This window comes from Paramylibacter ulvae, assembly GCF_014652655.1.
Taxonomy (GTDB): domain Bacteria; phylum Pseudomonadota; class Alphaproteobacteria; order Rhodobacterales; family Rhodobacteraceae; genus Amylibacter; species Amylibacter ulvae.
In genome coordinates this window covers 920,255-973,023 of sequence record NZ_BMZF01000001.1, presented here as the reverse complement: position 1 = coordinate 973,023, position 52,769 = coordinate 920,255, and the positions used below count along the sequence as shown (strand labels likewise).

General features: G+C 48.7%; 52 protein-coding genes and 1 tRNA gene. 24 read left to right on the top strand and 29 right to left on the bottom strand.

The genetic code is table 11. The features are described from left to right. The first annotated feature begins 237 nt into the window (after nt 1–237). The 4 genes from IE094_RS04825 (at nt 238) to IE094_RS04810 (ending at nt 2,569) form a co-directional block, all read left to right on the top strand. On the top strand, nt 238–516 hold the full coding sequence (locus tag IE094_RS04825) for a hypothetical protein (protein ID WP_229802042.1): 279 nt from the start codon (nt 238–240) through the stop codon (nt 514–516). A gap of 82 nt (nt 517–598) precedes the next feature. Further along, nucleotides 599–820: a helix-turn-helix transcriptional regulator gene (locus IE094_RS04820; protein WP_189639391.1), complete on the top strand. Its 222-nt coding sequence runs from the start codon at nt 599–601 to the stop codon at nt 818–820. Between the two features lie 140 nt (nt 821–960). Further along, nucleotides 961–1,179, top strand: coding sequence for a hypothetical protein (locus IE094_RS04815; RefSeq protein ID WP_099591907.1), 219 nt, complete (start codon nt 961–963; stop codon nt 1,177–1,179). Beyond that, nucleotides 1,169–2,569, top strand: coding sequence for a hypothetical protein (locus IE094_RS04810; protein WP_189639390.1), 1,401 nt, complete (start codon nt 1,169–1,171; stop codon nt 2,567–2,569). Before IE094_RS04815 ends, IE094_RS04810 begins: the two co-directional genes overlap by 11 nt. A gap of 93 nt (nt 2,570–2,662) precedes the next feature. Here the strand turns inward: IE094_RS04810 and IE094_RS04805 are convergent, their stop codons facing one another. Genes IE094_RS04805 through IE094_RS04795 form a run of 3 tightly spaced genes read right to left on the bottom strand, consistent with a single transcriptional unit; the run spans nt 2,663 to nt 6,148 of the window. After that, entirely contained in the window at nt 2,663–4,516 is a 1,854-nt protein-coding gene (locus IE094_RS04805; protein ID WP_189639389.1) for an AAA family ATPase, read from the bottom strand. Next, the gene (locus IE094_RS04800) at nt 4,513–5,010 is read right to left on the bottom strand and encodes an ABC-three component system middle component 2 (RefSeq protein ID WP_189639388.1); all 498 of its coding nucleotides are present in this window, start codon (nt 5,008–5,010) and stop codon (nt 4,513–4,515) included. Before IE094_RS04800 ends, IE094_RS04805 begins: the two co-directional genes overlap by 4 nt. Further along, nucleotides 5,000–6,148 (bottom strand): ABC-three component system protein, encoded by a 1,149-nt coding sequence (locus IE094_RS04795; RefSeq protein ID WP_229802041.1) that lies wholly within the window; start codon nt 6,146–6,148, stop codon nt 5,000–5,002. The genes IE094_RS04800 and IE094_RS04795 overlap by 11 nt, the downstream gene beginning before the upstream one ends. 508 nt (nt 6,149–6,656) lie before the next feature. On the opposite strand from IE094_RS04795, the gene IE094_RS04790 reads away from it, so the two are divergent. From IE094_RS04790 to IE094_RS04780, 3 genes are all read left to right on the top strand, one after another. Further along, the gene (locus IE094_RS04790; protein ID WP_189639387.1) at nt 6,657–7,853 is read left to right on the top strand and encodes a tyrosine-type recombinase/integrase; all 1,197 of its coding nucleotides are present in this window, start codon (nt 6,657–6,659) and stop codon (nt 7,851–7,853) included. Between the two features lie 184 nt (nt 7,854–8,037). Continuing rightward, the gene (locus tag IE094_RS04785; RefSeq protein WP_189639386.1) at nt 8,038–8,271 is read left to right on the top strand and encodes a helix-turn-helix transcriptional regulator; all 234 of its coding nucleotides are present in this window, start codon (nt 8,038–8,040) and stop codon (nt 8,269–8,271) included. Nucleotides 8,272–8,413: 142 nt separating this feature from the next. Further along, nucleotides 8,414–10,786 carry a primase-helicase family protein gene (locus IE094_RS04780; protein ID WP_189639385.1) on the top strand — a complete coding sequence of 791 codons (2,373 nt, stop codon included), beginning with the start codon at nt 8,414–8,416 and terminating at the stop codon, nt 10,784–10,786. Nucleotides 10,787–11,504: 718 nt separating this feature from the next. On the opposite strand, the gene IE094_RS04775 is transcribed toward IE094_RS04780, so the two are convergent. From IE094_RS04775 to IE094_RS04745, 7 genes are all read right to left on the bottom strand, one after another. Then, the gene (locus IE094_RS04775) at nt 11,505–12,737 is read right to left on the bottom strand and encodes a hypothetical protein (RefSeq protein WP_189639384.1); all 1,233 of its coding nucleotides are present in this window, start codon (nt 12,735–12,737) and stop codon (nt 11,505–11,507) included. After that, nucleotides 12,724–13,893: an AAA family ATPase gene (locus IE094_RS04770; protein ID WP_189639383.1), complete on the bottom strand. Its 1,170-nt coding sequence runs from the start codon at nt 13,891–13,893 to the stop codon at nt 12,724–12,726. The genes IE094_RS04775 and IE094_RS04770 overlap by 14 nt, the downstream gene beginning before the upstream one ends. Next, nucleotides 13,880–14,941 carry a hypothetical protein gene (locus IE094_RS04765; protein WP_189639382.1) on the bottom strand — a complete coding sequence of 354 codons (1,062 nt, stop codon included), beginning with the start codon at nt 14,939–14,941 and terminating at the stop codon, nt 13,880–13,882. The genes IE094_RS04770 and IE094_RS04765 overlap by 14 nt, the downstream gene beginning before the upstream one ends. A gap of 234 nt (nt 14,942–15,175) precedes the next feature. Next, the gene (locus tag IE094_RS04760) at nt 15,176–16,510 is read right to left on the bottom strand and encodes a DNA methyltransferase (protein WP_189639381.1); all 1,335 of its coding nucleotides are present in this window, start codon (nt 16,508–16,510) and stop codon (nt 15,176–15,178) included. Between the two features lie 4 nt (nt 16,511–16,514). Beyond that, nucleotides 16,515–17,897: a TRM11 family methyltransferase gene (locus IE094_RS04755; RefSeq protein ID WP_189639380.1), complete on the bottom strand. Its 1,383-nt coding sequence runs from the start codon at nt 17,895–17,897 to the stop codon at nt 16,515–16,517. Nucleotides 17,898–18,835: 938 nt separating this feature from the next. Then, a tRNA-Thr gene (locus tag IE094_RS04750) sits at nt 18,836–18,911 on the bottom strand. A 68-nt stretch (nt 18,912–18,979) separates the two neighbouring features. After that, nucleotides 18,980–20,458: an ABC transporter permease gene (locus IE094_RS04745; protein ID WP_229802039.1), complete on the bottom strand. Its 1,479-nt coding sequence runs from the start codon at nt 20,456–20,458 to the stop codon at nt 18,980–18,982. On the opposite strand from IE094_RS04745, the gene IE094_RS15515 reads away from it, so the two are divergent. Next, nucleotides 20,442–20,669 carry a hypothetical protein gene (locus tag IE094_RS15515; protein ID WP_229802038.1) on the top strand — a complete coding sequence of 76 codons (228 nt, stop codon included), beginning with the start codon at nt 20,442–20,444 and terminating at the stop codon, nt 20,667–20,669. The two genes, IE094_RS04745 and IE094_RS15515, sit on opposite strands and share 17 nt — an antisense overlap. Nucleotides 20,670–20,702: 33 nt before the next feature. Next, entirely contained in the window at nt 20,703–21,626 is a 924-nt protein-coding gene (locus IE094_RS04740) for a hypothetical protein (protein ID WP_229802035.1), read from the top strand. Nucleotides 21,627–21,709: 83 nt separating this feature from the next. Here IE094_RS04740 and IE094_RS04735 read toward each other — a convergent pair whose 3' ends face one another. Beyond that, a complete protein-coding gene (locus IE094_RS04735; protein ID WP_189639377.1) occupies nt 21,710–21,964 on the bottom strand; it encodes a DUF2312 domain-containing protein in 255 nt (84 codons plus the stop codon). 115 nt (nt 21,965–22,079) lie between these two features. Here IE094_RS04735 and IE094_RS04730 point away from each other — a divergent pair, with 115 nt between their 5' ends. Further along, nucleotides 22,080–22,292: a hypothetical protein gene (locus IE094_RS04730; protein WP_189639376.1), complete on the top strand. Its 213-nt coding sequence runs from the start codon at nt 22,080–22,082 to the stop codon at nt 22,290–22,292. On the opposite strand, the gene IE094_RS04725 is transcribed toward IE094_RS04730, so the two are convergent. Then, entirely contained in the window at nt 22,284–23,273 is a 990-nt protein-coding gene (locus IE094_RS04725; protein WP_189639375.1) for an alpha/beta hydrolase, read from the bottom strand. The two genes, IE094_RS04730 and IE094_RS04725, sit on opposite strands and share 9 nt — an antisense overlap. 2 nt (nt 23,274–23,275) lie before the next feature. Beyond that, on the bottom strand, nt 23,276–24,037 hold the full coding sequence (locus IE094_RS04720; protein ID WP_189639459.1) for an alpha/beta hydrolase: 762 nt from the start codon (nt 24,035–24,037) through the stop codon (nt 23,276–23,278). Between the two features lie 161 nt (nt 24,038–24,198). On the opposite strand from IE094_RS04720, the gene thrS reads away from it, so the two are divergent. Both thrS and IE094_RS04710 read left to right on the top strand, forming a co-directional pair. Then, complete coding sequence (thrS, locus tag IE094_RS04715) at nt 24,199–26,145, top strand: threonine--tRNA ligase (protein WP_189639374.1); 1,947 nt, start codon at nt 24,199–24,201, stop codon at nt 26,143–26,145. A 191-nt stretch (nt 26,146–26,336) separates the two neighbouring features. After that, nucleotides 26,337–27,359 (top strand): Hint domain-containing protein, encoded by a 1,023-nt coding sequence (locus IE094_RS04710; RefSeq protein WP_189639373.1) that lies wholly within the window; start codon nt 26,337–26,339, stop codon nt 27,357–27,359. Here the strand turns inward: IE094_RS04710 and IE094_RS04705 are convergent, their stop codons facing one another. Further along, nucleotides 27,360–28,766 carry an aminotransferase-like domain-containing protein gene (locus IE094_RS04705; protein ID WP_189639372.1) on the bottom strand — a complete coding sequence of 469 codons (1,407 nt, stop codon included), beginning with the start codon at nt 28,764–28,766 and terminating at the stop codon, nt 27,360–27,362. A 93-nt stretch (nt 28,767–28,859) separates the two neighbouring features. On the opposite strand from IE094_RS04705, the gene IE094_RS04700 reads away from it, so the two are divergent. Beyond that, nucleotides 28,860–29,093 (top strand): DUF1127 domain-containing protein, encoded by a 234-nt coding sequence (locus IE094_RS04700; RefSeq protein WP_189639371.1) that lies wholly within the window; start codon nt 28,860–28,862, stop codon nt 29,091–29,093. Between the two features lie 63 nt (nt 29,094–29,156). Here the strand turns inward: IE094_RS04700 and IE094_RS04695 are convergent, their stop codons facing one another. The 4 genes from IE094_RS04695 to IE094_RS04680 form a co-directional block, all read right to left on the bottom strand. Continuing rightward, on the bottom strand, nt 29,157–31,577 hold the full coding sequence (locus IE094_RS04695; RefSeq protein WP_189639370.1) for a GcvT family protein: 2,421 nt from the start codon (nt 31,575–31,577) through the stop codon (nt 29,157–29,159). Further along, the gene (locus IE094_RS04690; protein WP_189639369.1) at nt 31,577–31,807 is read right to left on the bottom strand and encodes a hypothetical protein; all 231 of its coding nucleotides are present in this window, start codon (nt 31,805–31,807) and stop codon (nt 31,577–31,579) included. The genes IE094_RS04695 and IE094_RS04690 overlap by 1 nt, the downstream gene beginning before the upstream one ends. 2 nt (nt 31,808–31,809) lie before the next feature. Then, nucleotides 31,810–32,967 (bottom strand): aromatic ring-hydroxylating oxygenase subunit alpha, encoded by a 1,158-nt coding sequence (locus tag IE094_RS04685; RefSeq protein ID WP_189639368.1) that lies wholly within the window; start codon nt 32,965–32,967, stop codon nt 31,810–31,812. Between the two features lie 95 nt (nt 32,968–33,062). Next, nucleotides 33,063–33,947 carry a LysR family transcriptional regulator gene (locus tag IE094_RS04680; protein WP_189639367.1) on the bottom strand — a complete coding sequence of 295 codons (885 nt, stop codon included), beginning with the start codon at nt 33,945–33,947 and terminating at the stop codon, nt 33,063–33,065. A gap of 123 nt (nt 33,948–34,070) precedes the next feature. Between IE094_RS04680 and IE094_RS04675 the strand changes: the two genes are divergently transcribed. The 4 genes from IE094_RS04675 to arsC are packed head-to-tail and all read left to right on the top strand — an operon-like array spanning nt 34,071 to nt 36,257. Continuing rightward, complete coding sequence (locus IE094_RS04675) at nt 34,071–34,484, top strand: VOC family protein (RefSeq protein WP_189639366.1); 414 nt, start codon at nt 34,071–34,073, stop codon at nt 34,482–34,484. Between the two features lie 38 nt (nt 34,485–34,522). Next, a complete protein-coding gene (locus IE094_RS04670; RefSeq protein ID WP_189639365.1) occupies nt 34,523–34,861 on the top strand; it encodes a DUF952 domain-containing protein in 339 nt (112 codons plus the stop codon). Further along, nucleotides 34,858–35,916, top strand: coding sequence for a quinone-dependent dihydroorotate dehydrogenase (locus IE094_RS04665; protein WP_189639364.1), 1,059 nt, complete (start codon nt 34,858–34,860; stop codon nt 35,914–35,916). The genes IE094_RS04670 and IE094_RS04665 overlap by 4 nt, the downstream gene beginning before the upstream one ends. Next, on the top strand, nt 35,913–36,257 hold the full coding sequence (arsC, locus tag IE094_RS04660) for an arsenate reductase (glutaredoxin) (RefSeq protein ID WP_189639363.1): 345 nt from the start codon (nt 35,913–35,915) through the stop codon (nt 36,255–36,257). Before IE094_RS04665 ends, arsC begins: the two co-directional genes overlap by 4 nt. Here the strand turns inward: arsC and IE094_RS04655 are convergent, their stop codons facing one another. After that, entirely contained in the window at nt 36,258–37,583 is a 1,326-nt protein-coding gene (locus IE094_RS04655) for an MATE family efflux transporter (protein WP_189639362.1), read from the bottom strand. A gap of 111 nt (nt 37,584–37,694) precedes the next feature. Here IE094_RS04655 and IE094_RS04650 point away from each other — a divergent pair, with 111 nt between their 5' ends. From IE094_RS04650 to IE094_RS04640, 3 genes are all read left to right on the top strand, one after another. Continuing rightward, nucleotides 37,695–38,072, top strand: a complete 378-nt coding sequence (locus tag IE094_RS04650; protein WP_189639361.1) for a MerR family transcriptional regulator — start codon at nt 37,695–37,697, stop codon at nt 38,070–38,072. A gap of 130 nt (nt 38,073–38,202) precedes the next feature. Then, a complete protein-coding gene (locus tag IE094_RS04645) occupies nt 38,203–38,601 on the top strand; it encodes a MerR family transcriptional regulator (RefSeq protein WP_189639360.1) in 399 nt (132 codons plus the stop codon). A gap of 117 nt (nt 38,602–38,718) precedes the next feature. Further along, complete coding sequence (locus IE094_RS04640; protein ID WP_189639359.1) at nt 38,719–39,360, top strand: glutathione S-transferase family protein; 642 nt, start codon at nt 38,719–38,721, stop codon at nt 39,358–39,360. Here the strand turns inward: IE094_RS04640 and IE094_RS04635 are convergent, their stop codons facing one another. Continuing rightward, nucleotides 39,361–40,296 carry a DMT family transporter gene (locus IE094_RS04635; protein ID WP_189639358.1) on the bottom strand — a complete coding sequence of 312 codons (936 nt, stop codon included), beginning with the start codon at nt 40,294–40,296 and terminating at the stop codon, nt 39,361–39,363. It lies immediately after the preceding gene. Between the two features lie 122 nt (nt 40,297–40,418). Here IE094_RS04635 and IE094_RS04630 point away from each other — a divergent pair, with 122 nt between their 5' ends. Next, nucleotides 40,419–41,417: a hypothetical protein gene (locus IE094_RS04630; RefSeq protein WP_189639357.1), complete on the top strand. Its 999-nt coding sequence runs from the start codon at nt 40,419–40,421 to the stop codon at nt 41,415–41,417. Here the strand turns inward: IE094_RS04630 and IE094_RS04625 are convergent. From IE094_RS04625 to IE094_RS04605, 5 genes are all read right to left on the bottom strand, one after another. Continuing rightward, nucleotides 41,414–42,088, bottom strand: coding sequence for an ABC transporter ATP-binding protein (locus tag IE094_RS04625; RefSeq protein ID WP_189639356.1), 675 nt, complete (start codon nt 42,086–42,088; stop codon nt 41,414–41,416). The two genes, IE094_RS04630 and IE094_RS04625, sit on opposite strands and share 4 nt — an antisense overlap. Next, on the bottom strand, nt 42,081–43,373 hold the full coding sequence (locus IE094_RS04620) for a lipoprotein-releasing ABC transporter permease subunit (protein ID WP_189639355.1): 1,293 nt from the start codon (nt 43,371–43,373) through the stop codon (nt 42,081–42,083). Before IE094_RS04620 ends, IE094_RS04625 begins: the two co-directional genes overlap by 8 nt. Beyond that, nucleotides 43,370–43,867 (bottom strand): DUF2937 family protein, encoded by a 498-nt coding sequence (locus tag IE094_RS04615; protein ID WP_189639354.1) that lies wholly within the window; start codon nt 43,865–43,867, stop codon nt 43,370–43,372. Before IE094_RS04615 ends, IE094_RS04620 begins: the two co-directional genes overlap by 4 nt. A gap of 1 nt (nt 43,868) precedes the next feature. Then, a complete protein-coding gene (gene proS / locus IE094_RS04610; RefSeq protein WP_189639353.1) occupies nt 43,869–45,206 on the bottom strand; it encodes a proline--tRNA ligase in 1,338 nt (445 codons plus the stop codon). Between the two features lie 75 nt (nt 45,207–45,281). Beyond that, nucleotides 45,282–45,665: a VOC family protein gene (locus IE094_RS04605; protein WP_189639352.1), complete on the bottom strand. Its 384-nt coding sequence runs from the start codon at nt 45,663–45,665 to the stop codon at nt 45,282–45,284. Nucleotides 45,666–45,754: 89 nt separating this feature from the next. On the opposite strand from IE094_RS04605, the gene soxR reads away from it, so the two are divergent. After that, nucleotides 45,755–46,213 carry a redox-sensitive transcriptional activator SoxR gene (gene soxR / locus IE094_RS04600; RefSeq protein WP_189639351.1) on the top strand — a complete coding sequence of 153 codons (459 nt, stop codon included), beginning with the start codon at nt 45,755–45,757 and terminating at the stop codon, nt 46,211–46,213. Here soxR and IE094_RS04595 read toward each other — a convergent pair. The 4 genes from IE094_RS04595 to IE094_RS04580 are packed head-to-tail and all read right to left on the bottom strand — an operon-like array spanning nt 46,204 to nt 51,692. After that, the gene (locus IE094_RS04595) at nt 46,204–47,688 is read right to left on the bottom strand and encodes a Ppx/GppA phosphatase family protein (protein ID WP_189639350.1); all 1,485 of its coding nucleotides are present in this window, start codon (nt 47,686–47,688) and stop codon (nt 46,204–46,206) included. The genes soxR and IE094_RS04595 overlap by 10 nt on opposite strands. Further along, entirely contained in the window at nt 47,681–49,894 is a 2,214-nt protein-coding gene (locus IE094_RS04590; RefSeq protein ID WP_189639349.1) for an RNA degradosome polyphosphate kinase, read from the bottom strand. The genes IE094_RS04595 and IE094_RS04590 overlap by 8 nt, the downstream gene beginning before the upstream one ends. Before the next feature lie 18 nt (nt 49,895–49,912). Beyond that, nucleotides 49,913–50,584 carry a P-loop NTPase family protein gene (locus tag IE094_RS04585; protein WP_189639348.1) on the bottom strand — a complete coding sequence of 224 codons (672 nt, stop codon included), beginning with the start codon at nt 50,582–50,584 and terminating at the stop codon, nt 49,913–49,915. Beyond that, nucleotides 50,577–51,692 (bottom strand): AI-2E family transporter, encoded by a 1,116-nt coding sequence (locus tag IE094_RS04580; RefSeq protein ID WP_189639347.1) that lies wholly within the window; start codon nt 51,690–51,692, stop codon nt 50,577–50,579. The genes IE094_RS04585 and IE094_RS04580 overlap by 8 nt, the downstream gene beginning before the upstream one ends. A gap of 103 nt (nt 51,693–51,795) precedes the next feature. On the opposite strand from IE094_RS04580, the gene IE094_RS04575 reads away from it, so the two are divergent. Further along, on the top strand, nt 51,796–52,143 hold the full coding sequence (locus tag IE094_RS04575) for a Lin0512 family protein (RefSeq protein ID WP_189639346.1): 348 nt from the start codon (nt 51,796–51,798) through the stop codon (nt 52,141–52,143). Then, entirely contained in the window at nt 52,140–52,511 is a 372-nt protein-coding gene (locus IE094_RS04570; RefSeq protein ID WP_189639345.1) for a Lin0512 family protein, read from the top strand. The genes IE094_RS04575 and IE094_RS04570 overlap by 4 nt, the downstream gene beginning before the upstream one ends. Nucleotides 52,512–52,769: the final 258 nt, after the last annotated feature.

The following is a 52,769-nucleotide window of genomic DNA, read 5'->3' as shown; positions in this document are numbered from 1 at the left end:
TTATCTGCAGCCGCTTTCGACTGCCCTGATTTCTTTGTCATGCTTAACTCCTAATTGTTAAGATGAACCAGAAATCCTCCATTATTCAAATGCTCAGGTATGTCCCAAAGGTGCTGACGTTAGACACGTTTGGTTGTGGCGACACCTAAAAACCAATCTCTAAACGTACCTGAACCAAAAAACGACTTATCGGTGTATAAAGACTTGGCGGAAATTTTGCACATATGCAAACAACGGATGGATAAGCAAAAAACTGTCTCTCCACCGAGTCCATATCAATTGGATACGCCACTAAACAATCTTATACGCGAGTGCTTCGGTCTTTGGTCGGAACAATCCTCTGCTTATGGGATTCACTTTAATAGCGTATCAGGACAATATGGTGGTGAATTTTACGAGTTTGTTAAGGCCTTGTTTGAGCACTATTTTCCAAAATCAGCTTACCAAAGCGACCAAGCACTTGGGAAAAGAATAAAGCGGGTTATGAATGCCCGACGTGGGAAAGACATTGGCTGACACATTTGTGCCCTCCAGTGTACCTTTGCTTATGAACGGATAACGCTGCATTTTCCTCTACATGATAAATGAGGAAAAACACATGCAACATCATACACTAAATTCGGACGTTTCCGCATTGGTAAACGAGCGCGAAGCCGCGTCCATTCTTTGCTACTCTGTTCGCGCTTTGCAAAATTGGCGTCACCGTGGTGGCGGGCCTGACTTTGTAAAAGTGTCGGCCCGCTCTATTCGCTATCGCCGCGTCGATCTGGACGCTTGGGTTGCGGCGCGAACTGTGTCGAACACTTCACAGACAATCTAATCCAATTCAGTTTTGCCTTTGCGGGCTTGGCAGCACCGCAAGGGATTTTGGGGCCGATTGGTTCTAAACAGGGCGCGAGATCACTTGCGAACTCGCGCCCTTTCTATGTCTGCCGATAACTTAATGGAAAGGAATTCCACATGACGAAAACACCAATATACAAGTTCCGACTGGGGCTAATCACCGCGACAATCTGGGAAAACGACAATTTCTATTCTGTCGACATGACCCGCTCTTACAAAAACAGCGAAGGCCAGTGGCAAAACACCACAAGCTATTCCCATGCAGACCTTTTGAACTTGGCTAAATGCGCCGAACGCGCTGAAAACTGGATCGCGAGAAAATCAAATGTATCTTAATCAATCAACTTATTTGGCCCCGACTCGGCCCCAAAACATAAGCTGCCCTGCCAGCGGCACTTATGCGTTCAAATCTCACCCAACTGATACCGATAATTCGGTAAGGGGGGTGATTGTAGCACCCCCCTCTGGAAATACACCCGACATTCCAAATATGACAATTTTACACCAAGGCTTTGATACCCTCGCCCTTGCGATTGAAGCAAACATTGGGCCAGAACTTCACGCCTATCTTGAAATTGAAAAGACCCGCGCTGACAAAGAGCGGCGCGATGTTTTGATCAATTACAATGGCATTGAAATGCTGCTCAAACCACATGGCGGCAATGGATATAGCTACATTGCCAGCGGCGGCCCAGATGGTGCGACATGGTTTTTCAAGAAACCCAACGCCAAAGACAAATGGGGCATTCGTTTATCCTTTGGTTCTTTCTTTATGGCGCTGCATGGCGTTCATGCGGCAAAGGCACATTGTGAGCATGTCATGGAATGTCTTGGCATTCGATATGCCCCGCACCAAGTCAGCATTTCGCGCGTCGATTTTTGTATAGATATTCTGGCAAAAAATTTCGTTCTAATTCCCGAAAATTTCGTGATGCACAGTTCAACTGGTCGGCGCGATCATATCACCGTCGACGATATGTCAGTGAACGGAAAGTCAGGACGGACCACATCCGTGACCGTTGGACAGAGTCGAAATCGACAAGTAATTATTTACGACAAAACGTCTGAGATTGCCGCGAAAGGCAAGTCACATTGGTGGCAAATCTGGCATCAAAATTTATATGAAAATCCATCTAATTGTACGAAATATGATGATATTAAAAGAAATTTTAAGTTTATGAAATCATCAGAAATGTTACGAAATTACATGAAAATTCACAAAAATTCACGTATTTGGCGCACAGAGTTTCGCGCAGGCAAAGACCTACTTAAAGATCGCTGGGGCATTCGCACTTGGGAACAACTGTTCGAAAAATTTGGCGATCTATGTCGCGAAATAGGAAATGTCATTCGCTACACAGAACCGCAAGACAACGACCCAAACCGCGCCCGCTGGCCCAATCATCTGCTCTGGGAAATCGCCTGCGCAGAAATTAACCGCGATCTGATTGATATGCGAAGTGGTGCTGATCCAAATCCATTGAAAGAGGTTCACCGTGAACAGCACATTAGTTTGATATTTCGTAACATCCTCGGATCAAGTATTGCTCTAGCGGCATTAAAAGATGCAAATTTTGAGGGGCTGCCAAAAAGCTTTGATGATTTGGCAAAGGAAATGAAAGAAACGGTGGGTGCGAATGCTGAGAAAACTAAGAAGCAATTAAGGGAAGCTGGAGAACGGTATTCGTTTATATCTAAGTCAAGCCAGCCTACGAATGAAAATTAGTTACGCTCACGGCCCTTAGCTGCCGTTTACTTTTCCCTGTAGTTACTGCGGTCGCAGCCCAGATAGCGGCTATTCATCTCGCCGACGCGCAGGCTATTTGGGAAACAATCCGAAACGGCCACTTTCATTAGATCCAGTAAATTCGATGGTTTGATCAGATCGCGCAATTTCTGCGGTAGGCGGAACATTCTCGATAATAATAAATTGTCGGTCGTCACGTGCAGCGTTTAAGTCTTTATAGAATGCTTCCTTCAGGCCGCTATCAGTAAGATCTTCATCAACCGTGTCAGGTTCTTTGTACGAAAGAAGCGGCGAGTCCAGAGTAACGAAGCCAGGGTGACGGCCTTCATGTTTCTTACAGTATCTCAGAAGGCTGACAGAGAACGCCGCCTGTGTGATCGCTCGCAAGCCTTTGCCATAGGCAATACGGTCTTTGCCACCGATGACCATGTCTTTTGACTTCATATCAAAATAGACGCTCCCCGCGCTAGGGAACTGCCATTTATTCAACGTTTCCTCAAAGGTCTTTGCAAAATCATCCACGACCGACTTCGGAAGCTCGGTTCCAATATTTGAGCTGGATGACACCGCAGAATCTTCTGCAACTAGCTTTGCTTTGCGCGCCTCGAAGTCCTCCAAGGAGTCATATAGACTAATCGCCTCTTTCACACTGACCCTTTTGTCCGACAGTTCCGTGTAGCTTGCTCGCTGGCGTTTCAAATCTGGAGCTACGATTTCATTGATCTCGTTTGAAACTTCCTGAAGCGAAGCCCTTACTCCCGGCAAACGCTTCTGAAGATTGCTCTGTTCCCTGTCTAGCGTTGAAATTGTGGAAACAAGGTCTGTTTTGCGGTGTTGGATTTTCTTGATTTCGGCAGAGGCCGCTGCGACCACTCTCTCGATATCCCCATCGCAGCTTTCATCGGCGTGTTGTTTATCGGGGGACGCGCCGCAGATCGGACAGTTGGTCTTGCCCAAAACAACAAATAGGGAGCCTGCTTCTTCCATCCCCTTGAGTCTTTGAAGGTCGGAGTCATAATGCTCGTCCAGGAGTTCAAAGCGCTGTAGAAGCGCGGAGATTTCAGTTAGTCGATTGTCTACTTCTTCAATTCTCTTGTAGTAGTTTCGACGCCTTGCAGAAAGGTCCTTGAATGTACCTTCAACCAGTGAAAGCTGCCTTGCTTTCACTTCTAAGGCGCTCCCCAGTTTCTCATCTTGCTCTTCAAGATCCGCGGGCTTGCCGGCGATGTCTTTGACTTGCCGCTGATAGTTTTTGATCAGATCGTCCAATAGATCGATTTGGGCTTCACGGCTGGTCTCTTCTGGTGTTGTTTTACGAAGAGAAACTAGCGCAGAGTCATCCGTACCTGTCAGGAGATACTTGAATGCGGAAAAGTTGGCTGTGTCCGCGGTATAATTCCCATCCGCCAGCGGCGAGCGTTTTTGAATGATTTCTTCTTCGTTGACGATTGCAAGTCGTGCCAGATTCCGAAAACTCAGGCTGATGGTCTCGTTATTTTTGTTTTTCCGAATGCGGGAGTGCGCCATGTCCAATTTTTCGAGTAGCCATGCGGACAAGTTGTCTGCATTCTTTTCGCTATGTGTGTCAGCAAGGGTTACCCCCTCGTCGTCCACTGGCAGCTCTTGATCATAGATTCCTTCGAAGAGCTTGAACGCGCCACCCTCATGGCTGCGCAAAAGCGTGTATTCCATACCAGTTGATACATTCTCGATGGCGAGCACTACGCGATCATAGCCAACACGTTCCGGAATATCCGTCAGTGGACCTTTCCCGCCTAGCATAAAATCAATTGCCTCGACGACGAATGATTTACCAGTATTGGATGCACCATGAATGACGTTGAGACCTGGTCCAAAAGACACAACAGCGGGGTCTTTATTGGCCCCATGGAAACTCAAAGCACGGATCTGAAAACCGTTGATCATGACGCGCTGTCCTCGCCCACTTTCTGGACGTCTTGAAACTCTACCATCCAGCGATCAAAGAACTCACGCATCATCTCGTCGAATGCCGCTTCATCATAGTCGGACAAACGGTCTGTCAGCCATTCGGCCCGCTCTTTTAGCGCGCAAATATAAGGCGTTGTCAAAGATTCAAGAAACATCGCAGCTGCTTCGCCGGCTCGATAGCTAATACCCTCCGCGCCAACATCTCGTTCGACAAGATCACGGGTCATCATCATGTGCAGCGCGTTTTGAACAATCTTCCTGCGGACCTCGGTTGCAGGCGTTTGGATTGGGGCTGAAGGATGGAGGTCTTCGGGTCCGTCAAGCACCGAAGTGCGTACCAACAAGTAGTCGTAAGCGGTCAGTGTTTGAATGTCGAAACTGTTGGGATATGCACTTCCCAACACGGCTACAGCTCTTATTCCGGCCTCAAGCGGTCCATTAAATGTCATTGGCTTGAGATCAGTCATCATCACTCCAATCTAAGCGGTCGTCATTTGCCAGCTGATGACAGATGCCCTTCAAATCGCGTGGAAAAGTGCTCGGCGACAGTGGATGCGCATCAAGTTTCAAATTCTGCGCTTTGTCGGTAACCGCAACGACACGGGCGAGTCCGTCGCTGTGATCACCATCACATGTATCAGCGACCGCGTCACACACTTCATCCTGCAGGCTTTCATATGTGCCAGGTTCGGTTTTGTCACGCACGAAGACGCGCAATGACTCAGAGTGGTAGAACGCTTCACGCGAGCGATTAAAATGCTTCCGCAACTTCGGAAGTCCGGTGAAGTCTTTGGGTGTCTGAATGCTTGCGCCGCTATGATCTGAGTAGGCGGCAAACAACTTCTTCGTATAGACAGCCTCATGCGGGTCAATCGTCTCAGGAAGATCATTCACTTTGGGGCGGGCGGGAAGCCCACCGCCAAAACGCTGAATAAAGTAGGGCGTCTTGCGATGCTGCTCTAGAATTTTAAGGGGAGCTGCTGCTTCAAATATCGTGAAATCGAATGCTTCAACATACGCTTTGAAGTCACCTTCCAGTTCAACTGATCGGGTGGACGTGATCTTTGTAGAGACGGTTTTTTCCCAAGCCTTGTATAGTCCTGCTTTCAGCTTACTCTTGTTCGCGAGAAGAAGCCCAAGCTTTGTCGATACACCACGCGGTGCGACGAAGAAATACCGGCTGGGTGGATCAAACTCTTCATTGAATGAAAACCAAAGACATTTGCCAATTTCTAGATAAGCGTCAGCCGGCCCAAGAGACTTACTATAATGCTTGCATTGATAATTGTGCCAGACACCCAAAAGTTGTTTGCTATCGGTGAAGGCCGCCACGTCAACACCTTTGTCTCCGGCACCGGTGAAACGTTGCACACTTTTATATGTCGTGCCTAAAGACGTCACCCATTCGTTGATGAACTCTTCCCATTTACCAGAGTCATAGGTCATTAGACGGGTTAGAGGTTCAATAGGTGGACCCGACAGCATGAGCGCAGCTGTTGGCATTGTATCGGCGGTGCTTGGAATGGCTATGTCGGCTAGCTCAACTTTACTTCTAACGTTCATCAATAACCTCGGATACCAATAAATATCTGCTTTTAATAGAGCCAATCTCTGCTAAGCTGCAGGAAAATTCAACTGTTAGTTTCTGCAGAGAACGTCCATTTCCCGCCCGTTTCAGTCTTTCTCCAATATCATAACAAGGTCACGGCATCCCCGTTACAATTTTTGCAGTTCACCAATGTTAGCGTCAGTGGCAACTTAAACGGAATCAACTTCGGGAATATTTGGCAATCACATTGGATTTAGATAAAAAACGATTCTGTTCCCTTTCAACAACAGTAAGATTTTAACATCTCACTGCTTCCGATATGCTTCCGAATCCAAAATCGCAAATTTCGCCATGCAACGAAAATCTTGCAAGTCATTGATATTTAAATGAAAAATGGTGCCCCCACACGGACTCGAACCGCGGACCTACTGATTACAAATACGGGCAACTTGGGTCGCTGACGGTAGATATTGCTATTTTACCTAATAAATACAGACACTTCGGTTGAGCAGACCCGGTGGTGGTTGATACGAAAATTGCAAAATAATTGCAAAATCGGAGACCGCAATGGCGACCCAACGTATCAAGTTCACAGAAGGCAGTATCGACAAACTGCCATTTTCAAAGTCCGGCACGAACCGCTATGCGGATCAACGCAAAGGCATCTTCCCAAACCTCTATTTGGACGTAGGCGTGAAGACCAAGACGTGGCGCTTGGTCAAATTTGCACACGGAAAAACCAAATCCAAAACGCTCGGCAAATGGCCCGCCATGAACCTGCATGTAGCCGCGCAGGCGGCTGACACGATGTCTGAGCGCGTCGCTGATGCGACACACGCCCTGCCCGCCCCCGTCGTTGCCCAAACCAAGGAGATCAACCTTAGACAGGCGTTTCTCCGGCATACTACCGAACGTATCGACCCACGCACAAAAGAGAAGACGCTCAACACCGTTTATGACTACCTTTCGACGCTGCGGAACCACGCTGGAAAAAACGGGGAATGGCTGGATGTGCCAATTGACCAGATCACACGGGCGATGATCAACGCCCAGATGAAAGCTATGCAAGACCGCCCCTCTCAGGCAACCAAACTGCTCCGCATCATTTCAGCCATTTACCGCAATGAGATGTTGATCCGTGACGACGTGATCGACGACCCCACTTTTCGGGTGCGGGCTTATCCGTCACAAACAAAAGAACTGTTGTTCGACCCATCTGGCCGCTGGCCCGCATTCGACGCCATCATGAAGGTCGAAGATGTAACTGCCCGCTCTGCGTGGCTGGTTATGCTATTCACTGGCATTAGATCGTCAAATGTTCGCAGCATTGAATGGGCCGATCTCGATCTAGAACAAAACCTGTTGACCATACCTCGATTGAAAAACGGGACAAAGCGCACATTCCCACTTTCGCGGCCTGCGTCCGCCGCGTTTAAACGCCTGCCCCGCATTCATGACAATCTGGTGTTTGCCTCTAAATCCAAGGCAGGCGTTCCAATTGCACATCAGCACGCACTCGGCACGCCCAAGGTCTTGCGCCAACACGATACCCGTCATTTGTTTACATCCGCTGGGTCAATCGCGGGGATAGACAGGTCAAAGGTCAAGTATTTGCGTGGTGACATCGTTTTGGGTGATGGAGCCGATGTAGGTTACATGCACGGCATCGCAGCACACGAAGATGTAGAGAAGATCGGGCATGTCGTGGCACAAAAATGTTCAACATCTTATTCCAATCTTGAAAAACTAATCATGACCCACTAACTTCAAGTCTCAACCAGCCCCTTGCGTCATTGATCCTATTGACGTCGGAGGCCGCGCTCTGAACGGACAGGATGGATAGTCGAGGAACCCGAAGCAACCTCTCAGAGGTGTGTGAAGGCCCCATCCCTAACACGGTAGGAGAAGTAAGGCGCGGTCGTTTGGCATAACCTTCAAAGGTATCCAAATGACTCACGACCTACTTGCCGAATTGCGCTCGGCGATTGAAGCGCAGCAATATCCACAAATCATGACGCCCGCACAGGCCGCAGATTTTCTCGGTGTGTCCGATTACTATCTGCTCGATTTGCGAAAGCGAAAATCTGGGCCAGCGTATTCGCAGCCAGCATCAAAAATCGTGCGCTACATGCGCGATGATTTGATCGCTTGGATGAATGAACATCGTGTAATCACAGGATAACCGGAGCGAGGGCCGAGTCCCCGCTCCAAGTTAGGCGTTGCACGAAGTGTTTGGAATAACTGCTTTATAGCAGTTTTCATGCTCCGCCAAAACCGTGGATTGAGGTGATGGACCCGCGCTCTCTTGAGAAAGAGAGATCATTATGGCTTACGAAAAACTGTTCGCTGGCAATCAGGAACGCTACTTAACTTTCAACCTGTCATCGCTCAACGCTAGGGATGAAGACGGCAAATTGGTGCCCGATTACAAAACCATCAAACGCGAAGTGTCTGAAAAAATCTGGACCCAGCATCTGAATGGTGAAATTTCACTTGGTTTGTCGCCGCTGCGCGATGGCAAGGTGAAGTGGGGGGCCGTCGATATTGACGTCTACCCTTTCCTTGAAACCGATGATGAATTGGAAGCGCTTATGAGGAAGTGGGCTGATCCATGCCTTGTGTCACGCTCAAAATCAGGTGGCATTCACATCATTGCATTTACGCGTGATTGGGTGGATGCCGACGTTATGCGCAAGTACTTGGCAGCCAAACGCGATGCCGTTTTGGAAGCCAAAATCCTGGCCCATGCCGACGAGATTTTTCCAAAACAGAAAGACGGCAATGGATCGCAGATGAACTTACCACAGTGTGGTTCAGAGCGCCCAGTTCTGGCGTGGAAAGCTGGCTCTACAATCCAATTCTGCGGACGGACTAAGCACGGCAACGTGTTCGAACCAGATTGGCTGGAAATAGCGGCACAGTGCTATGTCCCTGAATCCCAAATGGCATCCGTGATCATTTCGACGCTGACGAAAACTCCGAAACGCTCAACAAAAGCGCGCGAGAAAAAGAGGTATGCTGGTGGTTTCAAGCGTCCTACATCTGGCAAGGCGATGGAAGGACGCAACAGCTTTCTCTTCCATTGCGGCGCGTCTGCGCGGGCGCGCGGAGCGGATGACGATGAGATCAGCGAAATCATTCATGGCATCAACGACGAGTTCAACAACCCAGACAGCGAATTTGGTTCCAAAGGCCCAATTACTGACAGCAAGCGTTTGTCTACGGTGATTGAACAGGTGCAAAAGCTGCCACAAGGCGAAGTCGCTGATCTTGCTTATGATGTTGTTGAACGGATGAATGCTGAATGGGCTTTGATGTTCGTCGATGGATCATTCGAAGTATTGAACACCAAGACTGACAAGCCTTATTCAATGGCAGCATTCCAGCTCAAACTTCGACCCTACAAACTGCGTGGTCGAGAAATTACAGCTTTTTGGCTCGATGATCCAGACCGGCGTGAATACGATGGATATGTGATCGAAGCGCCGGATTACGATGGCGAAGGCTACAACATCTTTCAAGGCTGGAAAGTCGAACCCACAAATGGCGATGCCACGCTGTGGGAGGCCTATGTCAAAGACATCCTATGCTCCGGCGACTCTGACCTTGCGCATTGGGTAATGTCGTTCCTAGCAGACGCTGTGCAGCGCCCATGGTCAAAACACCCCGGCACAGCCATTGCGTTGCGCGGTGGCCAAGGTGGTGGCAAATCCTTCCTTGGCAAAGCCATGCGCGCTATCTTACCAAAAGCTCACATTGCTGAATTTGCCCAGTCAGATCGCTTGCTTGGTCAATTCAACCGATCAATGTTTGGTGCATCTTTCGTACTGGCGGAAGAATCCTTTTTCGCAGGATCACGAAAGATGGCGGCAGCAGCCAAGGTGTTGGTGGAGTCAGATGAATGGACTTACGAACAAAAGTATCTTGCATCTTTCTCAGCAAAAAACGTGCACCGCGTGATTGCCACAACCAACGAAGATCAAGCCGTGCATGTCGATTTTGATGATCGCCGTTGGACAGTGATTGAAGTGCCGACAATGTTTGACGACACTAATCGCTTAGAAGGCCGAAAATGGTGGGATCCGTATTACGCCCTGCTGCGCGATGATCCGGGCGCTGTGTTGCGATACTTGTTGGAGTATGAAGTCGATCAAGATTTGATCGCTTCGCCATGGGTGACAGCAGCCAAAGCATCCGACAAGATTGCTTCTGATCCTGTAATCGCACTGATGGATGATATTGCCCGCATAGGCTCATGCCCTGACGATCTGCGCGGCGATGGGCGTATCTCATCGGCTACGCTGGCGCGTGAAGCTTGGGCGCGGGGTGCATCTCGCTATGACAACCCGCGGCGCTTTTCCAACCAACTGCGCGACAAGTTTGGCGGCACGACAGCGGCAAACTGCATCAACATCGAAAAGGTTGAATATCGTCAGACCCCAGATGGCATCCTGACGCCTTACGTTATCAAGCGCACTGATCGCGCTGGCGTCCAGCTTCCGGCTTTGTCGGAGTTTCGGCGCATCGTGTCCAAAGTCACGGGTGAGACATACCCTGACGATGGCGATTGGTTGGAACATCGCATTGCTGATCCTGAAACAGTCAACGACATTGATCCCAACGGCGGCGATGTTGATGGCGTGTTGCAGTACGTGAAAGATAACGGTGCCATTGTGAAGGAAGACATACCCTTCTGATCCCATCTTGACGATCCAATCGACTGACAATTTCCCACGCTGGCTGGTCTAGCGTGGGGATTTTTTTGGTTGCCAACCAAGCTGTCATGCGCCGTTCCCATGCAAGAGACGCTGCCGTTGTGAATTCCAAGAATGTTGTCAGCGGTGACGCTCAAAAGGTTCAATTCTGAGACCACGTTTTCATATGACTTTTTGATTTTTAGTGTGTGTAGCGTGGGAAGCATGGATTTGTCTTAGATACCAAAGCGTTGGTACGGCCACACTGACAATGCTTCCATGGCCAATGTGAACGCCACCGTGGGAACACAAAACGTAGGCAACTGATCCACCTTAGAATTCTCCGCCCGATTGCATGATGGTCAGGCAAAACATGCCCAAAATTGCAAAGGCACAATTGCAAACCATAGAATTATCCAACATTTTCAAGCGAAACCAACTGATTGGGAATTAGTTGACAAAGGACGTGTACTTTCTTCTTGTATCACGCGCATAGGAATGGCCGTCAACCTTCAGATGTGGCAAGTTGGGTGCTAGTAGATGGCCAAAGTAGCTAACTACAGTAGGAAAGAAATCAGCTTCGTAGAAATTAATGCATTCAAATAGGATGTCTTAATTTCTCTTTTGAAGTGGCTTCTTATGCCTCAGGATGATGGTGTGTCCCAGCGCCCAAAAGCAAAAAGTGCTCAAAAGTCCTCGCAAAATACCAAAGACCGGTGAATTAGACTGCAGAAATTAATCTATCTATCAGTGCGGGAAGCGCTCTTCGAAAAAGTCGTTTACCATTTGCTAGTGGCGCACGCATCACGACCGCAGTTCGGTTATCCAGTTGAACGGCTTCAATCTTGGCACTCCCCGAAAAGGCGGGGGCAATTGCGATTGCCAAGTAAGGGTCGATACCTAGGTTCTCTCGGTATCCTAGCAACTTATAGATTATCTCTGAAGCGCCACTGAAAGTTCGATTCTTGGCATCTAGTAAAACTGTTCGCGACCAACTTGGCCCTTTAAGCTCAATTGAATAGTCAGGTATCGCTCTGAGGGTCTTTCGAGATGAATGCCACTTGTACCGCGCGTTGCTGCTAAAGTACCCAGCCTGATAGAATAATTGAATTTTTACATCCCCCCTTGTTCCTTCAAAAAGCGGTGCATTGCTGCCTTTCAGAGCTGCAGGATTGACTTGCCCTGAGGCGTCCATGGACTTCAGTCCAGAGAGTAGCCAGCCGATGCAAACCAACTCAAATACTCTGTCTGCGTATCTGTCATCCTCCGACAAAAGAAATGCGACCGGACCGATGTCGGGAAGGACGCCGTTGGCGGGGTTCAATACTAATTCAGCAAGTTGGTCCAATGCTCCACCAATGGGTGTCCATCCCGCTACCGATCTATTCTTTACAGATGCCGCGAGCGAGCGGACATCGGCTCGTGGCCTTGATAGCAATGCGGCCCAAGGTGGTCGTGCCTCAATGGCTTTTATTCTATGAGCGAGATGGCGCGCAAAGCTACCCTCTGATCCAGATTGAGACCTCCACACATTAGTTATTCGCAAGGAAATTCGTAACAATTCGCTTACAAGTAAAGCCTCTGGAGTTTCAGAAAACCGGGCAGCGCGCAAAACAGGTATTCTGTTCTGGCGTCCTGCTGCGCGTTCACGCAGTAGCCTCGGAACTAGTAGTACCCCTTCAATTCGATCCTCGCTGTAGTGGACGGCGTGCCGAAACAAATGTGGCAAGTCCAAGCTCGCTTTTTCGACTATCTCAATAACTGCTGCAGCCCGACCAAGGTCAATCCTACGGGCGATTTCGGCACCAAAATCATGATCGTATTTCTCCGCAGACTTAAGACGTAGCACGGAAAGACCATAACTCTCTGGTGCCAGATATGCTGCCAGCGGACCAATTGCCGAAGCAATTGCTTCTTCCCAAATCTGCTGCCGGGCTGAGTTAGTCGTTTCCATGCAAGAAGGCGTTGAGCCGGTTTGAAGTAAGGGGCAACTCAGAAAAGGTAGACTTCAAATCTTCGGCAAAACCGTCACGAACACGTGCGCGGGTACTGTCAGTCTCTAGCGAGGGCATCAATCGAGCTACAATTGCACGATCGTATGTAATCCAAAAGGCTGGATCGGCCAAACTTGAGCTTTCATCCTCAGACCCATTCTTCGACTTTGACATCAAAATCAAAAAATATAGTGCGACATCTATCAATTGAGCTGTTCCAATTGGGACACCCCCTTCTGACGAGTGCCGAAAGAAGCCGAAGATGTCGCGAATGCGTTCATTGCGGCTTGTTAAAGCCGAAACAACCTCGGATTCAGGAGGGCTACCAAGAATGGCTGTTGCCCGTTTTACCGCCTCTGAAACTGTTATCTCAAATTCGCCCATCGAAGATCTTCCATCGCCATCATTCGGAGGCGGCAAAACTGTCACTTTTGAAAAGCGCCGTCGCAGCGCAGCAGACATAGAGTTTACAAAGCGAGTGTCATATTCATTTACTGTAGCAATAATGCGGAAGCGCGCAGGTAGGACTAAAGAAGGACGTTCATCCATGTAGTCCAGCGTCATGCCGCCCCCGTTGCCGACAAGTGCAGTAAACAAAGGACCGAATGCTCGGTCAATATCTGCCCTGTTCATTTCGTCAATTAGAAGCCAAACTGCCTGTTCACCAGTTCCACTGTCTAAATTGTCCACAATGGCAGTGGCGCAATCAAGAACTGCGCTGGTTACCAGACCGTGCCGAGGCGCAATTTCGCCCCCCTTTTTTAACGTTTGCGTCCCAATAATATCATAGACTGACCACTCTGGATTTGCCGTCTCTGTGACAAGTTTAGCATTAAAACTTTTGGCCAAAGCACTTGCAAGATGTGTCTTACCGGTGCCAGGAGGTCCAGCAAGAATAAGATGCCCTATGGACAGTCCAATAACTGCGTCCTCCAACATATCTTCATCATAGAACCCGGCTGATGATAGCGAAGTCAAAGCTGACTGTGCCGATGTTGGAAGGTCCAATGGCACTGAGGCAATCTCTCTGACACGATTTGGCGCATCGTGGAAGTTACGCGGCGCAACGGCGCCCGCATCAGCCAAATTTGAAATTGTTATGTCAGTTTCGTTCACTGCCGCCTCCAATCACGCTAAATAACAAGTCGAAATTTGCAATTGGGCGACCAAGTCCAAGATCGATTTGTACGCCTCCATCCGGCATTTTTTGTTTTCTATCTATCCTCAACAATCTTGCTGGCGATGCTGGATGAAAACACGCCTGCCTAAATGGCAGCTCACACAACTCAGGCCCACCAGCTATGCGGTACGGCCCAGGAGCCAGTTCGATGGCGGTGTATGAACTAAGATCAGCTAAAGATACGCCTTCGAACGATGTAAGCGAAGGTTTCCCAGACGCAAGAAATGGCGGGCACACAGTTCCTGCTACATTGAAAAAATAGTCTTCTGCATCTTCCCAGTCGGCGGAGCGTATTGCGTCGGAAATACTGCCATCGCAACCAGATTGAAACTGAAGCGCCGCACAGACAATTTCCCAAGCAGCCGGGATTGTGGTGAGAGTTTGCTCAACTGTGCCGTAGTCCATCAATTGGTTTGCCAAAGACAGATGAGAACGCCAATAGATCGCTGGATTGAATGCATCGCCGCCTTTTGCCCACCGACTGTCTTTTGCCATCAATACATTCTTGCTTCGTGCATCTCTCACTGCATTTACAATATGATCGTAGTCGCTGACTTGGTGTAAGGTTCGAATTGCTCCGATGAATTCGTGCAGATGGATCACTCCTCCAAGGTCATTTGCCGCAGCCCAAGCAGCAGCATATGGCTTCACGTCGCAGCTTTCCCAATCAGCCTTAGAGGGGCTTGGCGAGCCACGCGACTGCGGTCTATTTATCTGTACTTTGCACATTGCCCAAATCAGTAGAGCGGTTGCACGTTGGGCAGTGGCGCCGTCAAGCTCTTCAAGATCCTTGCCAGTCAAGAGATCAAAAAGCTGATCGCCTAATGGTGTCAATAAGATTTGATTAGATCCATGAGGCACAAAAAGAAGTGCCAGCTCTTCAAACATCGATTTCCGTGTTTCAGCCGCGTTGGAGCTGCACGAAAGCTTTTTCTTTGCTTCATGGTAAGAAAGTCCGCTTCGAGCGGATGATGCAAAGCTCAAGAACTCACGCGTCCGCTCTTTTGCGTTGGCACCTCCCGCTGGGTGGAGCATTCCAACGTGACTTGTTGGCCAAACAAAACTCAACCCAAACTCCCCATTCGGAAAATAGCTGAACTATACCACATAGTTAGTGACCATAAAATGGCAAAATTCTTAGCTCGACCTTAGCAGCGCCCTTATAGATTGTCCATGAGAATAGACCTAAGTTTCAAGCTGCCGAAAGTCTCAGAATTCTCAATTTGCAACTGCGCTATCAGGCAGTTTTTCATCTACGAAAGGAAGTGTCTGGGGAATACCTACAACAGCGTCACCCTTGCGCAGCGTTATGACCCAATCCATCAAGATTATGCCGCCACGCCCCATTCTAGGGAACTTCATATAGTGTCGTCTGATACGATAACCAAAGGCATGCTCAATGTTTAGCCCTGCTGAAGCAGCTAAGGCAACAAGAGCATCGTGCAAAGGCAACATTCCGTTTTGGGTGCTACTATTCCCGATAATTAGCACGTAACGACCGCCCGGTTTGAGAACTCGGGCCGCTTCAATAAAGTGCTTTTCCATACCTTCAAAATAGGGCGCAATCGAAGATCGCCGGTAATCCGGTATTAGATTGAGATCTATCATATCGGTTAAAGCACTGGGCATGGTTGAGTGATATTTCTTGGATTTTTTACTTCCGATCCCACTCACACGAGCAAGGTTATAATCATCACGAGACGACAAGCCAAAGCGCCTACCCAGCCAGAAGTACTCCAACATCGTATTGTACATGTAATCCACTGAATCCAGATACGGTGGACTGGTCACAATCAAGTCAACCATTTCATTCTCTATGGGCATCCTAGTTGCGGAGGCGCGAACAATGTCAACTGTATTGGACTTTCGGATGCCCTCAAGCGCTGTGCTAGCAGCTATATTCTTGCGCAACTTCACTTGAAATGTTGGAAAAACAGGTGGAGGGGACTTTATCAATGTTCCAGATACATAGGTCTTCTGGCTCTGATCGTCGGCGTTGCTAACTGCTCGGATAATCGAGCTAAACGAAGCTAAAAAAAACGTTCGTTCTTTGTCTGACATTTTAACAGAATCAATCGCAGTATCAATTGCTTGGAGTGCGGCCCATGCATCATCTGTAAACCAATGACCAAAGTTTTTGACGCCTTCCATCGGCACTCTTAATTCTTGCGGAACTGTCATTGAGCGGCTCAGCACCTCCCGAGCCAACTCCTGGAGTCGTGTCGGATCAAGCTGAGCCGTCTTTGCATTTCCGATTAAACAAGCCAAATGATCTAAGTCGCTTCCGGTTCCCTCTCGCCCTTCAGCAATAGCCTCTACCATTGTCGTGCCCGACCCAGAGAACGGGTCCAGAATACGATCACCTTCTTTGCTATATTGACGGATCGCCCATCTTGGAATTTGTGGGATAAACTTCGCAGGGTACCGGTGCACGCCATGCGTATATCCGTTGGTAACTGTACTCAGGCTAATAGCGATAAGACGACCAAATTGGATTTCCCTCACGTCGGGTATTTCATCATAGGCTTGATCGGGTAAAACAGAACCTTCCATTACACTAAGGCCTCAAAACAACTACTGATTCACGCATAAAGCCTTCAAGCCCCGCCAAAGATGCGCGTTGTTGTGGAGCTACTGTCAAATGACGTGTGACCCAAATATCAGCCTCTCTAAAGCCTGCCCTTAACCCAGCTTCCGCAGTTAAAGTATCGGACGGAACAATCATACCGCCGAAAGCGGAATTTCCGACCACAACATAGCAAGCCCCAGAGTCAAGTTTGTCGCGGCAATGACGCAATACTTCTACAATATCAGAGAAGTAGCCTCGAAGAAGATTTGGAACACCCATTCGCCAACTACTTGCGGAGCGATCCATGAGTTCAATCAGCTGTTCAAGCGTTTCAAACTCTTCCTGATCTCTTGCAAGGTCAGACGATAGATGTGATCTTAGTGACGATTTTCGAAGTTCTTGCAGATCAGTTTTCTCCTTTACGAACCCACCAAACCAAAGCTCAACCTTCATCGACTCAAAATAATCAAACCTATTGGCATATGGCGGTGAAAACACAATTGAATCAAATTTAGATTCGGTCAAACTGGGCATATTAAGCGAACTGCCTCGTATTATCTCTGGTTCACACCAATTCGGATGCCAGAGGTCAGTGTCTGCCAGCATTACCCCCAAATGCCGAACGAATGCATTCAATACAAAGGCCTCTTGATCTTCTCCAAAGCGCTTTCTTTGCCACACACCGTCTTCTTTTGCCACATATTTTCCCGGTCGGCGCTGAACGTTGCGATATTTGATGCCGTTACCCTCTTTGTAGTAGTTCCCAACCTCTTCAAGGATTGCGATCCAGCATAAATGTAGAAAGTCACGCGCCCGCTCACTCATACTACATGTCGCAACTGCGCTCCGTATTCGCAGTAGAGTATGCAAAATGACTGGCTCGAACATTTTGTGTGCGACCGAAAACTCTGGGAGCCAGAGCTCAACATCAATAGGTAAAACCTGCGGCAGGCTTTTGTTAAAGCTCTTTATATCTCGAATTTCGCGCTTCGATAACGGGGAGCTTTTCACTCTGGCGGCAAATGTAGCCAGTGGATTGAGATCAATTCCAGTCGACAACCGACCACGCGCCGCAGCGCCAATCAACATTGAGCCACATCCGCAGAACGGGTCCAGAATTCGCCCATCAAGCCCTAGCGCATCAATCAATGAGGGGGAGTATGCTTCCCTGTATCGAATCCAACGGTGCAGTGGAGCATCTTTGGTCGATGACCAATTAACTAACTTGGCAAGATCGTCGCGTTTTTCAAAAGTGAATTTGGAGTCAACTTCTTTCAGGATCTGTTCAAGATTCCTACTTGTAGCAGCTGATTCATCTGTGCCGGTTTGGCCGGGTGAATTCTTGTTTCTAGCTTTGTGGATCTGTGTCAATAGAGCCCTCGTCTGAGCAGTGTGGCTGCTCAACCCTCTGTTTAATGTCAGCAAACCATCGACTGAATAATCGATGTGTATCTCACTAAAGACCACTTGCTGACATCAGCATACCGATCATTTATAGTGTTGAGAAGCCAATATCCCAAAACCTACCGTCTCTCAACCGATAACTGGTCTTTCCCCTCAGACTAGGCGATTAAGTGGGTCAAGAATGGATGCTAGAAATGACACGCATACGCCATTCGGGTCACTGACATGCATCATGATTGCGAAGCCGCAGAACGCCAAGAATTGCATCGAGCTTAGAAACATTAGATACTTGCGAGAAGTTGCTTGTCTATTTGCATCGGGCGACTTCAAATTTGCCAATGGTGGGCTGCGCATCCGCCCATTGTAGGCCTCCTAATAGATCGAGGGCATCTTATGACCAAAGAAAACAAGCGACATAAAACGATGGCTGACCTGAGAGAATTTCCTTCTGCGCTTGATCTTGCAAGGTCTTTGTATCGCGACAACAATGGACATCTGCGCTAAACCTATGAGTGCCGCCAAATCGGCGAACTGCTTGGTCTATCCAACATTGCTGTTTGGCACGCGTACAATCGCGGCGACCTCGGTGTTCCTTCATCGAACATTGCTAGAGCTGAAGCTTGGGCGAAGGGTCAATCATCATACGAAGCGCGAGATAGACCCTGTAGGCGCTGTTCTGGCACACTCAGACAACCCGGAGACGATCGTTGCGTGAACTGCGAAAAAAGATATCGCGATTCCACCAAAGCTGCACGTTTGGAGTAAGAACTAGATTAAGTGACCGAGCGTGGGCGCAACTCATTTCGGTGGATACCCAATTGCAAAAGTAATTGCAAAATGGCTCCGCCGCAGCGGCAGAGAGAGCGTAAGAGTACCCCTAACGATATGATTTTTAACATTTAAAGTGGTGCCCCCACACGGACTCGAACCGCGGACCTACTGATTACAAATCAGTTGCTCTACCAGCTGAGCTATAGGGGCACTGCGCGGGTATTTGGGGGATTTACGAGAAAGATGCAAGAGGAATTTTGCACTTTTTTCGCGTTTTTTCAATTTTGGCCTTTGCTCGCTTTGGCAAGGATGAAAACCGCAACTGTGCTTACCAATATAATCAGCAACGCAGCGACGGCTGCACCTTTGATATCTTCTAGTGAGGCAAAATCATAGACATGCGTCGCCAATGTATTGAAACCAAATGGACGCAACAATAGTGTTGCTGGTAGCTCCTTCACACTGTCAACGAAGACCAACAATATTGCTGTCAAAACGCTCGTTCTGAGCAACGGCGCGTGAACATAACGCAGCACCGCCGCTGGCCCATAGCCCAAGGAGCGCGCCGCCATGCCAAGATTGGGTGACACGCGGCCGAAACCTGCATCGATACTGCCATATGCAAGCGTAAAGAAGCGTACGCAATAGGCGAAAATAACGGCACCAGAAGTTCCCGTAATCAGCAACCCAACGTCAATGCCAAACAGCGTTTCCAAACTATCTGCAAGCCAGTGATCGAACCGCGCCATAACAATCAAGGTACCCAGCCCCAAAACCGCCCCAGGTGCCACATAACCAATGGAGGTCGCCGGTAACAACAATCGCGGCAATGCGGCGCGCGATAACCTGATGCCATAGATCAAAATCGTGGCACCGATCACCGTTATCAACGCCGCCATGCCCGCAACCCAAAGCGTGGTTAGCACAGCCGCCAAAACTTGAGGATCGTGCCACTGTTCGAAATTACCGATTGCATGATTCAGAATGATCAAGAATGGCATCAGGAAACCGATCAAAACGGGCACAGTACAGGTTATTAATGCTAAATATCGCGCGGTGCCAGTCAGTGCGACAGGGGACGGTTTCTTGTTGTTGTTCGCACCTTGATAAACGCGAATATTGCGCCGGCTAAACCGTTCCAACAATAACAAACCCAAGATCAAAACAAAAACAACACAGGCAATTTGTGCGGCTGCACCAACATTTGATCCTTCGAGCCATGCACTAAAAATACCGGTGGTCAGTGTTTGTACCGCGAAATATTCGACTGTGCCAAAATCATTCAATGTTTCCATCATAACAACCACGGTTCCCGCCACAATCGCAGGGCGTGCAAGTGGTAAACCGACCCGAAAAAAACTGGCCCATGGGCCGCACCCAAGGGCGCGTGAAACTTCAATCGCGTTGTTGGATTGTTCGCGATATGCGGCACGCGCCAATAGATATACATAAGGGTAGAGTGATGATGCGATAATGACGATCGCAACCATTCGCGAGCGCACCTCCGGAAACCAATAATCGCGCGCGCTGGACCAACCAAATATGTCGCGCAAGAAGGTTTGAAACGGCCCCGCATATTCCCAGAAATCAACAAATGCATATGCGCCAATATACGCGGGGATCGCCAGCGGCAACAACAGCGCCCACTCCAACACCCGTTTTGCGGGGAAATCTTTCATCACAACAAGCCATGCACAGGCCACGCCAACAGTGCCCGATATCAACGCAACACTCATCATCATGACAAAGCTGTTCATGAAATACCGTGGCAAAACCGTTGCCATCAAATGCGGCCAAATGTTCTCGCTCGGAAAAAAAGCGAGCCCAACAACGGCGCAAATTGGCAACAAAACTAGTGCAGCAATCACAAACGCTGAAACAGACCACACATCAGGTAGCCTATTTTTATTGGATCGTTTACGCATGTTTGTTAAATCAGTCATTGATCCGCGCTTAAACCAAAGCTAATTCAGTGTCCAGAATTGCAACTGCTTTGTGTTGATGGGAAAATTTGTGCAACTAAATATTTATCTTGGCGCATTTCGCACGGGCGGTCAGCATTTGTTTGCCATGGCGCGCGCAAATGAAGCAATGTTAAACGACCAAGGTATATTTTTGGTTCAAAGGGACGATTTCAACGCCGCATTTTCAGATGCAACCAAAAGCGCTGAACACGGAATTGATCGCGCCCAAATACAAGACAAATTGTTATCGACCCTCGCACAGGGACGCGATGCAAAAACATTGCTGTATTTTGATCCGCTGCTATCCGGCAACATCACCCGCCCTGTCGGTGCTGGATTGATATTTCCCCGCATCAAAAATTTCGCGCGTTCACTTGCGAGCGTGATTGACCACGACAAAATCAACCTTGCCATGTCGGTTCGTGAACCGTCTGCGTTTCTTGCCTCATGTTATGGACAGGCGTTGATCAATGCCCATGTCGTACCATTTGAAGACTACGTCAGCGATGTCAAACTGGATGTAATCCGCTGGTCAAATTGTCTCGAACGCCTCACAACACCTTTTTTCGATGAAACCACGCAAACCTACGGCGTCAAACCAATCATTTGGCGTATCGAAGATTATCCCTATATCTGGCGACAAGCATTGGGGGCAATTACGGGCGTTGAAAACCCACAGGATCTGGTGGGCACATCGACACCAAATAACGCAGGACTGTCCCTTTATGGCAGCCATCTGATGTATAAATACCTGCAAAAGCACGCACCCAAAGCACGCGGAGATTTCAAAAAAGTCCGCGAAGCATTCTTGGAGAAATATCCAAACGATGCGTCAAAACCAGACGATCCGTTTTGGAATGCGGATCAAATCAAAGAAATGCAATATGCGTATGATGATGACTGGTATTTTATCGAGCGTATGGAAAACGTTCAGGCACTTCGCCGACAAATCGTGACCTAACACATCTCCAAATGTTCAAAATATCCAAAATCTAAACATCTCGCGCACGCCCGTTGGGCGTGCACTATTTTGTAACTTGGCGCCTATAGGCCCAATGCCTCTTTGTACATTTCCAACACGGCTTCTTCTTCTGAACGCTCGGCGGGGTCTTTTTTGCGCAGCGCAATTAACTGGCGCAATGCTTTGGTGTCATATCCACGCGATTTCGCCTCTGCCATCACTTCTTTTTGCTGATCTGCGATGTCTTTTTTCTCAGCGTCCAAACGCTCGACACGTTCTACAAATGCGCGCAACTCATCTGCGGCCACGCGGTAACTATTTCCTAAATCATCGTTCATGTTATCACCTATGTATCAAACTCGCCCCGTGATTACCGAGCCGTAACCAGCGGGGCAAGAGCAACCTTGCCCCAAGGCACAGTTTTCGCTAACTGACGCCCAAAGGAGAATTCACATGAGCGCACTTACAATTGCAGGCATCGCACTGACCCTGATCGGGCTTGCTGGCCTGACCTATTGCATCGCAAAGGCTTACAAGGCGAAAAAACTTGGCCTTACGGGTGAAGAACTGACAAAACACCTACAGGGGTTGGTTGCCATCAACCTTGGTGCGTTTTTCTTATCTGCGATTGGCCTTGCCTTGGTGATATTCGGGATTTTATTTTAACCCCGAAATCCACTTTACCATCGCGGCTGTGGCGGGTTCATTCTGACTCGGGCTTAAGATATCGCCTGCGATCACATGGTTATATTCATCATCATCCGCGTTTAATGTTGGATTAATGACTTGCACCGCGCCCCCCCATTTTTCGCTAAGCTTGCGCGCGACAGCCGCGTTCACAACTGCATCGTCATCTGAAAAGTAAAACAGCGCAGGAATTGTCGTTTTCGCATAATCTTGATCACCGACAAAATCGATCAAACGCATCATCGGCACCACCGATTTAAGCGGATACGACGTTGTCCAATTTTCCGCCTGCCCCGGCTTTCGTGCCTCAAATGATCGGGTTTCACCTGCCACTATTGGCCCCCATTGGCGAAAAAACGGCAGATTGGCCAGACCGGCCGCTGCGCTGTGCACTGCGAAATTTGGGGATACAAAAATAATCCCTGCCAATTGATCCTGAAATTGGGCATCCGACAATGCCGCCGCGGCCAATGTGCCACCTGTTGATGTGCTCATAATCACCACACGTTCACCAATCGCGCGCGCAATAGACATGGCTTCGGCTAATTCATTAATCCAATCTTGCACCACCACATCACCCATCGCCGCGCCCGTACGACCATGCCCGGGCAGACGCGCGAAATAGAGGTTCGCCCCCAACTCTTTTGCCACCATATCTGGCACAGGACGAATTTCCGTCGCACTCGCCGAAAACCCGTGCAGATATACAATCGCGGTTTCGGTTTTTACACTTGCCGCGCCTGCCCAGATAATCTGTTTTTGCTGGTTTGGTTTGATGTCGCTAAATGCGGATTCTTGTGCGGCAAGATATGCATCGGCGTCGCTGGCCGTCACACCACCCGCTGGGTTTACGATTTGTGCCAAATCCACGTTGTCGCGTGGTCCAAAAACCAAAATGGCCGCCAGTGCTAACACCAACAGCAAAACCACACCAAAGGTGCGCATGATGAATCGATACATTGTTATTCCTCCCCAGAAATAGCCGCCGTGATCGAATGAATTGATTTGTGGATCAGACGTAAACATGTGTCATCAGAAAACCGATGATCGGCGCCCTTGATGAATTGTAGGCGAATATCATCGCCATTTGCATGTTCAAGCAAGCGTAACGCCACGTCCATCGAAACGTCTTCGTCCGCCGTGCCATGCAACAAACGCACAGGAAATGGCAGGTTAAGCGCATCGCGCAACACCAATTGATCGCGCCCATCTGTGATCAGCTTTTTCGTAATCGCATAAGGTTCGCCATAATCCGATGGCAGATAAATCACACCATTTGTTTCCAAATCCGCGCGTTGTGCATCATCCATGCCCGCCCACATGCTATCTTGGGTGAAATCAGGTGCGGCAGCGATGCCCACTAGGCCGGCCACTTGTTCGTGCATATGTTTGGCAACCAGCAACGAAATCCATCCGCCCATGGATGAGCCAACCAGAATTTGCGGCCCTGTCGTGAGGCTTGCAATGGTTTCCATCGCATCCGCCGCCCATTCACCAATACAGCCATCGGTAAATTCACCACTGGATTCACCATGTCCTGAATAATCAAAGCGCAAAAATGCGCGCCCGTTTTTACGTGCCCATTCTTCCAAATAAACCGCCTTGGTTCCGCCCATGTCGGATTTAAAACCACCCAAGAACACCACCGCCGGCCCGGCCCCGTCGGTTTTGTGATAGGCAATCTTGCGCCCTGTAGACGTTATTAAAAACTGTGTTTCTTGCATCATTTCGCCTCGATTATTTATTGATTTGCCTAAGGTTAAATCAGCACCTTTTTAAGCGCAATCAATTCCCATCCCACTTGACAAATCAACCGCATGTGCCAAAACACCACAAAACTTCAACCGAGCGTTTCGTAGGCGCTAAAACGAAAGGACCTGACCAGATGTCAGAGATTTCTATTACCCTTCCCGATGGCAATTCACGCAACTACCCCGCTGGTGTAACCGGCATGGATGTGGCCAAGGATATTTCCACATCTTTGGCGAAAAAGGCGATTAGCTGTTCTGTCAACGGTGAACATCGCGATTTATCACGCGTGATTGAATCAGACGCAGAATTCGCCATTCACACCATGCAAGACGATGCGCAAGCGTTGGAATTGATCCGCCACGATTGCGCCCATGTTATGGCCCGCGCAGTGCAAGAATTATGGCCTGATGTGAAGGTCACAATCGGCCCTGTTATCAACAACGGTTGGTATTACGATTTCGATCGCGCGGAGCCATTCACCCCCGAAGATTTGGCCACCATCGAAAAAAAGATGCGCGAAATCATCAACAAAAAGGACATGGTGCGCACCGAAACTTGGGATCGCGCGCGTGCGATCAAGTTTTACGAAGATAACAACGAACCCTACAAAGTTGAGCTGGTCAATATGATCCCAGAGGGCGAAGATTTGCGCATGTATTGGCATGGCGATTGGCAGGATCTATGCCGTGGCCCGCATTTGGTACATACCGCACAAATCCCCGGTGACAGTTTCAAATTGATGTCAGTTGCGGGTGCCTATTGGCGTGGGGATTCCAACAATGCGATGTTGCAACGCATCTATGGCGTGGCGTTTAAAAACAAAAATGACCTAAAGGCGCATTTGCATATGCTGGAACAGGCCGCATTGCGTGACCATCGCAAATTGGGCCGCGAAATGGATTTATTCCATATGCAAGAAGAAGCCCCCGGCCAAGTGTTCTGGCACCCAAATGGCTGGCGTATTTACACCACCTTGCAAGATTACATGCGCCGCAAACAAACCGCTGGCGGATATGTAGAGGTAAACACTCCCCAAGTTGTTGATCGTAAACTGTGGGAAGCATCCGGCCACTGGGAAAAATACCAAGAGAATATGTTTATTGTCGAAGTCGACGAAGATCACGCCCGCGAAAAGGCCGTGAATGCGTTGAAGCCAATGAACTGTCCTTGTCACGTTCAAATTTTCAACCAAGGTTTGAAATCATATCGCGATTTACCGTTGCGCATGGCCGAATTTGGGTCATGTAACCGATACGAACCATCGGGTGCGCTGCATGGTATTATGCGCGTGCGTGGGTTTACACAGGATGACGGGCATATTTTCTGTAGCGAAGATCAGATCGAAGAAGAAACCAAAGTTTACATCGAATTTCTGTCTGAAATTTACCGCGATCTTGGCTTTGAAAATTTCCGAGTGAAGTTTTCCGATCGCCCAGAAACCCGTTCAGGTTCGGACGAGGTTTGGGACAAAGCAGAACAGGCGTTGTTGTCCGCCACTCGCGCTGCAGGGATTGAACCTGAAATGAACCCTGGTGAGGGCGCGTTTTACGGCCCCAAATTGGAATTTGTTTTAACGGATGCCATTGGGCGTGATTGGCAATGCGGCACACATCAGGTTGATTTTGTTCTGCCTGAACGACTGGATGCATCATATATTGGGCAAGATGGTGCAAAACATCGCCCAGTAATGTTGCACCGCGCCACACTTGGCAGCTTTGAACGTTTCATCGGTATTTTAATCGAAAGCCATGCAGGTAAATTGCCATTCTGGTTGGCACCGCGTCAGGTGGTGGTTGCATCCATTGTATCAGATGCAAATGATTACGCTCAAAAGGTGGTAGATGACTTGCGCGCCTCAGGTGTGCGCGCCGAAACCGATGTGCGTAACGAAAAAATCAATTACAAAGTGCGTGAACATTCATTGGCCAAGGTTCCAGTGATCCTTGCCGTTGGCATGAAAGAGGTTGAACAAGGTAGCGTATCCGTACGCCGTTTGGGTCAAAAACAAACCAGTGTTGATGCCTTTGAAACCGTAAAATTGGGCTTAGCCAAGGAAGCCATCGCCCCCGATTTGGCGTAATCAAACAATAAAAATTAGATTTTCCGCCAAAGTCGATTTTTTCGATTTTGGCGGTTTTTTCATTAAAACTTATCGATTTCGGCGATTTTCCATCAAAAAGAACTCAAAACGCGGCGTAAAGCTCGTAATTTGTTAATTTATTCTCTATGTATTCATTGCAGAAGAACGATTAACTTCAACGGTGCATAACGATGGCAACATATACGATCACAGGGTACGATCTGTCTGACTTTACGGGCACGATCGCCACAGATAACACTACCACACCAGATAATGGTATCGGTACATCCACCACATATAATGGTGACGGTAGTAGCATTGATGTGATCGTCGAAGATGACGATCTTGATCTGGAAGATGCATATCTGGAAACGGGCAACCTGCAAGAATTGGCACAAGCGGTTACGTTGAACGGCACCACCTATAATGTTGGGGCGTCGATCGAATTGGAATACACGCTTACGACCGACGATGTTCCGCCCATCACATTTTATATTATCCGATTTGGAACTGGCACAAGTAACAGCGGTGATAACTCAATGATTATCACCAGTGAACCGCTGACACCCGGGCAAACATATAATTTTGTCGCGGGGGATGACGGGCAATCTGTTCCGTATGAAACGATTTGTTTTGCACAGGATACACGGATTAAAACACCAAATGGTGGGCGTCTGGTGCAAGATTTGAAAAAGGGGCAATCGGTTATCAACATTGATGGCGACGCCTGTGAAATCACTTGGATCAATTCACGTAAAATCACGCCCACGGAAATGGCGTTAAAACCGCGCCTGCGCCCTGTGCGTATTCGCAAAGATGCATTGGGTGATGGACGCCCAAAACAGGATTTGATTGTATCCCAACAACACCGCATTTATTTGCGCGATTGGCGCGCGCAAACGCATCTGGGGACGGATGGATATTTGGTACCTGCAAAGGCATTGATAAACGATACGACAATTACACTGGAACCCGCTGATCAGGGCGTCGAATATTTCCATTTTATGTGTGATGAACATCAAATTATCATGTCCAACGGACAACCAAGCGAGAGCTTTTTACCCGGGAAACAAGCGTTAAATACGCTTGAAAAATGCGGCCATGATGAGTTGTTGGAATTGTTTCCAGAACTAACCGATCTTAACAATCCCCAAGCGCGCGCGGCAACCACCTGTATTTCACCCGCGGAATACGCAGCGCTGCATAAATCGTAGTTAGCTGCCCATGCTGACAGGTGGGTTTGCCAGCAATTCATTTACCACCCCCAATGCATCACAATAGGTTTGCATTGGCAGATTGCTGTTCACAGCAATGCGCACACCGTTTGGGACAGGCATATTTTGCAGCGCAAATTCATCTGCTGCGCGCACAATAATATTTTCCCGCTCGCACGCCGCCGCAAAGGATGACCCACGCCACCCAGACGGCAAAGATAGCCAGATAAACGGCACATCTTTGCGCCACGAAATACCCCACTGCCCCAGAATATTTACCGTTTGCTGCACATTTTTTTGCACCAAATTCAAAACCGCACCCCGTACGGCAGCAGCATCACCAGACACAAACAATTCGCGCACGATATCGACAACAGCACGAGACACACCAAAGCTATAACTCTGCATCAAGCGTTTCGCATGATCGAAATACGCATCGGGGCATAACAAGTATCCAAACCGCACGCCTGATGAAATTGATTTTGAAATTGACGACAAATACCAGCCGCGTTCGGGGCAGATTTGCGAAAAACTTGGCACATCATTTGCGCCAATGCCCCAACAATCATCTTCGACAATTTGCACATCGTATTTGCGAGCAATTTCTGCGATTTGCAATCGCCGTTCGAGTGGCATTTTACCCGTGGTCGGGTTCAGCACATTGGCCGAAGTAAACAGCGCCTTGATCTGATTTTTGCGACAAGCGCGCGCCAAAGCATCTGGAATGATGCCATCAGCATCGGTTTCAATGCCAACCAATTTCCCGCGCTGTGCTTGAACTGCAAAACGAATACCAGGATAAGTTAGCGCATCAATCGCAATAGCGCCCGTTTCCATATTGAGTATCGTCGCCACCGCCAACGATACCGCATTTTGGCCACCGTTGGTGACAATTAATCTGTCTGGTCTGGTATATACGCCCGCATATTTCATCCAATCACACAGCGGTTCATAGATATCCGATACATATTGTTGATCGGGATAAAAAATGTACTGATCGGCCTTCGTCTCCGCCACCTTGATCATTGCACGGCGTATTGCAGCGCTCTGTCCTACATTCGTGGTGTTGGTGTTGCGCAGGTTGACCTGCCCGTTCACTGGCAACGGATATATATCGTCCATCGTTGATTGCATGTAATGTTCAGCACCCTGTGAAGGGGCGGGTTCAGAAACGAAAGTGCCGCGCCCAACTTGGGCAGTAAGCACACCTGATTTGATACCCTCTTGATAGGCCCGCGCAACGGTCCCTGGCGTTACGCCAAGCTTCCATGCCAAATCCCGCACTGGTGGCAACTTATCACCCGGGTTTAGTTCGCCCATGTCGATGTCATTTTGCAACGCATTCAACAGTGATTTATATTTTGGACGGTCCGTTGAAAGCGCCCTTGGCGCCCAAATTGTATCCATTACAATGTTTTCCTAGCCATACAATGCAAATCTTTGTATCTATAAATACAGATACAATACAAATTGTATTGATACAATAGGAAAGTTAGGACAATGGCACATTCACAAACCAAGACCGCATATTTCGCACATGATCTGGCAACACGCACAACGCTTCCTGCGCTTGCGACACTGGCGATCAATATTGCACATGTGATTGTCGTTTGGAATGACCGTGCCAAGGGACGAAAGGTGTTGCGCAATATGTCACCTGAACAGCTTGCAGATATCGGCATCACATCCGCGCAAGCGGGACAAGAATGCCAGAAACGTTTCTGGCATTCTTAATCGAATACTATTGTTGCAGGTTGCAATAATAGGCGCGCGCTTTTGCTCCCCTTGGCGCGCGCATCAACTTCGCAGTTTTTCCCCTGATGGGTCAAACGATGGTTCATCCAACAGTGCTGCACGATGTGGCTGTCCCAAAATCGCAACGTCAAATTGTGCACTAGAAACCACATGTTCAGCTTTGATAAAACAAAGCGCGAGCGATTTTTCAACGGTATAGCCATAAGCACCCGAACTAACCCGACCAACGGGTGTACCATCGGGTAAAAACACGGGCTCGCCCCCCGATGCATCGGCATTTGTCACGGCTACATCCAACATCACCAGTTTTTCACGGGCTGGTTTTTGTGCCAATGCGGCATAGGCCGATTTGCCCAAAAACTCTGGTTTGTCCATTTTGATTAACCGATCAAGCCCAACTTCTTGGGGCCAGTATTCGGGGCTGTATTCGCGCCCCCATGAACCGTACCCTTTTTCAATACGCAAACTGCCCAAGGCACGCCCCCCCACAGGGCGCACACCCAGATCAACGCCCGTATCCAACAGCGCAGTATAAAGCGCGAGTTGATCCTCGGTTTTAACGTAAAGCTCCCAACCCAGATCACCCGTGAATGACACGCGAATGGCAATCGCATCCAACCCCGCAATGGAAATTTGGCGCGAGCGCATAAATTTCCAATCGTCATTGGACAAGTTTTCTTGGGTCAATCGCGACAACAGTTCGCGTGATTTAGGCCCTGCAATGTTAAACCCACAATAATCATCTGTGCGGCTATTGAATGTAACACCATTGGGGCGCGGTATTTCATTGAAATATCTTTGGTGGTAACGTTCTGCCATACCCGAGCCAACCATCCAAAAATGATCATTCCCCAACATCGTAATGGTGAAATCACCCGCAATCCCACCGCGTACTCCGATCAGTGGTGTCAGGCAAGATCGCCCGATTTGGGTTGGCACATTATTGGCCACGATACGGTTCAACCAATCACGCGCGCCTGCGCCTTGTATTTCGTATTTAGCAAAATTAGAAATATCAATCACGCCAACGCCATTGCGCAAGGCGCGACATTCATCACCCACAGGTTCAAACCAATCCTGGCGATCAAATCCGTAATCTTCGCGCCCATCAACACCCGCCCCCGCAAACCAAAGCGGGTGTTCCCAGCCATAATTCAACCCAAACACAGCACCCAGTGATTTTTGTTTTTCGTAAACTGGTCGCATTCGCATCGGGCGGCCCGCTGCGCGTTCCTCGTAGGGGAAATGAATCTTGAAACGGTTGGCATATTGATCGGCAACCCGCGCACGCGTGAAACCCTTGTCCGCCCAACTACCAAAACGCGCGACATCCCATGGGAACATGTCAAATTCTGGCTCGCCCTCGACAATCCATTGCGCGGTCATCAAGCCCAAACCACCCGATTGGCTAAACCCTGGGATAATGCCGTTGCAACAAAAATATCCCTTTTTCTCAGGCACGGGACCATAGAGCGCGGCGCTGTCAGGTGACCAAATCATCGGGCCGTTGATCACACGTTTTACCCCCACCTCGGCGGCGGCGGGCACGCGATCCATTGCGCGCATGATATTATCCATGATCCTATCCAAATCATCGGCAAATAATTCATGACCAAATCCCGCGGGCGTACCATTTTCGGCCCAGAATCGCATATCTTTTTCGTATGCGCCGATCAGCAATCCGTTGCCCTCTTGGCGCATGTAATATTCACCATCGCGATCTGCGACCGATGGCAATCGGCACGACATGGCGGCGATTTCTGGGATGGTTTCGGTGACCAAATATTGGTGTTCCGTTGGTTGTAATGGCAAATTGATCCCCGCCATTGCGGCGACCTCGCGCCCCCATAACCCCGCAACATTCACAACCCACGGCGTGTGTATCGAACCCTTGGGCGTTTCCACATCCCATGTCCCATCACCACGTTGCGTCGTGGCGGTTACGGGGGTGAACCGATGAATTTCAGCACCCATATTGCGCGCACCCGTGGCATATGCTTGGGTAACACCGCTTGGATCGACATTGCCACCATCCGGTTCGAACATCACACACCGCACACCATCAAAATTCACCAGTGGATTTTTTTGCCGCGCTTCATCAATGGACAGTTCGTAAAAATCCGCGTTGAAGTATCGCGCCTTGGCGGCCTGAATACGCAACTGATGTTCGCGTTGTTCGGTTTGCGCCAGATAGAGCGAGCCCGGTTGAAAAACGCCACATCCCTGACCTGTTTCCAGTTCCAGCTCTTTATACAGATTCATCGTGTAATATTGCAGCTTGGATATATTATTATTGTCATGCAGCCCATGCAGATTGGCCGCCGCGTGCCATGTCGACCCAGATGTGAGCTCATCGCGTTCCAACAAAACCACGTCGGTCCAACCCAATTTCGCCAAATGATACAGAATGGAGCATCCAACCAAACCACCGCCAATCACCACCGCCTGTGCATGTGTACGCATTATTCTTCTCTTCCGTATTTTTTTAAAATCGTATGAATATCGTCAAGCTCTGCACAATTGGATTCCAGCGCAAAAACATAGGCATGGGTAAAATAAAAACAGGCCGTATCAATCTTGCCTGCATCCAACGCATCATCGCCTGCTTGTTTATAAATATGCGCAATTTTTGCACCATCTTTGGTGGCATGTGCGGCCAATAGTTCAGTGTTCAACGCCACAAGATCAACCACGCCTAGGCTCGATTTTCGCGATGATTATCGACCTGTGTCGCCACCCATTCGTGGAACAAATGCGTGGGGCCATCCATTGCAGGTGCGAATTTACCACCATCGAAAAACCGTCCGTGGCGTCCTTTCTGCATCCCTTCGACGACAAAGATGTCTTCTTCGAACACCTCTTGCCAGAACGTCGCATTTGTGGCGCGCAGATCGGCATATTCATCCTCGATACATTCGGGTTGTGCGTAATAAATCGACACATGTTCAACGGTACGTTCAAGGCTGATCGGTTCCAGTATGATCGCATAGGTATGATCGCGATGAACGCCAAACAGAACGTTTGGGAAAAACGAAATATATTCCGATCCAGTATCCCATTTCGCCGACAGATCATTGAAATCTTGGAAACAACGCCCAGTTTCATCTTTCAACTGTGTATAGACAACCGAGCCTTGCCCCGAGAATTTTTGACGCTCTTCCAGATGATAGTGGTCTTCTAGCTTTGAAACCACGTTCAAACCGGGGTGAACCCACGGCAAATGATAGCTCTCGCAATAATTTTCGACGGCCAATTTCCAATTGCTATTCACGGTGAGGTTAAAACAGCTATCGTCGCCTGCGCTATAAATCGGTTTGTCAAATTCACGCCAGCGCTCCAGCATAGCGGCATTGGCAATTTCAAACGGCTGTGCATCACCAGATATATTCACAAAAACCACATCCATATACACATATGATGGAATTTCGATCAAACCCAATTCGTCACGTTTAATATTTTCGTGCAAGTTCTGCCCCGGCCCGCCCACATGTGGCGTGGAACGCAAGCGCCCATCAAGCGCATAACACCACGAATGATACGGACAGCGTATCGTGCCGCGAATGTTGGATTTTTCCGAAATCAAAATCATACCACGATGCCGACAGGTGTTTTGATACACGCGCACATTCCCCGAATGATCGCGCACAATTAACAGTGGCATCTCCAGAAAATCGACTGGATTTGTGTCGCCCTCGTTTGGAACATCTTTGCCAAACCCGATGGCAGACCAATTCGCAAACAAGACCGCGTCGCGCTCTTCTTCGAATACGGTTTGGTTAATGTAATGTTCATTTGGCAGCCCGCGTGCAAGGTTCACGGGTTTTTTTACAGCGGACAAATCCGAAACGGTCATGGGTGTATCCTTTGCAATCAGGTGATATCACCCATTTAGCGCGTCATTCTAAATCCTCACAAACGAGTTTTTTACATGAAATAGCTGAAATTAATTCAATCAATATCATTTATAAGCCACTGACGCACCAAGGCCGTTTGCGCATTATTTTCGATACCGGCGTGGATCAAGTAAAACCGTCCCGGTGCGGCGCTGCGATAACGGCCAAGCACGATCAATTCACCAGCATCCAACAATGGCGCCACTAAACGTTGCCAGCCCAACACAACCCCTTGTCCATCCTTGGCCAACTGCAACGCGATGGTATAATTATTCACACGATGGCGCGTGGACAGTTCTCCGTTGTAATTCAATGCATCAAACCAGTTTTGCCAACTGGTCCAATTGGTTTCTTTGGCATCCAGATGGATCAACGGCAATGCTGCGATATCACCCAATTCTGACGCACCAGAGCGATCAAAATCGGGGGCGCAAAGCGGTATCAACACATCATCGAACAGCACATCGTGGGGTTCATCGGGTGCTGATATTCGATATTCTATGACCAAATCGAGTAAAACTGGGCGAACGAATGGTCGATCGCGCACATGTTGATTGATGGTAATTTCACCATGGTCACGCCAAAATCTGCTGATCCGCGGCGTCAGCCATAGTGACGATACGGCGGTCGTGGCACCGATTGTGACACTGTTAGGGTCAACACGCGATTGAATCGATTTAATCGCGCGCGAAATATCGAAAAACCCACGCGATAAAGCATCCTTTAGCACCCATCCTTCTGGGGTGAGTTCAACCGCGCGGTGGCTTCGGATGAATAGCTGAACACCCAATTCTTGCTCCAATGCTTTCACCTGATGGCTGACGGCGCCGGGTGTGACGAATAATTCGGCGGCGGCATCTTTGATCGAACCACACCGCGCGGCGCACTCAAAACTTTTGAGCATTTTCAGCGATGGCAAGCCATATGGGTTTCGAGACATGTGAAAACCAAGTTAAGTTCAATTTAACTCAGCTTATGCAATTTCCGCTGTTTGGTCTATTGAATCATACACCGATTAAAAAAACACGCTTGCTCCATGCGCAAACTGCGGTATTCTCGGCCCATGAAATCATTGTTCCACCTTGCATATAACGTGACAGATCTGGAAGCCGCGCGCCGGTTTTACAGCGATGTTCTGGGCTGTGCCGAGGGGCGTAGCACCGACACTTGGGTCGATTTTGATTTCTTTGGGCATCAAATTTCGCTGCATCTGGGCGCACCGTTTGCAACAGAAAACACCGGGCATGTGGGGGATCATATGGTGCCAATGCCACATTTGGGAATTGTATTGCCGCTTGCCGATTGGCTGGCCTTGTCCGCACGATTACAAACGGCGCAAGTCGCATTCGAAATCCCACCACAGGTGCGGTTCGAAGGTCAAACAGGCGAACAACGCATCATGTTTTTCCGCGATCCGTCGGGAAACCCCATCGAAGCCAAAGGTTTTGCCGATTTTGAAACCGTATTCGCAAGCTAGGGCTTGACCAACGCCGCCCTGCCCTGCATCTGTATTTCATGTTAATCTACAAAATTCTTCGCACGCCTGAATGGGCTGATTTACAATCAAATGGGCGCAGCAACGGCGCACCGATTGATATCAGCGATGGCTACATTCATTTTTCAACGGCACCACAGGCCAGCGAAACCGCAGCCAAACATTTTGCTGGCGAAGAAGAGTTGTTGTTATTGGCCTATGACAGCGATCAATTGGGTGAAAAATTGAAATGGGAAAAATCGCGCGGCGATCAATTGTTTCCACATCTTTACGCGCCCCTAACACTCGCCGATGCGATCTGGGTCAAACCGTTGCGATTGTCCGATAACGGCCATGTCTTTCCAGAAGAAATGCAATGAAACTGATTGAAAAACTGGGGCTTGCTGCTCTTTATCAACTTGATCCTGAACTGGGACATGGCATCGCGATCAAAGCGTTAAAAATGGGGCTGGCACCGTCGCAAGGCGTGCACAGCAGCGATCGCCTGCTAACCAATATTGCAGGGCTGGATTTGCCAAATCCCATCGGATTGGCCGCAGGTTTTGACAAGAACGCCGAAGTCATTGCGCCGCTGTTGAAAACAGGTTTTGGATTTATCGAAGTGGGTGCTGCAACACCCATCGCACAACCTGGTAACGCGAAACCACGCCTATTTCGTCTGCGTGAAGATCGCGCGTCAATCAATCGATTTGGGTTTAACAACGAGGGTATGCAAACAATCGCAACCCGTTTGGCCGCGCGCCCCAATCATGGGGTGGTTGGTATTAACCTTGGCGCGAATAAATCAAGCAGCCATCGCGCAATTGATTACGTCAAGGTATTGGAACACTGCGGGCCGTATGTTGATTTTGCCACTGTGAATGTGTCATCGCCCAACACGGAGAAGCTGCGCGATTTGCAAGGTGAACGTGCGTTGAACGCATTGTTAGCGGGCGTTATGGAAACCCGCGAAAATTTGGCACGCCCCATTCCGATATTTTTGAAAATCGCGCCTGATTTGAACGGTGAAGAAATCGCACAAATTGCCCAAGTGGCAAAACACAACCGCATTGATGCGATTATTGCCACCAACACCACGCTGGATCGCGATGGATTACAAAGCGAGCACGCGCACGAAGGCGGCGGATTATCTGGCGCGCCATTATTTGAAAAATCTACGCGGGTTTTGGCGCAATTAGCACATGAAACAGATGGCGCTATTCCCTTGATCGGGGTTGGTGGTGTATCGTCAGCAGCGCAGGCTATGGCGAAAATTCAGGCGGGTGCATCGGCGGTACAACTTTATACTGCATTAGTGTATCACGGGTTTTCACTGGCGAATGAAATTGCCCACGGGTTGGATCAGGTGCTAAAAGAAAAAAATTACGCCAATGTCGCAGATGCGGTTGGCACGGATATCGGAGCCTATCTATGAGCGCAACAATTTGGCATAACCCGCGCTGTTCAAAATCACGCCAAACATTGGCATTGATCGACTCGCAACGTGTTCCGGTGAAAATTTTTCCCTATACCAAACAGATCCCAACGGCGGATCAAATCGCCGATGTGTTGCGCCTGTTGGATATTTCCGCAATTGAATTGGTACGCACGGGCGAGCGATTGTTCAAAGAATTGGGTCTGTCAAAAACAGATGCCGATGATGTGTTGATCAAAGCGATGGTGGAAAATCCGATTTTGATCGAACGCCCCATTGTGATCGCCAATGGCAAGGCCGCGATTGGACGCCCGCCCGAAAACGTTTTGGATATCCTTTAGTTACGCAGCATCTGCGGATGCTTCGAGTGCTGGATATTTCCACGCAAGTGTGATCGTGCGCATAATGTTAAGCACCATCAAGCTCGCCCAAAGCCCATGATTGCCATAAATGGGCAGCAAGATCAGAACCGAAACTACGTAAAACGCAAATGATATCAACATCATGTTACGCATATCCGCCGTACGTGTGGCGCCAATGAATACCCCATCCAGCATCCATGCCCCCACCCCAATCATCGGCGCGATCACCATCCATGGCAAATAATGCTGCGCGGCGATTTGAACGGGTTCTGATTTTGCCATAAGCGCGATCAAATATTCACCACCCAGCAAAAATGCGATGCTGAGCACAATGCAAATAAGCAGCCCCCAAATACTGGTTAAATAGACCGCACGACGCAATCGCCCACGATCACGTGCGCCAAGCGCGTTCCCAACCAGTGCCTCGGCGCTAAACGCGAACCCATCAAGCGCGTAGGCGATGATATTGAGAAACTGTAACAACACCTGATTTGCCGCCAAGGTGACATCATCAAATGACGACCCCATGAACAAAAAACTAACAAATGCGATTTCGAGCAAGATCGAGCGGATCATAATATCACCATTAACCGCAGCCATACGCGCCATTTTCGCACGATCAAATATCCGCGCTTTGTCGCGCCAATACCCGCCATAAAACCCAGCGCGCGCGAGCCATAGGCCAAGCGCCAAACCAGACCATTCGGCAATGAATGTCGCAAAGGCAACACCCTGAACACCCCAATTGAATTCCAAGACGAACAGCAAATCCAAAATAATATTCAATCCGTTCATCCATAGTTGAAGCACCAAAACAGAACGGGTTTGTTCCTTTGCGATTAACCAACCTGTGATGCCAAACAATGCAATCGCGGCCGGTGCGCTGAAAATACGGATGTGCAAATATTGCCGCGCGAGGTTTTCAACCTCTGGCGAGGCGGGGGCGGCCTTGAACGCCAACCAAAACAGCGGCGCCTGTAAAATCACGAACACCAGACCTGCGCCAACACCGATGATCATCGCGCGCGTTAACATCGCGCTGACCTCGCCGTCATCATCCGCACCAATCGCCTGCGCGGTCAATCCAGTGGTGCCCATGCGCAAAAAACCAAATATCCAATAAATTGCCGTCAGGACAATTGCCCCGATTCCAACAGCGCCAATTGGTGCTGCCAACCCCATTTGCCCAACAACACCCGTATCAACCGCGCCCAATATCGGGACAGTTGCGTTGGACAACACAATTGGAAGCGCGATGGTTAAAACGCGTTTATGCGTCAATGGTGTGGAACGGGTGGCAACCATATTCTTTCTTTCATTTACAAAAAACTGACCAATTTCCATGCACTGGTTCATTGTATCGCTTGAAAAATGCAAAAATTACCGTAAAATCGCATAACCTAACTGGGAACCAAAATGCCGCAAAGTATTAAAACACTTAAAGAAATGTGTGAAGAATTTGAAGTTACGCCGCGCACGCTTCGTTATTACGAATACATCGAATTGTTGTCACCCGAAAAACAGGGGCGGACCCGTCTTTATGGGGCCAAGGAACGTGCGCGGATGAAATTGATCATGCGCGGCCGTCGGTTTGGGTTTTCTTTGGAAGAAGTGCGCCAGTGGCTTGAACTTTATGACCAAGACCCATCACAAAAGGTTCAAATGGAAGCATTGCTAGAGCGTAGCAAGGTCCGCATGAAGGATCTGCGCAACCGCAAAAAAGAGCTGGAAGAGGCGATTGCAGAGCTGCAAGATTTGATTAAAGTCGCCAATGAAAGCCTCGATAAAAGCTAATCCAAGGCAATTTGCGCAAAAAACAGCCATATTTCGTGACGCAATGTCAGATCAGTTGACCTGACTGGTACATATTGAAAATATATCCAAGCGTATCCACATGACAATCACAACAACCACGGGGTGATTGATGGCTTATCCAATTTTGACAATTCGTGAAATGTGCGAACGCTATGAAGTAACGGCAAGAGCTTTGCGTTTTTATGAAAGCAAAGGTTTGTTAAACCCGCTGCGCGATGGTTCGCGACGTTTGTATTCGAATACGGACCGCGCAAAGTTGAAATTAATACTACGCGCCAAATTTTATGGCTTTTCACTCGAAGAAATATCTCAGCTGCTCGAAATTTATAACAGCGATAACCTTGAATATCATAAATTAGCTGCCATTGCAGAGCTTGCCCAAAAACAGCTTTCTGCCTTGGAAAAACAACAAACGGAATTAAATCGTGCGATTGAAAGTCTGCGGCATGAACTTGATACGGGACTACGCGACTTGAAAAACTGTGCGGTGCTGAAACAAGCCGCCTAAATGGGTGCAACGGGGTGGGACCCGCGCGAAGGTGCAAATACTCGCGGCGTTCCACCCATTTTCCTTGACCATTTCTGACAATGTGCAACCATGCGTTCAAATGCAAGGGGACCTGTCATGGCTGAATATCAACTGTATTGTTTTGGTGAATCTGGAAACGCATATAAGGCTGCGCTCACGCTCGAATTAACGGGCAGCGATTGGGAACCCATTTTCGTTGATTTTTTCAACGGAGAAGCACGCGGCGATGCATTTCAGCAAATCAACGAAATGGGCGAAGTCCCCGTTATGGTTCACGGTGATACAACCCTGACGCAATCGGGTGTAATCCAAGACTATATTATCGAGCAGAGCGGAAAGCTCGGCGGGGCAACACCACAAGAGCGGCGCGAAATTTGGCGCTGGGTTTTGTTTGATAATCACAAATTGTCTTCACAAGCGGGTGTGACCCGTTTTTTGATGAATTTTTTGCCCAAAGATAAGCGCCCAACAGAAACAATCTCATTTTTGCAAGCGCGATTGCAAGGCGCCTATAAGACACTAAACAACCATTTGGTCGGGCGTAAATGGATCGTAGGGGATGACATTTCTGTCGCCGATATATCCTGTTGTGGATACCTGTATTATCCAGAAGAATTCGGATTTAACCGTGCGGATTGGCCGGAAATCGATGCGTGGCTGGATCGCATTGCGACAACCCCGGGTTGGAAACATCCCTATGATTTGATGAAACCTGCATTCCCACCTGAAAAGGCATAATCAATCTTTGTTGCGAAAGGCAATACAGATCCCCGCGAATGCAATCATCGCCATCCCAATCATATCCCACATGATCAGGGTTTCACCCCACAACAACCAGCCCCAAAATCCTGCGAATACCAACAGGCTGTATTCAAACACGCTCACGATTGATGCATCTGCAATTTGATAGGCGCGGGTTTGCAACAAAATCGCATAACCCGACCCGATTGATTGGATCAAAATCCAACCTAGAACCGCCAATGTTGGCCAGGCAAACGGTCGGTTCAAAAAACTGAGCTCGCCCATTTGTCCAATATCAAAACCGTGGATGACGGTCATGCCAATAACCCCACAGGTTCCAAGTGTTAAGAAGTACCAAAAGAGCAAGGACATCGATTGTTCTTGAGCACAAAAACGCCCCGTAAACATCATGGCGAGCGCATAAAATAATGCCCCCGCAACAGGTAAAATCGCCATTGGATCAAGGTGCTGTCCAAAGGGGCGCAAGATCACCAATACCCCCGCAAATCCGAGCAGTATCGCAAAAATACGATACGGGCCAATGCGAGATTTAAACAAAACCACGCTCAAAATCACAACAAAAATGGGCGCAAGGAACAGCCCCGCCGCCGCGATCGAAACAGGTACTGTTCCCAAGGCCCCAAAATATAGCAACATCGCGACCGCATACAGCGCGGATCGCACGAATACATTCAATGGTCGCAAGGGGCGCAAGGGGATATTCATACGCCACGCCGCAATCCATGTGCCCAATGCGATCAACGCACATTTCATCGCCTGAAATTGCCACAACCCGACATCCTGTGCGATGAATTTCACGAAATTATCAATCACGCCTAGGATTAACATGCAGATAACAATCAATATGGCGCCGCGTAAAATTGGATTATCAGAATGCATCGGTTCGCCAATCGTTGTGTACTGATTTGACATTGCAAAGATTTCACAAATGCGGCAAGCGTGATTGCGACGCAATTGCCACGAGATGCTGGAAATTTCGCCGCAAAATGATTATACTGTAATGAATAGAAGGCCAACATAGGGCCCGTCGAGCAATGACCGCATTAAAAGAGTATGAAAGATTAGAAAGTATTGGTCTGTGGCGTGAAACCGCAGAGGGCCAACGCAAAGAGGTTGTCGTGGCATTTGGCGACGCATCGTTGGTGCTGCGCGATAGCAATGACCGTCCGCTTACGCATTGGTCAATGGCCGCCATTGAACGCACCAATTCCAACCAACGCCCTGCAATTTACACGGTTGACCCCGATGGGCATGAAACCTTGGAAATTGACGACAAAACGATGATCAAAGCGATCGAACGTGTACGTAACCGCATCCAACGTGCACGCCCAAAACCAGGGCGGCTTCGGGTTTGGATCAGTGCGATAACGCTTTGCGCATTTGTCATCGCTGGTGTTGTTTGGCTGCCAGAAGCAACGGCGCGATATGCAACGGGCATCGTTCCAGACGCCAAGCTAGAAGACATCGGACGGCGTGCATTGGCGCAAGTGAACAAGCTGACTGGCACCCCCTGTTCATCGCCTTATGGCGAACGCGCCCTGCGATTGTTAGAGGATCGATTAATCGGCACGACATCCAACCGCATTTTGATCGTGGATATGGGGCCGCGCAAATCCGCACTATTACCCAATGGAAATATCCTGATCAACAAATCGCTATTGTCTGATCAAAACGGACCTGAATTGATGGCAGGGTATGTGTTGATGGAACGCGCGATGCAGGATGAACGCCCGCAACTTTATGATCTGTTTTTGACATCAGGCTTGAACACCACATTGCATTTTTTGGCGAACGGAAAAATCAATAAGGCAAAGTTGGATCAATTCGCCGAAAACAAAATCATGGGGGAATTATCGAACCCGCGCCCTGATAACTTGCACGAATTGTTTAATGTTGCCGAAATCACCAGCACACCATTTGCAAAGTCAGACAACCGATATGCCGATTTGGCAAGCATCGATAATTACGCAAAGCAATCTGTACCATTGCTATCGGACGAAGACTGGCTCGCGCTACAAGAGATTTGCGATTAGCTAAGCTGACCACGTTCAAGGCGCACCATACGATCCATACGCCCCGCCAGTTCGATATTATGCGTTGCAATCAACGCGGACAGACCCGTTTCCTTGACCAAATCCAACAGGGCGTTGAACACTGTATCCGATGTTTCAGGGTCTAAATTGCCCGTAGGTTCATCAGCCAACAACAGTTTTGGTTCATTGGCAAGTGCACGACAAAACGCAACGCGTTGTTGTTCACCACCGGACAATTCTGCGGGGCGATGTGTGCCGCGTGGTTCTAACCCGACGCGATTTAACAAATCACGCGCACGATCGGTTGCTGCAACCTTGGAAACACCATTTGCCATTTGCGGCAAAATAATATTTTCCAGGGCGGAAAATTCGGGTAACAGGTGGTGAAATTGATAAATGAACCCCACATCTTGGCGCCGTGTGCGTGTGCGTTTTCGTTCCGACAGTCCCGATTGATCAACGCCCGCAATGGCAATGTGCCCCGCATCCGCCGTGTCCAATAGACCCGCAATATGCAGCAATGTTGATTTTCCAGCGCCCGACGGTGCGACCAGCCCTACCACCTCGCCCGTGGCAAGCGTGAAATCCAGATCATTCAGAATGGAAATCTCTGTTGGTTTACCCTTGTTATATGCCTTACTGACGCCTTGCAGTTCCAAAATATTATTCATATCGAAGCGCCTCGACAGGGTTCATTTTTGCTGCGCGGCGCGCTGGGAATATGGTGATGATAAATGACAACCCAAGCGAGAGGCAAACCGCCTTCATCACATCACGCAAGTTCAATTCCGCGGGCAGTTGCGACAATAATCGTTGGGATGGGTCCCATACGCCCCCACCCATCAAACCGTTAATCACATTAAAAATTGGGTCAATATAGATCACGAACAAACAGCCCAAGATCACACCCGCAATGGTGCCAATCACCCCAATCGATGAACCACAAATGAAAAAGATGCGCATGATCGACCCTTCGGACAATCCCATCGTGCGCAAAATACCAATATCGCGCCCCTTGTTTTTCACCAGCATAATCAGGCCAGATACGATGTTCATGGACGCGACCAAAACCAAGATCGACATCAGAATGAACATCACGTTATCCTCCATTTGAAGCGCACGTAAAAATCCACCGCTCGCATTTTTCCAGGTCCATGTCGCGCTGTGTGAATCGCTAGCAGCTAATAATAATGGATCAAGCTGTTGCACGTTATCTGGATCATCAACCATGATCTCAAATTCATCAACCACGCCCTCGCGGTTGAAGAATATCTGTGCGTCTGAGAGAGGCATATATAACCGTGTGCGATCAATATCATATCGCCCGACCTCGAATATATACACAACGTCATAGGCATTGATGCGTGGGCTTGTCCCAAATGCTGTTTGCAATCCATCGGGTGAAATCAGCGTGATTTTGTCGCCAACAGACAATCCCAATTCACGCGCAACCCCCGTGCCAATCGCAACACCTTTGTCAAAATTTTCCAGCTTGCCAATTTGGCGTTCAGGTTTGGCGATCAATGGCAGATTTTGTAAATCGGCCAGCGTTTCACCATATACCTCGACCCCATTGTTGCGGCCATTGGCAGTGGCCATTACCTGTCCCTTTACAATGGGTGCAACGCGATTGACGCCCTCGATCTGTAACAATCGCTGGGCGATATCGTCGTAATTATCAAAGGTGCGCACAATACGCCCATCTGCATCCTCAAACGGGGGGCGATATACGGACACATGCGCATTCGCACCAAGGATGGTTGCCGTGAAATCCGTGCGAAACCCAGAGCGCACCGCAAGGGTTGCGATCAACGCAAATACCGCGAGCGCAATCCCAATAAGGGAAATCCATGTCATCACGCTGACGCCACCTTCGGATTTACGCGCGCGCAAATACCGCCAAGCAATCATCCATTCATGGGGGGCAAAGGGTGATGTCCTACCCGAATTATTCATGCAATTTTCCGTTTCTTAGCGTCGCGCAATTGGCGCAACATACGCCCTATGGCAGATGTACCACCATAGCCAGCGCAATATCCGCCAAACAGTAACAAAAACGATTCCAATGACAATGGGATAGCAGGTTGAAAATCCGCCCACGCGCCCTGATTTATTTTGGGATCGGCAAATTTTTGGATGTAACCAAGCCGTTCAAATGCGCTGGCGTCTTTGAGCGTTGCATAACTCTGTGCCAAATCTTCTTGGCGTTTGATCGTGCGCGTCATATCCGATTGGCGGCGATCCAAAAATTCTGTGCCCGTCATTGCCGATAATGCCTGTGCGCGGGTTTGATTTGTTTGTATCGCCGAATTATCGAAATCCGCCACAACCACATTCAATTCTTCAACCGCGCCGCCCAATCGTTGGACGTATTGTTGTGAATATTCAGGGAACTGGGACAGGCAAACGCCAACCCCCAATCCACCCAGAATATTCACAACCTTTCCCATATCAAATCCCTGCGTAAACTTTGGCCAGTTTTTCCAGTGCCAATTCAGCGGTCATTTCTTCGCTTTCGCCTGATTTACGGTTGGTCAATTCAACCACACCGTTTTTCAAACCACGCGGGCCCACAGTAATACGCCACGGCAAACCGATCAAATCCATTGATGCGAATTTAGCACCTGCGCGTTCCTTGCGATCATCATACAATGGATCAAGCCCCAATGCCGTTGCCGATTTATACAATGCCTCGCATGCGCCATCCGTGTCATCGTCACCCTGTTTTAGGTTCACAATGCCAACACCAAATGGTGTGACTGCTTCGGGCCAGATGATACCGTTGTCGTCATGGCTTGCTTCGATAATCGCACCGATCAGGCGCGACACACCAATGCCGTGCGACCCCATGTGAACGGGAACTTCTTTGTTATCGGAATTCACCACCTTGGCATTCATCGCATCGGAATATTTGGTGCCGAAATAGAATATTTGCCCCACTTCAATCCCGCGCGATGACATGCGACGTTCCTCTGGAATTTCATTGAATTTCGCCTCATCATGGGTTTCATCGGTGCGCGCATATGGTGTTGTCCATTCCTTCATAATACCCGCACATTGATCCCAATCATCATAATCGATTTTGCGATCGCCCAGATGCAGATCGAGAATGTTTTTATCGTAAAACACTTCGCTTTCGCCTGTATCGGCAAGCACTAAAAATTCATGTGTGTCATCACCACCAATCGGACCACTGTCCGCACGCATTGGGATTGCCTTTAATCCCATGCGTTCATAGGTGCGCAAATAGCTTACCAAATGGCGGTTATATGCGTGCATCGCCGAAGGTTTATCCACATCGAAATTATAACCATCCTTCATGAAAAATTCGCGCCCGCGCATCACGCCAAAACGAGGGCGTACCTCGTCACGAAATTTCCATTGAATATGATAAAGGGTCAGTGGCAAGTCTTTATGTGATTGCACAGAGTCGCGAAAAATATCGGTGATCAGTTCTTCGTTTGTGGGCCCATACAACATGTCGCGCCCGTGGCGATCGGTGATGCGCAACATTTCTTTGCCGTAATCATCATATCGCCCAGATTCACGCCACAGATCGGCGGATTGCAATGTGGGCATTAGCATTGGATTATGGCCCGCACGAATTTGTTCTTCGTGCACAATATTTTCCAATTTACGCAGCACCTTGAACCCCATCGGCAACCACGAATAAATGCCCGACGCCGCTTGGCGGATCATGCCGGCGCGCAACATCAAACGATGGCTAGCGATTTGCGCGTCGGCTGGGTTTTCTTTGAGGGTTGGTAAAAAATATTTCGATAGGCGCATATGTCAGGCTCGCTTTGCACAAAGTGTTTCATTTGTGTCTAGGCGATTGCCCGCGTACGTGCAATATCGCTTGTGTTATTGTGTATAGCTCACCACCTCTATCTCTAACCCATCTGTGTCTTCAAAATAGAACCGTCGCCCAGGTTCGTAATCGCCATGGCTATGCGCGGTGTAGCCTGCGTTTTCCACACGCTTTTCAACCGCGTCCAAATCGGAGACCACCACTGCGATATGGTTCAAACCCAGCAGATATTTGTTGCGCGGCGTTGCGATACGCTCTGGTGTGCCCAATTCATAAACTGCCACATATGAATTTTCGCCACCAACATGAATGGTTTTTCCACCGCCCAATGAATCCCCTTCCCAGCGGATTTTCCAATCGAAAAGATCGCACAATAATTGTGCGGTTTTTTTGCGATCACTAACAGTGACATTTGCATGTTCTAGATAATTTTCCATTGATTTGTCCTTTCATGTTCAATTGATATGGACATGTTATACGACCTCAAGTTAACCTGAGCTCAAGAGAAAATAATCAAGGTAAAACAATGTCTTTGAAAAAAGGTTTGCGAATTGGGCGCATTGCAGAGCGCACAGGGCTTTCGATTTCGGCCATTCGGTTTTACGAAGAACAGGGATTGGTGCAATCGGAGCGCAACGCCACGGGGCAACGTGTTTTCCAACATTCCGACATTCGAAAATTATCATTTGTGATGATTGCACAGAACCTTGGGTTTAGTTTGCGTGAAATCGCACAGGCATTGGCGCGTTTGCCCGACAATCGAGCGCCAACGTTAAAGGATTGGGAAAAACTGGCGGGGCAATTTGAAACGGTGCTGGATCAACGGATCAATGCCCTGCAAACGCTGCGTGAAAAGCTGACGGGCTGTATCGGTTGTGGGTGTTTATCGCTGGATCGCTGTGCGCTGTATAATGCGGATGATCGCGCCGCACGTTTGGGAACGGGTCCACGATATTTGTTAGGGGATCAACCAAATCAAGCGTAGGTAACAACACCCTTGCGCCCCAAGGAATCCGCCAACGCGTCAAAGCGTTTTTTGACCACTTCACCAAACACATCCGCGCCATTGCTGTCCAATGACAATTCAACCGCAACCTTAGTTTTACGAATTTTACCAAGGTCACTGATTTCAGCACCCGTCATCATTGCCCCCAACCGCATGGCGCGGCCAACCGATTCCGCCAATTGGCGTTCCTCTGCCGATAATAAATCTCGCAAACGGTGATATCCCAGCGACATTGCCTTGGTTTTATATCGATTCAACAATGCCCATGCGATAAACACGCGGCCTTGATGGCCAATGCCACCAAAATTGGCGTGGGTTGCACCGTAAAAACAAATTTCCGAACGATAGTCGGGGTGTGACGCCCAATAAACATCATGCAAAATACATGCAGCACGGATTAACCGTTTGCGATCATTGTCCGCCTCTGGAAACAACGGCAGCAACCAATCGCACAGTTGATCGCCAAACCCCGGGAAGCGCGCTTGTGCTTCTTCGACGGAGCGGCATGCCTCGAGCAACGGGTCACGAGTTTGCAACCCCTTTGGCATACGTTCAAACAACAAGCCTTCGCGCAGGCCATAGCTGGAAAATGTCACTTCTTCGGTTTTGAACTGCGTTAAAATTTGTTTCAAAACACGAATGGCTGTAGGCAATAATTCAATTCGTGCAGGGGATGCATTGACCATACGCGTCAATTCGTCTTGGTCGCAATCACCGATGATCGCGATCGTATCCAACACTTCATCAACAGGCAGGTGATAGTTGTGCAAAACGCGCAAAGGATAATTGTTGCGTTCCATATGGAATTTCGCAATTGCACGCAGTGATCCACCAACAAGGTAGATATTTTCCTGACGTCGCTGAAACAGTGGTGCAATTTCGGCCAGCTCGTTTTTGATCACCGCATCTTGTGCTTTGATATCGTCAGATACATCAACAATGCTAAGCGGACCCAATGCGGTTGTTACGATGTTCCCGATTTTACCATTTTTTATTTCGGCAAATTCAAGAGATGAACCACCTAAATCACAAACTAATCCATTGGCATCTGGCCAACCAAGCAACACACCGTTGGCGGATAAGCGTGCCTCTTCTTCGCCAGAAATGCTGACTAAATCAATGCCGATATCGTCTTGGACTTGCCGACAAAACGCAGGGCCATCCTCTGCCTCTCGCACGGCAGCGGTACCAACGGCGCCAAGGCTATTTAGTTCCATCTGATCGGCCAAAACCTTGAAACGGCGCAATGCGCTTAACGCACGCTCTTTGCCCTCTGGGTTTAATTTGTGCGATCGCAACAAACCTTTGCCCAACCCGCATAAAACTTTTTCATTGTAAAAATAAGCGGGGGATCGCGCCGCGCCATCAAACACGACCATGCGAACAGAGTTTGATCCAACGTCGATAACCCCAACGCGCCCAAGCTCTGAAATTTCAATATTCGTTTTATTCATCTTGATCATCATAAGAATGGGTTAATTTGGGTACGTCAACCACTCCGACCTTGCCGCGACCAGAAAGCGAAGGATTTTCCATAAAAAACCTGTGGCAATTGAACTTGCCCTCTTTAATCGGAGCATTATGGCGCAAATATGATCCATCCGATTGCATCACCCATGAATTTTGCACATCGGCCATATTTGCCGCCATGATCTGGCTCATGATTTGGGCGTGAACGGTTTTATTTGTTATCGAAACCAGCGTTTCAACGCGTCGGTGCAAATTACGCCCCATCCAATCGGCGGATGACATATATACCGATGCTTTCTTATGTGGCAATCCGTTGCCATTACCAAAACAAACGATGCGTGAATGTTCCAAGAAACGCCCGACAATCGATTTCACCCGAATATTTTCGGACAGGCCTTTGACATTGGCCCGCAGACAACAAATGCCGCGCACAACCAAATCAATCCGCACGCCATCGTTGCTGGCACGATACAGCGCATCAATGATTTCGGGATCAACCAGCGCATTCATTTTCGCCCAAATCGCGCCCTTCTTACCCTCGCGTGCCAAGGCAGATTCTTGTTCAATTTTTTCCAACAAATCAGATTTCAAATCATCGGGCGAAATTGATAGTTTTTTCAACCGTTCTGGGCGAGCATAACCAGACAGGTAATTAAAAACCTTTGCCGCGTCACGCCCCAGCGTTTTTGAACATGTAAAGAACGAAAGATCGGTATAAATATTCGCGGTGATTGGGTGATAGTTCCCAGTGCCAAAATGGGTATATGTGGCCAGTGAGTCACCCTCGCGGCGTACCACTGTCGAAATTTTGGCATGTGTTTTAAGATCTATGAAACCATACACGACATGCGCCCCAGCACGTTCCAAACGGCGCGATTGGCGTATATTTGCAGCCTCGTCAAATCGTGCCTTCAGCTCCACAAGCGCAGTAACCGATTTGCCGTTTTCCGCGGCTTCGCACAATGCTTCGACGATTGGGGATTGGTTGGATGTGCGATAAAGGGTCTGTTTGATCGCCACCACATTTGGATCACGCGCGGCCTGTTGTAGAAACTGCACGACGATATCAAACGATTCATAAGGGTGATGTAACAACATATCCTTTTGCTGAATCGCTGCAAAAATATTACCCATATAATCCTGCACACGTTCAGGTGTGCGCGGTTTAAATTGGGGCCATTGCAAATCGGGACGGTCGGATACAATCAATTCCGACACATCGGACATGCCCAACAACCCCGACAATTCAAAAACTTCGTTTTCATCCACATCCAATTCGCGCAAGATCAAGCGGCGCAATTCAGCAGGGGCGTCCGCCGATAGTTTTAGGCGCACCGCATGCCCACGGCGACGCCGTTTCAATGCGGTTTCAAATTCGCGAACCAAATCTTCGGCTTCGTCTTCGATTTCCAAATCGCTGTCACGCAACACGCGAAATATACATTCGCCCTGCAAAACGTAACCTGGGAATAAATCGCCCAAAAATGCCAAGATAACAGTTTCCAACAACACCATACGGTGTTCGCCATCTTGGAAAGACGGCAGTTCGACAAAACGATCAACTTGGTTTGGAATGGGCAGCAATGCGGTCAATGGGCGCGCATCTTTTTTGCGCGACAATTTCAGCGCCAATGCCAGACCTTCACTTGGGATAAATGGGAAAGGATGCGCTGGATCCACAGCCATTGGGCTTAGCACTGGAAAAATTTTATTTTTAAAGATGTTTCGCAGATAATTCAGATCGTCCTGAGACAGATCATCGCGTTCCAAAGTCACAATATTGGACGCGGCAAGTTCATCAATCAAATCTGCCCAGATTTCTTGTTGGCGTTCCATCAACCGCGACGCATCCGCATCGATCAGATCAAGCTGTTGTTTAGGGGTCAGCCCATCATAAGATGGTGCATCAATCCCACCGCGATACAATTCGCGTAAACCCGCGACACGCACCGTGTAAAATTCATCAAGATTGGTGTTGGAAATGGATAACATTCGCACCCGTTCCAACAGCGGGATTTCGTCATTCGCCGCTTCGCCCAACACGCGCCAATTAAACGCAAGCCAAGACATTTCCCGATTTACAAAACGCGCATCGCTGTCCATTGAAACATCAGTGTGGTCAACGGGTGGGGATGGTTGCGAGTTCAAAAAATCCGCATCCACATGAGGTGTTGTCAAAGGAATATTCATCAACGGCAATTATGCCATTTAGTCGGTCAAAGAGTCTAGTACGATACGCGCAAGTTTTCGCGAAATCGGTTTTCGTGCTGCAAGCGCGGTTTCATCAAGTTTTGCAACCAACTTCGCCACAAAAGCAAATGATCGCTCCACGCGTGGTATCAAAAAATTCACCACCGCTGGGTCGATTGCAATCTGGCGATCTTCGAATTGTTTTATCATCACTGCCATCAATAACATGTCATCTGGCGCTTCTAACTGAGCACGTCCAATCGCGGCAAGACGGCTGTTCAGATCGGGCAATAACAGTTGCCAATCACGTGGCGTGTCGCGCCCCGTAAGCAAAAGTTTCTTACCCGTATCCAACATTGCGTTGTGTAAGTGGAACAGCGCCTGTTCGCCATCGCTCTGTGCCAGATCGGCGATATCCTCGACACAGACATTTTGCGTGGCGAGTGATGGTATATCTTCGTTGGCCAAATCATCGGCGGCCACGATAATCCCATCTGCATTTTGCGCCCAAATCTGTGCGAGATGGGTTTTTCCCGCACCTTTGGGTCCCAATAAGATTAGCTTGTTGCCTGTCCAACCGTGCCACGCGTCCAATGCGTCAACCGCACTTTGATTGCTGGGTGACACAAAAAAATCTTCGCGTCCCAATGCTTGGCGCACAGGTAAATCTAAAATTAGTTGTTCAGCCATTTGTGTCGGATTCTTTGGTCAGGATAACGTCATCATCTTGGCTATCCACCCGTTTTCCAATTAGACCAGTGTACAAACGCCCATCCAAATATTGGCTAATCCCAAAACGGAAAAACACACCCAAACAGGCTGCAACCGGCACTGCCACCAACATGCCAGTGAACCCCATCAATGTTCCAAATGCAGAGAGTGCAAACATCAACCAAACAGGATGAAGCCCAACGGACCCCCCCACCAGCTTGGGTGTTAAAACATTGCCTTCAACCATTTGCCCCACCACAAAGATGACGGCCACGACGATGATCCATTCAGGTGTCCCCCAGAATTGAAACAAGGCCAGACCAATGGCCAACACGCCACCAATCACCGATCCAACGTATGGGATGAACGTCAACAATCCTGCAACCAACCCAACGATCAGGCCAAATTGCAAACCAACCGCCATGAGCGCGATTGCGTAAAATGTGCCAAGAATGGCACAAACGGTTAATTGCCCACGCACAAACCCTGCCAACACGCCATCAACATCACGCGCCAAACCACGTATTGTTTCCAAATGATCACGGGGTAGCCAACTGTCGACCGTTGCCACCATGCGATCCCAATCAAGCAACATATAAAACGCCACGACGGGTGCCACCACGATGAATATCAACGCATCAACGATGCTAAATGCCGATGCCAGTATTGCACTGGCAAATTCCCCTGCGCGCCCCTTGAACCCTTCTACAAAGCTTTCGATACCTTGACGAACAGCGGAATTTTCATCCATCAGGGATGGGAATTTTCCAGCTAAAAACGTTTGCAACTGTTGGATATATTCTGGTGCAGCGGTGGCAAGTGCGGCTGTCTGTTGAACCAATTGCGGGATCAAAATAATAACAAGCAATGTACATACAAACAGCGCAACCACCGTAATCGTTACCGTTGCCCATATGCGTGAAAATCCCATGGCCTCTAATCGATCGGCGGTTGGATCAAGAAAATAGGCAATCGCCATACCTGTGATAAACGGCAATAATATCCCGCCCAAAAGCCAGAGCAAAAACACCGTGACGGCCATGCCGATGCCCCAATATTTTGCCTGTTGTGAAACGCTTAACGCCATTTTTCATTCCCTTCGCTTCCCCCTTATTCACAAAGCGAAGTTCAGATTGCAAGCATCAGTTATTATTACTACTGATATGGACAGGTAATTTGGGGATATCAAGATGGCGAAAAAACGGGTTGCTGTTGAATTTGGTATGGGCACATCATTGCGCCGCATGGATTATACGAAAGCCGCGTGTCGTGCGTTGCGTGATGCGCTGTGGCATAATTCATTGACCATGGCCGATGCATTTGGATTTGATAAATCGGCAATGCTGGTAGAAGTGGAAATCGCGGTGCAACAGCCAGATCAGGTCGATATTGGCGAACTTGAAAAAATCCTCCCTTATGGTCAGCCCAGTTTTCGTGTGGTGCGCGGCGGATTAGACATCGCAAAACCCAATGGCGATCATACGGTGATCGCTAATGCCGCGGTGATTGTGTCTTTTGATATGGAGCCAGCGCAATGAAACGTTTGATTTTGGAAATGGGTATGGGTGCGGATTTATATGGTCTTGATTATACCAAGGCCGCCAATCGCGCAGTACAAGATGCGCTGCGTCATTCATCATTGATCTTATTTCGTAGCCTAGATCTGGATACCGATAAAATGGAAGTACGCGTCACCATCGGTGTGCAAGACCCAGATAAGGTCGATACAGATGCTGTTGCCGCCACACTGCCTCGTGGTCAGGCATCCGTTCACGCCGAATTGGGTGGCCAAAACGTAATTGATTCTGAAAATGGCACCGAACACGCCATCGCAATTGCCGCGATAGAGGCATATTACCCCATCATTCCCGATGAATGGCGGTTAAGTACCCCACAACAAGATTAAAACGAATCCCCCTATTTCTGCGCAAAGACTCGCCTCCGTTAGCTGGCGCGTTTTTTGCGCGGAAATTTGCGAAAACTCACTAACGCTACCAGCGGTTTATTGCAGAATTTCACGGCATCACAGCGGCGTGATTTTTTTTGCATTTTTTCGCCGATAAGAACCAACAGAAAAGGCAAATTAGCGCTTAGTTTTCAATACCTTGCTTTGAACGATTGAGAATGTTCAAAACTGTTCGTACCTATTGTTTACGGCACACAA

Coding starts and splice junctions, on each gene's coding strand:
- IE094_RS04620 (WP_189639355.1), bottom strand. CDS start 43,373: ATGAATAATTCGGGTAGGACATCACCCTTTGCCCCCCATGAATGGATG.
- IE094_RS04785 (WP_189639386.1), top strand. CDS start 8,038: ATGACTCACGACCTACTTGCCGAATTGCGCTCGGCGATTGAAGCGCAG.
- proS (WP_189639353.1), bottom strand. CDS start 45,206: ATGCGCCTATCGAAATATTTTTTACCAACCCTCAAAGAAAACCCAGCC.
- IE094_RS04710 (WP_189639373.1), top strand. CDS start 26,337: ATGGCAACATATACGATCACAGGGTACGATCTGTCTGACTTTACGGGC.
- soxR (WP_189639351.1), top strand. CDS start 45,755: ATGTCTTTGAAAAAAGGTTTGCGAATTGGGCGCATTGCAGAGCGCACA.
- IE094_RS04640 (WP_189639359.1), top strand. CDS start 38,719: ATGGCTGAATATCAACTGTATTGTTTTGGTGAATCTGGAAACGCATAT.
- IE094_RS04630 (WP_189639357.1), top strand. CDS start 40,419: ATGACCGCATTAAAAGAGTATGAAAGATTAGAAAGTATTGGTCTGTGG.
- IE094_RS04820 (WP_189639391.1), top strand. CDS start 599: ATGCAACATCATACACTAAATTCGGACGTTTCCGCATTGGTAAACGAG.
- IE094_RS04700 (WP_189639371.1), top strand. CDS start 28,860: ATGGCACATTCACAAACCAAGACCGCATATTTCGCACATGATCTGGCA.
- IE094_RS04655 (WP_189639362.1), bottom strand. CDS start 37,583: ATGGTTGCCACCCGTTCCACACCATTGACGCATAAACGCGTTTTAACC.
- IE094_RS04635 (WP_189639358.1), bottom strand. CDS start 40,296: ATGTCAAATCAGTACACAACGATTGGCGAACCGATGCATTCTGATAAT.
- IE094_RS04665 (WP_189639364.1), top strand. CDS start 34,858: ATGAAACTGATTGAAAAACTGGGGCTTGCTGCTCTTTATCAACTTGAT.
- IE094_RS04580 (WP_189639347.1), bottom strand. CDS start 51,692: ATGGCGTTAAGCGTTTCACAACAGGCAAAATATTGGGGCATCGGCATG.
- IE094_RS04805 (WP_189639389.1), bottom strand. CDS start 4,516: ATGATCAACGGTTTTCAGATCCGTGCTTTGAGTTTCCATGGGGCCAAT.
- IE094_RS04685 (WP_189639368.1), bottom strand. CDS start 32,967: ATGACCGTTTCGGATTTGTCCGCTGTAAAAAAACCCGTGAACCTTGCA.
- IE094_RS04780 (WP_189639385.1), top strand. CDS start 8,414: ATGGCTTACGAAAAACTGTTCGCTGGCAATCAGGAACGCTACTTAACT.
- IE094_RS04575 (WP_189639346.1), top strand. CDS start 51,796: ATGGCGAAAAAACGGGTTGCTGTTGAATTTGGTATGGGCACATCATTG.
- arsC (WP_189639363.1), top strand. CDS start 35,913: ATGAGCGCAACAATTTGGCATAACCCGCGCTGTTCAAAATCACGCCAA.
- IE094_RS04695 (WP_189639370.1), bottom strand. CDS start 31,577: ATGCGTACACATGCACAGGCGGTGGTGATTGGCGGTGGTTTGGTTGGA.
- IE094_RS04605 (WP_189639352.1), bottom strand. CDS start 45,665: ATGGAAAATTATCTAGAACATGCAAATGTCACTGTTAGTGATCGCAAA.
- IE094_RS04775 (WP_189639384.1), bottom strand. CDS start 12,737: ATGGAAACGACTAACTCAGCCCGGCAGCAGATTTGGGAAGAAGCAATT.
- IE094_RS04745 (WP_229802039.1), bottom strand. CDS start 20,458: ATGAACAGCTTTGTCATGATGATGAGTGTTGCGTTGATATCGGGCACT.
- IE094_RS04650 (WP_189639361.1), top strand. CDS start 37,695: ATGCCGCAAAGTATTAAAACACTTAAAGAAATGTGTGAAGAATTTGAA.
- IE094_RS04675 (WP_189639366.1), top strand. CDS start 34,071: ATGAAATCATTGTTCCACCTTGCATATAACGTGACAGATCTGGAAGCC.
- IE094_RS04810 (WP_189639390.1), top strand. CDS start 1,169: ATGTATCTTAATCAATCAACTTATTTGGCCCCGACTCGGCCCCAAAAC.
- IE094_RS04680 (WP_189639367.1), bottom strand. CDS start 33,947: ATGTCTCGAAACCCATATGGCTTGCCATCGCTGAAAATGCTCAAAAGT.
- IE094_RS04825 (WP_229802042.1), top strand. CDS start 238: ATGGATAAGCAAAAAACTGTCTCTCCACCGAGTCCATATCAATTGGAT.
- IE094_RS04735 (WP_189639377.1), bottom strand. CDS start 21,964: ATGAACGATGATTTAGGAAATAGTTACCGCGTGGCCGCAGATGAGTTG.
- IE094_RS04720 (WP_189639459.1), bottom strand. CDS start 24,037: ATGCAAGAAACACAGTTTTTAATAACGTCTACAGGGCGCAAGATTGCC.
- IE094_RS04800 (WP_189639388.1), bottom strand. CDS start 5,010: ATGATGACTGATCTCAAGCCAATGACATTTAATGGACCGCTTGAGGCC.
- IE094_RS04615 (WP_189639354.1), bottom strand. CDS start 43,867: ATGGGAAAGGTTGTGAATATTCTGGGTGGATTGGGGGTTGGCGTTTGC.
- IE094_RS04705 (WP_189639372.1), bottom strand. CDS start 28,766: ATGGATACAATTTGGGCGCCAAGGGCGCTTTCAACGGACCGTCCAAAA.
- IE094_RS04815 (WP_099591907.1), top strand. CDS start 961: ATGACGAAAACACCAATATACAAGTTCCGACTGGGGCTAATCACCGCG.
- IE094_RS04595 (WP_189639350.1), bottom strand. CDS start 47,688: ATGAATAAAACGAATATTGAAATTTCAGAGCTTGGGCGCGTTGGGGTT.
- IE094_RS04760 (WP_189639381.1), bottom strand. CDS start 16,510: ATGGAAGGTTCTGTTTTACCCGATCAAGCCTATGATGAAATACCCGAC.
- IE094_RS04590 (WP_189639349.1), bottom strand. CDS start 49,894: ATGAATATTCCTTTGACAACACCTCATGTGGATGCGGATTTTTTGAAC.
- IE094_RS04670 (WP_189639365.1), top strand. CDS start 34,523: ATGTTAATCTACAAAATTCTTCGCACGCCTGAATGGGCTGATTTACAA.
- IE094_RS04645 (WP_189639360.1), top strand. CDS start 38,203: ATGGCTTATCCAATTTTGACAATTCGTGAAATGTGCGAACGCTATGAA.
- IE094_RS04585 (WP_189639348.1), bottom strand. CDS start 50,584: ATGGCTGAACAACTAATTTTAGATTTACCTGTGCGCCAAGCATTGGGA.
- IE094_RS04790 (WP_189639387.1), top strand. CDS start 6,657: ATGGCGACCCAACGTATCAAGTTCACAGAAGGCAGTATCGACAAACTG.
- IE094_RS04625 (WP_189639356.1), bottom strand. CDS start 42,088: ATGAATAATATTTTGGAACTGCAAGGCGTCAGTAAGGCATATAACAAG.
- IE094_RS15515 (WP_229802038.1), top strand. CDS start 20,442: ATGACAAAGCTGTTCATGAAATACCGTGGCAAAACCGTTGCCATCAAA.
- IE094_RS04725 (WP_189639375.1), bottom strand. CDS start 23,273: ATGTATCGATTCATCATGCGCACCTTTGGTGTGGTTTTGCTGTTGGTG.
- IE094_RS04730 (WP_189639376.1), top strand. CDS start 22,080: ATGAGCGCACTTACAATTGCAGGCATCGCACTGACCCTGATCGGGCTT.
- thrS (WP_189639374.1), top strand. CDS start 24,199: ATGTCAGAGATTTCTATTACCCTTCCCGATGGCAATTCACGCAACTAC.
- IE094_RS04570 (WP_189639345.1), top strand. CDS start 52,140: ATGAAACGTTTGATTTTGGAAATGGGTATGGGTGCGGATTTATATGGT.
- IE094_RS04740 (WP_229802035.1), top strand. CDS start 20,703: ATGGGAAAATTTGTGCAACTAAATATTTATCTTGGCGCATTTCGCACG.